Raw genomic sequence first — 57,671 nt, forward strand, 5'->3', positions numbered from 1 at the left:
TAAGCGCTTCGACTTCAAGTGTCCGATCGAGGTTATGGACGAGGTGATGCAGGAAGCTATGGCTATGCGGCATGATGCTCCAGCTTCAATTCAATAACCGTGTTGCACTCAGCTCCTGTAACCGCCTACTCATATCCTGGTTGGATTTGTTCTACTATGTAACGAAGGCGTGGGCCTTCGAAACCTAAAAGAGGAATAAAAGTAAATTTTTCGCTGTTTCTTGATGATAAAGTCGCAAATCCCGGTAGCGGGGATATGCCTTGAATACTAGTGCTAAGGTCATAGATCTGACCTTCGACTGGCGCAGCGCTTCTAGAGTACATGTCAGGCTCAACATAGACGGCCAGAACCTCTAGTTTGGCTGATAGGGCGGCTTTTAAAATTCCCGCCCAGACAGAATGTGTTAATCCTGTAATATCGATGTAAACCTTCACGCCGGGGGCGGCATCTTTCCAGAGTGTTTGTATTTCTAATTCAGATCGAAGTGAAATAAACGATGTGTCTCCTTTCAGCTGAAAAGAGCTTTGGGTTTCATAGCATATCTCACAGATTTCTACGCCTTGAATAGTCGAGCGCCATGATTCAATGTGTGATGCACGAAGCTCCCCGGTTGATGCGAAGATATAAATACTATTCTCGACAGGATTAAATTCCCTCGCATGCTCGAAAGTATCCGTTAGAATCGGCAGATCCTTAGTTTCCCGCATAGTAAGATCCAAATAGGTTTAGTTGGTCGGGCAGCTTCAAGTCGTCGCTTCGGTTGCTTTGGGATAGAACTTCTCTTATGGTCTCTCGCGGGTATGAAATTAAACCAAGTAGCTGTTGATCTGCGAGAAGGAACTTCCTTTTTTTCCTGTGGCTAAATACAAAAAGAGCTGAAAATATTGGGTGCAGTCGATAGTCATAGTCTGCAGTATCACTCTCTGACATCAGTTTGTTGCCTGGAGAGCGAACGAGAGCTAGGTGCATGACTGCTTGATCTAATATTTTTTTAACTTGTTCAGAGGCGTCTGATCGGGCGGAATCTTGCTTTATGTGAAATTGATTTACCTCAGGTGCATGACCGTTTGCATCAGAAGCCATTACTTGAAGAATTCGACCTATGCTAAGGACAACCTTCGTAAGCTTTCCTCCCTCAACGCTAAGCCCTTCCAACTCGGATAAATTTTTCCTGCCAATATCTTCCGCTGCTTCTGTTTGGGATTTGGGAGAGATAGGCTCCTGAGGCGTCCCGTCATTTTCTACATGGCGTGTAAATGCTGCATGTACTAATTCAAGTAGGTAACGAATATTTCCATTTGCTAGAGAGACATACACGTCCCAGCCAGCGTAATACTTGCTTAAGCCGCGCTTTCCTTTTCTGATCGTATAAAGTGAAGCATAAAAATGGTTGTCCAATCTGTGTTTCCAATCACTTCTGTCTTTGAGCCATGATTGGACATTTGAAGCAAAGCTTTCGTCGCTTCCTCCGCCCCAGTAGCTAAGAAAAAACAAGTATCCCGCTTCGATTTTTAGCGCGTCTTCATGTAGGTGTTGTGGGAGAACGAGCTTTAGACGTTCTTTGAGCTTCGTTTTTCCTTCTTGCCCTAACAGTAACTCAGCCTCTTCCAGTTCTGAAATCGAAGGAAGCAGTTGTTGGGGGGTCGTTATGACTGCTCCTTCCTCGGGGAAGGCACTCGATATTCTTTGCCTAATAACAGACTCGGCAAATGCAGGGAAACGTGATTCGTTTAGTTTGTCGGCAATGTTTATGCGCGCATAATCTGCAGGTGAAGTTAATTGCTCATTTGGATTTAAGGTCGCGCGTTGTCGCCAGCCGAGTTCGCGTACACCAATTTTAAATGTATAGTTGGTGTTTGCATGTTTTATTATCGTGTTCAAAACTTTTTGCTGGTAGTCTTCAAAGTTTTCGAACTCGTCAATAAGAAAGAAGAACTGTTTTCCTTGTAGTGCAGTTGATTTTAGAAGGGCGCTGGCGAGTTCGTCTAGTGGCGCGCCTAGTGTAGATATTCTGTCTGGAGGGTTGTCTACAATAGTATTTATTAGAGATTCGAAATCTAGTATGAGATATTCAATTTCTTCAGCAAGGATGTCAATGGACTCAATATCTTTAAGTCCAAGTGTGATGGCGACTTTTTTGAGCTCTTTTGTTGGGATGTCAATTGTGGTTTTTGTGTTCTCTTGAAACCATTTCACAAAATCGAGCAGCAGTTGGCAAAAAGTTAAATTGATATAGTGGCCGAAATAAGAGCTCCATTTTTCTTCTGTTAGTTCAGCGCCTCTAAAGGCGGTAACCCTATTGGTGTTTACTCTGTAATATACTCCATAAAATGGCCATTCTTTTATGGGGTTGGGGTTGGTCGATAGTGCCTGCTGTCCTTCATAGGATAAGCCACGAAGAACTGTTGTTTTGCCTGTTCCTCGGCCGCCAATTAGCACGCATGGGCGGTGGGTGCGCAACTCTTCAAAATACGACGGCTCATTGAACAGTGAAAATATAGCTTCATTTAGCCATTCTGCTTTATAGAGGCCAAGGGTTTTGCTGAGTCGTCGGGCGGTATCTTCTTGGATTAAGGTCATTACAGTGCACCCTTCTTAACAAGCGGCTTCCAGTTGTTTTGCTGTGTATAAAAAATCGGAAGTGTTGCATCTGGACAGCCATGGCCGAATGCGAGAGCCAGTCCCAGCTTATGGAATCCCCGCCAGCAGTCTTCACCACCATCAGTATCGGGAATTCCAATTCGAGCACTTACAGAGGCTACGAACTCCGGGCCTTCTGTTTTCATGTCCTCTCGCCATATTGCTGAATCATTACTCAAGGCGCTTTGGCGCGAAGTATAAAAGTGAGCAGGAACAATTTTAACTCCGTCACACCTAATCGCGATATTTGAGCGTCCTAGCTCAGTGCATATGACTGGACAGTAGAAGTATTTAATTTTATCGCCTAAGTACGCATGGACATCTTTGAAGGAGATTTTATGTTGGCCGATAGTGTATTTGCGCTCCCATGTATCTCCGAATTGGTTTCCTGATCCTACAAAATCATCAACAAATAAGATGTTTGCGGTATTGCCACTCGCAAAGTAAGTCAGGGCGATTTCTGGGGAGACTATTCTTTCCTCGTCTAACATCAAAACATCACGGGCGAGTCGCGCAAAAGCAAAGCCGCTGTCCGCGTCTCGAGGTACTTCTCCTGTCACTCTTACAACTACTAAAGAGCTTACAAAATTTGACCATTCCGCTCTGGAATTTTGAAGAGAATTTTTATCTGAGATCACATGTTGCGAGATATTAAGAAAGGCGCTTCTGAACATCTGCTTGACTAACTCGTCGGTGAAGAAGGTGAAACCATCGAGAAGTCTTAATGCTAAAGGTAGTTCGTCAGGTAGGAAGTTTGATATCCAGGCTTTAGGATCAAAGTTCCCCCTTTTTGGCCATAACCCTGTGGTAACCATGTAGCGCCATTTATCAGTAGGTAGCACGACTTCCATGTGTTACTCCAGGTTAGGTTCTGGCTTTATAAGCGGTTTCAAGGCGTGCGTATAAATCTTCAGCAAAGGTCACAGAGTCGATTGACAACTCATCAATTATTTCGCTTAGCCAAACGTTATCTTCTCTGTTTTTCCATATTTTTATGTAATTACCAGTTTTATATCCGTTGTCCTGACGAAAAGCATTTAGTACATTTTTTCCGACGTAGGATTTAAATAGCTCTTCTGCAGTCAGACTACTTAATCTTGCTAGAATGATAAATGAATCTATGTCGAAGCTTTTTGATTGGAGTGTTGCTGCAGCAAAGCTCTCTATTGCACTTAGAATTTTTGTAGGCGATGGCTGCTCATTTAAAGGTGTATCAATTTCATATAAGGCAGTGGACAACACCTTTGCGGCATCTGGGCTAAATCGATTAGATGTTAAAGCTTCGCTCAAGCCGAAATGCCAGATGTCGACTAGTTCAAGCTTCATTTGAGGGAAGTCAATATCTTGAGCCTTCCACCATTTCCAACCCACGTGGTCCATTAACTCGGCACATTCAGTCCAAATGGCGCGATACCACGGGTTTTTTGCAGAGCGCCAGTCGTCATTAATTTTGGTGTTTATAGAGTCTTGTAATCGAAGCATCAGCTGAGCTTGGTTTTGCAGCAGTGCTAACCTTTCCATGTGTTACCTCAGAGGAGTACCAGTACGTTGTGCCGAAGAACTCTTAGAAATGATGTTATCACCCCTATACATCCGCGTCTTTCAATGCTTGTGCACCTTGCTGGTGACAAATTTCACCCGTTTTTCGAAACCATCATGCTCGCTTGAAACTAGGAATGAAAAGACGGACATATCCGCTTAAATCTCAGCTAGAGGGAATCCGCGAGTCTGATAACCCGTGTAGGGGGCCCCCCTTCAGGAGGACCCGTAAAATCTGCCGCTACGGCTCCTCGCCTGAGATTAGTCGCACACAGCAATCGGCAGATCCGGAGCTATCCGTCGCGTCCATTCGCGCTGAAGGTTCACGCCGTGAAAAGGGGCGAGGGGAAAGCTAATCCGTAGGTAGCGAAAAGGCAGTGTTCCACGTGTTCCATGTGTTCCATAAACGTCGGAGGCCACGGAATACGGGGCTTTCAGAGGCGGAACACTAAATGCGAATAACCGGAACACCAGTTACGCGGAACACGTTTGGTGTTCCGCGATTTGGTGATCCGGTTAAGGGGGGAAAGCAACACCGTAGGTATCGGCGATGCGGTGAGTCATGCGGCTAGCAACTGCTCCATGGACAGTGCATAGGCTTTATCTCTGATTGTCTTCTCGCTGATGCACGAAGCCCCATGCGGGGTTTGCAAGGGCACATAGAGCTCACTCAACGAGCTTGTCCATCCCAAGGCTTTCTCGGTGGCTTCCAAGTGTGCCGCGACGGTGGCGAATTCCTGAGCGGCCTTGTCCATGCGGTCAGCCCACATGATCCGCGCTACGCGTAGCTGGCGCTGACGAAGATCTTTCAAAACTTCTCTGATCTCTGCAATTTCCACATCCAGCTTCTCGACTTCGTTTTTCAAGGCCTGCGCGGTCGCTGCCAATCCTCGCTTGCCACGTGTCACCATTGCCAGTGCTTCGGAGGCGAGACGCAGGACCTTCTCCGCACGCTGCTCATCTGCGTCGTCTCCGTCACTGAGAGCTACCGCATAACTCGCCGCGGCTTGTTTCTCCACATACTGGGCTATCTCTTTTTCGGTTCTTTTCTGAACACGGGCCTGATAGGCATTGTGTTGCTGGAGAACCTGACGACGCCGGAAGAGGGTGGCGATTGGGTCGCCAAAGGACGTGTGGCACTCGACAGGGTTGGCTACAGCACCACGAACTTGATTCCGGCGGCGCAAATCACCGGATTGATGCACCTGATCGACTCGCTGAAAAGCGTGTTCGTCATCAAGCATTTCGGAGGGCACCGAGATACCCGGGGCAGGCATCCGAGGGCAAAATCTGTCCCTGAAACATTGGGATGGAGCTTGTGAGGAATCTCAGAACCAAAACTCAGCTGTTACCACCACCACCGGCGCCGCAAGAATGAAGAAGCTATTGTTTATTGCAGTCTTGTCGTTGGTGTCTGTGCTGTATGTCGGCTACTACGAAGCTCTTGAAGACGGGGACATAGAGACCATCCTCTTCATCAAAAAGCATCCTGCGTTGCAGATGAAGTTCTACAACATCCACGCCAACGATGGCGAGATAAGGTAAGTCGAGCGGCTTACGAGCGAGGAGCGCAAAAGGATCATCGGTTACTGCAGGTATCGGCTGGGAGTTGATACCGACTTGAGAACGCAAGATGACGTTGAGATGTGCCGAAAAAAATAGCGCTAACGGGCATCAAGAAAAAAGGGCCTTTTAACTGCCCTTTTTTAACGAGCCGATTTTTGCCTATGTCATCACCGAAGGGCGAGCGGGTCGCGCAGGCCACTTTTCTACAGACGAAAAAAAAGGCCTTGCCTAGGCAAGACCTTTCTTGATTTTGGTGCCCCGAGGGAGACTCGAACTCCCACTCCTTTCGAAAACGGATTTTGAATCCGCCGCGTCTACCAATTCCGCCATCAGGGCTCAATGGCGGCGAAGTATAGAGATGAGATTACCGTTGGTCAATCACGTTTCATGGTCAATTTTCGATATTTCCGCTAGACTTTCGGCCCCTGCTAGACGAACCCCATCATGCGCGTTGCTGACTTTACCTTCGAACTCCCTGATTCGCTGATCGCCCGCCACCCTTTGGCCGAGCGTCGCGGTAGTCGCCTGTTGACCCTTGATGGGGTCAGCGGTGCTCTGGCACACCGTCAATTCACTGATTTGCTTGAGCATTTGCGCTCGGGCGATTTGATGGTGTTCAACAATACCCGGGTGATTCCGGCGCGGCTGTTTGGGCAGAAAGCGTCCGGTGGCAAGCTGGAAATCCTCATCGAACGGGTACTCGATACGCATCGCGTGCTGGCGCATGTGCGTTCCAGCAAGTCGCCGAAGCCGGGTTCGAAGATTCTCATCGACGGCGGTGGCGAAGCCGAGATGCTCGCGCGTCATGACGCGTTGTTCGAATTGGGCTTTGACGAAGAAGTGCTGCCGCTGCTTGATCGCGTCGGGCACATGCCGTTGCCTCCTTATATAGACCGCCCGGATGAAGGCTCGGATCGCGAGCGTTATCAGACGGTGTACGCCGAGCGCCTGGGCGCGGTGGCGGCGCCTACGGCGGGGCTGCATTTCGATCAGGCCTTGATGGAGGCGATTGCCGACAAAGGCGTCGAGACCACATTCGTCACGCTGCACGTTGGCGCCGGTACGTTCCAGCCAGTGCGCGTCGAAAAGCTTGAAGATCACCACATGCACACCGAGTGGCTGGAAGTCGGCCAGGACGTGGTCGATGCAGTCGCCGCGTGTCGTGCGCGCGGTGGTCGAGTGATTGCCGTGGGCACCACCAGCGTGCGTTCGCTGGAGAGTGCGGCGCGCGATGGCGTGCTCAAGCCGTTCAGTGGCGACACCGATATCTTTATCTTCCCGGGCCGACCGTTCCATGTGGTCGATGCCCTGGTGACCAATTTCCATTTGCCTGAATCCACGCTGTTGATGCTGGTTTCGGCCTTCGCCGGTTACCCCGAAACCATGGCCGCCTATAAGGCTGCCGTCGATAACGGTTACCGCTTTTTCAGCTACGGTGATGCGATGTTCATCACCCGAAATCCCGCGCCGACTGCCCCTAGTGAATCGGACCCAGAGGAAACAGTATGAGTCGCACCTGTCGTATGTCCTTCGAGCTGCTTGCCACCGATGGCAAGGCCCGTCGTGGTCGTCTGACCTTCCCGCGTGGCACCGTCGAGACTCCGGCCTTCATGCCGGTCGGTACTTACGGCACGGTCAAGGGCATGTTGCCGCGTGACATCGTCGCCACCGGCGCGGAAATGATCCTGGGCAACACCTTTCACCTGTGGCTGCGTCCTGGCACCCAAGTGATCAAGGAGCACGGCGACCTGCACGATTTCATGCAGTGGAAGGGCCCGATCCTGACCGACTCCGGCGGCTTCCAGGTGTTCAGCCTCGGCGCGATGCGCAAGATCAAGGAAGAGGGCGTGACCTTTGCCTCTCCGGTCGACGGCGCGAAAGTGTTCATGGGTCCGGAAGAGTCAATGCAGGTTCAGCGCGATCTCGGTTCCGATGTCGTGATGATCTTCGACGAATGCACGCCGTACCCGGCTGACGAAGACGTCGCCCGTGTGTCGATGGAGCTGTCGTTGCGCTGGGCTCAGCGTTCGAAGAATGCTCACGGCGAGAATACCGCTGCACTGTTCGGCATCGTCCAGGGCGGCATGCACCAGGATCTGCGCATGCGCTCGCTCGAAGGCCTCGACAAGATCGGCTTTGATGGCCTGGCCATTGGCGGTCTGTCGGTGGGCGAACCGAAGCACGAGATGATCAAGGTGCTCGATTATCTGCCGGGCATGATGCCGGCTGACAAACCTCGTTACCTTATGGGCGTTGGCAAACCGGAAGATCTGGTTGAGGGTGTGCGCCGCGGTGTGGACATGTTCGATTGCGTGATGCCAACCCGTAATGCCCGCAACGGGCATCTGTTCATTGATACAGGCGTGCTGAAGATCCGTAACGCGTTCCATCGCCATGATGAATCGCCGCTCGATCCGACCTGCGATTGCTATACCTGCCAGAACTTCTCCCGCGCTTATCTGCATCACCTGGACAAGTGCGGCGAAATGCTGGGAAGCATGCTCAATACCATCCATAACTTGCGCCATTATCAGGTGCTGATGGCTGGTTTGCGCGAGGCTATTCAACAGGGTACATTGGCCGCCTTTGTCGATGCCTTCTACGCCAAACGCGGGCTCCCCGTTCCGCCTTTGGACTGAGTTTTCTGACCCCAAGATTCAACATTTGCAACTGGAGTGCTAAATGAGCTTTTTTATCTCTAACGCCATGGCTGACGCTGCTGCACCGGCTGCTGCAGGCCCAATGGGCGGCGGCTTCGAGTGGATTTTCCTGGTCGGCTTCCTGGTCATCTTCTACCTGATGATCTGGCGCCCACAGGCCAAGCGTGCCAAAGAGCAGAAGAACCTGCTGAGCAGCCTGCAGAAGGGCGACGAAGTGGTCACCACCGGCGGCATCGCTGGCAAGATCACCAAAGTGGCCGATGACTTCGTGGTTCTGGAAGTTTCCGACACCGTGGAAATGAAGTTCCAGAAAGGCGCCATCGCCGCCACGCTGCCAAAAGGCACGCTGAAAGCGATCTAAGGTTCCAACTTCTACTCAATCGACGGGGCGCGCAAGGCGCCCCGCGTTCATAACGGGCGGCGTGATGCTGAACAAATACCCTCTGTGGAAATACATTCTGATCCTGGCGGTGCTGGCGGTCGGTCTGATTTATTCCGCTCCCAATCTTTATCCTGATGACCCGGCCATTCAGGTCAGCGGCGCCAGCACGGCACTGCAGGTCAATCAGGCCGATCTGGATCGCGTAAGCACCGCGCTGAAAGAATCCGGGATCAACGTCAAGGCTGCCACGCTGGCGGCGAACGGCAAGGGCGGTCTGATCCGTCTGACCAAGGCTGAAGATCAGCTGCCGGCCAAAGACGTTGTGCGCAAGGCATTGGGTGATGACTACGTCGTCGCGCTGAACCTGGCACAGACCACCCCGCAATGGCTGCGCAACCTGGGCGCGCACCCTATGAAGCTGGGTCTGGACTTGTCCGGTGGTGTGCACTTCCTGCTGGAAGTGGATATGGATAAAGCTCTCGATGCACGCCTGAAAGTCTACGAAGGCGACGTCAAGAGCCTGCTGCGCAAAGAGAAGCTGCGTTATCGCAGTCTGCCGCAGCTCAATGGTGCCATTCAGCTGGGCTTCAGCGATGAAGATTCCCGCGAACAGGCCCGTGCGCTGATCCGCAAGAACTTCAACGATTTCGACATTGTTCCGGCCGACCTCAATGGTCAACCGGTGCTGCGTCTGGCGATGACCCCGGCCAAGCTGGCGGAAATCCGTGAATACTCCATCAAGCAGAACTTGACCACGGTACGTAACCGCGTCAACGAGCTGGGTGTTGCCGAACCGATCGTCCAGCGTCAGGGCGCCAACCGCATCGTGGTTGAGCTGCCGGGCGTGCAGGACACTGCCGAAGCCAAGCGTATTCTCGGCAAGACGGCCAACCTTGAGTTCCGTCTGGCTGCAGAGCCTGGCGCTTCGAAAGCCACTTCCGAAACTTTCGAGTTCCGTGAAGGCAATCGTCCTTCGGCGCAGATCGAGCGCGGCCTGATCATCACGGGTGACCAGGTAACCGACGCCAAGGCTGGTTTCGGCGAGCACGGCACGCCTGAAGTGAACATCCGTCTGGATGGTCACGGTGGCGAGCTGATGAGCCGTGCGACCCGCAGCAACGTTGGTCGCAGCATGGCTGTGATCTTCATTGAGCAGCGTCCGGTCACCACTTACACCAAGCAAATGGTGAATGGCGTCGAAAAAGACGTCGCGGTGCAGACGTTCAAGGAAGAGAAGAAGATCATCAGCCTGGCGACCATCCAGTCGCCGCTGGGTGCTCAGTTCCGTATCACTGGCCTGAACGGTCAGGGTGAGTCGTCCGAGCTGGCGCTGCTGCTGCGTGCCGGCGGTCTGGCGGCTCCAATGTACTTCGCTGAAGAGCGCACAATCGGCCCGAGCCTGGGTGCTGACAACATCACCAAGGGTATCGATGCGTCGTTGTGGGGCATGTTGTTCGTGTCGCTGTTCATCATCGCCATCTATCGCTTCTTCGGCATCATCGCCACCGTCGCTCTGTCGGTGAACATGGTGTTGCTGCTGGCGCTGATGTCGCTGCTGGGTGCAACGCTGACCCTGCCGGGTATCGCCGGTATCGTCTTGACCATGGGTATGGCGGTCGACGCCAACGTGCTGATCTTCTCGCGGATACGTGAAGAGATTGCCGCGGGCATGTCCGTGCAGCGCGCAATCAACGAAGGCTTCGGCCGGGCATTCACCGCGATTCTCGACGCCAACCTGACCACTCTGTTGGTCGGCGGGATTCTCTTTGCGATGGGCACAGGCCCGGTCAAAGGTTTCGCAGTGACCATGTCCCTCGGGATCTTTACCTCGATGTTCACGGCCATCATGGTGACCCGCGCAATGGTCAACCTGATCTTCGGCGGACGTGACTTCAAGAAGTTGTGGATTTAAGGGGCTGCCATGTTACGTACAATCAACTTCATGGGCGTTCGCAACTTCGCGTTCGGCGTCACAGTATTCCTCACCCTGCTGGCTATGTTCAGTGTCGTCACCAAGGGCATGAACTGGGGTCTGGACTTCACCGGCGGTACGCTCATCGAGCTGACCTACGAGCGTCCGGCCGATGTCACCAAGGTGCGCGAGCAACTGGTGAGTTCGGGTTACCACGAAGCCATCGTGCAGAGCTTCGGTGCGACGACTGATCTGCTGGTGCGGATGCCGGGTGAAGATCCGCAGCTGGGCCATCAGGTCGCGGAAGCGCTGCTGAAGGTTGGCGGCGACAACCCGGCGATGGTCAAGCGTGTCGAGTTCGTCGGCCCGCAGGTCGGTGAAGAGCTGCGCGACCAGGGCGGCCTCGGCATGCTGCTGGCGCTCGGCGGCATCCTGATCTACCTGGCTTTCCGCTTTCAGTGGAAATTCGCGGTCGGCGCTATCGTGTCGCTGATCCACGACGTGATCGTGACCATCGGTATCCTGTCGTTCTTCCAGATCACTTTCGATCTGACAGTACTGGCAGCGGTGCTGGCGATCATCGGTTACTCGCTGAACGACACCATTGTGGTATTCGACCGGGTTCGTGAGAACTTCCGTGTACTGCGCAAGGCAACGCTGATCGAGAACATCAACATCTCGACCACCCAGACCCTGCTGCGCACCATGGCGACGTCGATTTCGACCTTGCTGGCGATCGCTGCGCTGCTGTTCTTTGGTGGCGACAACCTGTTCGGCTTCTCGATTGCCCTGTTCATCGGTGTTCTGGCGGGTACTTACTCGTCGATCTACATCGCTAACGTGGTGCTGATCTGGCTGAACCTGACGACCGAAGACCTGATTCCACCGGCTAACACCGAGAAGGAAATCGACGACCGTCCATAAACGGCCATCGTTTTTCCAGCTGTCAGCCAAAAAAGGCGCGAGTTGAACTCGCGCCTTTTTTTATGCTCCAAGGCTGGGAGAAGCGCGGGCCCGTCCCGCATGTGATGGTCAGGAGGTTCATGTGAACAAGTCGTTGCTGGTTGGTGCGGTATTGGGTGCTGTCGGTGTGACTGCCGGGGGTGCTGTTGCCACCTACAGCCTGGTTAAAAGCGGCCCTGAGTATGCGCAAGTATTAGCCGTTGAACCGGTCAAAACACAGATCAAGACGCCACGTGAAGTGTGCAAGGACGTAGCAGTGACCCGGCAGGCGCCGGTCAAGGATCAACACCAGATTCTCGGTACCGCCATCGGTGCCGTAGCGGGTGGCTTGCTGGGTAACCAGATCGGCGGCGGCAACGGCAAGAAGATCGCTACGGTCGCCGGCGCGGTCGGTGGCGGTTATGCCGGTAACAAGGTTCAGGAAGGTATGCAGGGTCGTGACACCTACACCACGACACAGACTCGCTGTAACACCGTAAACGACATCAGTGACAAGGTTGTTGGTTACGACGTGCGTTACTCGCTGGATGGCAAGGAAGGCAAAGTGCGCATGGATCGTGATCCGGGCAACCAGATTCCGGTCGACAAGGAAGGCAAACTGGTCCTGTCGCAGAATGAGCCGGGTCAGTAACGGCCTGGTCGTTTAAAAAGAAGCACCCTTCGGGGTGCTTTTTTTGTGCCCGTATTCTTGTCAGCCGACGGATCTGTCGGTGATCACCTGATACCCAATGTAGGAGCCGCCCAAGGCTGCGATCTTTTGATCCTGTTTTTAAAAACCAGAAGCAAAAAATCGCAGCCCTTCGGCAGCTCCTACAGGGGGAATGTTGAATTTCAGGCATAAAAAAAGCACCCCGAAGGGTGCTTTTTTCGTTTCGCGAAAAGCTTAGCGCTTCAGCGAAGCCGGCAGGTGCGGCTGGATCGCCGTCAGCACTGCCTTGAAGCATTTGGTGTTGCCGGCAACGATGTGGCCTTTTTCAAGGAAGTCGTGACCACCGGTGAAGTCGCTCACCAGGCCGCCAGCTTCTTGAATCAGCAGGGCGCCTGCAGCCATGTCCCACTCGGACAGGCCCGACTCCCAGAATGCATCGAAACGACCGGCAGCCACGTAAGCCAGGTCGAGGCTTGCCGAGCCAGCACGGCGGATGCCGGCGGTCTGGCCAACCAGAGCGCGGAACATGCCCAGGTAGTTCTCGAGGTTGTCCATCTGGTCGTCACGGAACGGGAAGCCAGTGCCCAGCAGTGCGCCGTCGAGGCTGGTGCGACCGCTGACGCGCAGGCGGCGACCGTTCAGTTGAGCGCCGCGACCACGGCTGGCGGTGAATTCTTCCTGGCGAACCGGGTCCAGAACAACAGCGTGTTCCAGGCGACCGCGATATTTGCAGGCGATGCTGACAGCGAAGTGAGGAATGCCACGCAGGAAGTTGGTGGTGCCGTCCAGCGGATCAATGATCCACAGGTATTCTTCGCCTTCGATGCCGGTACCGGCGTGCATGCCGGTCTCTTCGCCACGGATGGAGTGGTTCGGGTAAGCCTTGCGCAGCGCGTCGATGATTTTCTGCTCGGCGGCGCGGTCCACCTCGGATACATAATCCTTGGCGTCTTTTTCGTCGACCTTGATGGTATCCAGGCGCTCGATGGAGCGGAAGATCAGTTCACTGGCGCTGCGGGCGGCGCGCAGCGCGATATTCAGCATGGGCTGCATGGATGTGTCACCTAAGGTTGTTAAAGAAAGCCGCGCATTCTATCAGAACTTTTCTTCAGGTGAAGGTCGCTGTTCGCTTTCATAGCTTAACGGTAGGCTGTTCTGTAAGATTTGCACCCCTTTCCTGTGTCCGAGAGCGCCTCCCTTGCTGCAGAACATTCGTGTCGTCCTGGTCAATACCAGCCACCCCGGCAACATCGGCGGGGCCGCGCGCGCCATGAAAAACATGGGTCTGTCGCGCTTGGTGCTGGTCGAGCCGCGCCTGTTTCCGCACCACGAGGCCGATGCTCGCGCCTCCGGTGCCGGTGACATCCTTGAAAATGCCCAAGTCGTCGCCACTCTTGAAGATGCCTTGGTCGGTTGCAATCTGGTGCTTGGCACCAGTGCTCGTGACCGCCGTATCCCCTGGCCGCTGCTGGATCCGCGCGAATGCGGAACCAAAGTGGTTGAGGAGGCCGGGCAAGGCGCGGAAATCGCTTTGGTGTTCGGTCGTGAAGATTCCGGCCTGACCAATGACGAGCTGCAGCGATGTCACTTTCACGTGCATATCCCCTCCGATCCTGAGTTCAGCTCGCTGAATCTGGGGGCGGCGGTGCAGGTGTTGAGCTATGAAGTGCGTATGGCCTGGCTGGCGGCACAAGGTCAGCCGAGCAAGATCGAGAAAGAAGAAGTGGCCTCGGTGAAAAGCGCCGAGCTTGCGACCATGGATGAGCTGGAGCGATTCTATGAGCATCTGGAGCAGACGCTGGTCGCTATCGAATTCCTCGATCCGGAAAAACCGCGGCACTTGATGGCGCGCCTGCGCCGGTTGTACGGACGCAGCTCGGTCAGCCGGGCGGAAATGAATATATTGCGTGGCATCCTCACGGAAACCCAAAAAGCGGCCCGTGGTGAGCTTCTAAAGCGGAAGGACTGAATGATGTTTGAGCGTTTGCGTGAAGATATCCAGAGCGTATTCCATCGAGACCCGGCGGCGCGTAACGCTTTTGAAGTCCTGACCTGCTACCCCGGCATGCACGCCATCTGGATTCATCGATTGGCAGGCATGCTCTGGCGCAATGAGCTGAAATGGCTGGCGCGATTGGTGTCGAACTTCGGTCGCTGGTTGACCGGGATCGAAATTCATCCGGGCGCCAAGGTCGGTCGGCGTTTTTTCATCGATCACGGTATGGGGATCGTCATTGGCGAAACCGCCGAGATTGGTGATGACGTGACCATTTATCAGGGTGTGACCCTGGGTGGCACGAGCTGGAACAAAGGCAAGCGTCACCCGACACTGGGCGACGGCGTTGTCGTGGGCGCTGGCGCCAAGGTGCTCGGCCCGTTCACGGTCGGTGCCGGTGCCAAGGTCGGCTCCAACGCGGTGGTGACCAAAGAAGTACCGCCGGGCGCTACAGTTGTGGGCATTCCGGGTCGAATCATCGTCAAATCCGATGAGGAGCAGGACGCCAAGCGCAAGGCCATGGCCGAGAAGATCGGTTTCGATGCCTATGGTGTCAGCGAAGACATGCCCGACCCGGTGGCGCGCGCCATCGGTCAGTTGCTCGACCACCTGCAAGCGGTGGACGGGCGGCTGGAAGGTATGTGCGGCGCATTGAAGGATCTGGGCAGTAATTACTGTGCGAAAGATCTGCCTGAGCTGCGCGAAGAAGACTTCGCCTGCGTGAAGGGCAAGGATCAGAGTCAGGCCAGCTAAACCGCACCGCTGCTGTCGCGAGGAGGCTCGCTCCCACGGGGGGGGGCATTCCAGTGTGGGAGCGAGCCTGCTCGCGAAGAACGGTAACGCGGTACCTCTGGCTGTTAACGGCCTGCCTTTGCTATGATGCGCGCGCTCTTTCGCGGGTAAACCCGACTAAAGCACTAGGTCTTATAGTTGACTTAAATACTCGGGAATTGCATACTCGCCCCATTCTGAACTCCGTGGTAATTGTCCATGCGACTGACTACAAAAGGCCGATACGCCGTGACCGCCATGCTTGATCTGGCGTTGCACGCGCAGCACGGGCCGGTGTCCCTGGCCGATATCTCCGAGCGCCAAGGCATTTCCCTGTCCTATCTCGAACAGCTTTTTGCCAAGCTGCGCCGCAGTAACCTGGTTTCCAGCGTTCGCGGTCCGGGTGGTGGCTACCAGTTGTCCCGCGACATGCAGGGCATTCAGGTCGCCCAGGTGATCGACGCGGTGAACGAATCGGTCGATGCCACCAAGTGCGGGGGGCAGGGTGATTGCCATTCCGGCGACACTTGTCTGACACATCATCTGTGGTGCGATCTGAGCCTGCAGATTCACGAATTTCTAAGTGGTATCAGCTTGGCTGATCTTGTGACTCGCCGTGAGGTGCAAGAAGTAGCCCAGCGTCAGGACCAGCGCCGTTGCAACAGCAAGGCGCAACGCCTGGACAAGATTGAAGCGTCCGCCGTCGAATGACAGCCGTAGAGCCAGCGGCACGCCAGCCCTGATTTAGGAGATAGTCCATGAAATTGCCGATTTACCTTGATTACTCTGCGACCACACCGGTCGATCCGCGCGTTGCGCAAAAAATGAGTGAATGCCTGCTGGTCGACGGAAACTTCGGTAACCCGGCGTCCCGTTCCCACGTGTTCGGCTGGAAAGCTGAAGAGTCCGTCGAAAACGCCCGTCGTCAGGTGGCCGATCTGGTCAACGCCGACCCGCGTGAAATCGTCTGGACCTCCGGCGCCACCGAGTCCAACAACCTGGCGATCAAAGGTGCGGCACATTTCTACGCCTCCAAGGGCAAACACCTGATCACCACCAAGATTGAGCACAAGGCTGTCCTCGACACCATGCGCCAACTGGAGCGTGAAGGTTTCGAAGTGACCTACCTCGAGCCGCAGACCGATGGTCTGGTGACTCCGGCAATGATCGAAGCCGCGCTGCGTGAAGACACCATTCTCGTGTCGGCCATGCATGTGAACAACGAAATCGGCACCATCAACGACATCGAAGCCATCGGCGAGATGCTTCGCGCCAAAGGCATCCTGTTCCACGTTGACGCTGCTCAGTCCACCGGCAAGGTCGACATCGATCTGTCGAAACTGAAAGTCGACATGATGTCGTTCTCTGCCCACAAGACCTACGGCCCTAAAGGCATCGGCGCGCTTTACGTGAGTCGCAAGCCGCGTGTGCGCATCGAAGCGACCATGCATGGCGGCGGTCACGAGCGCGGCATGCGTTCCGGTACTCTGGCGACCCACCAGATCGTCGGCATGGGCGAAGCGTTCCGTGTGGCCAAGGAAGACATGGCTGCTGAAAACGTGCGCATCAAAGCCCTGAGCGACCGCTTCTACAAGCAGGTCGAGCATCTGGAAGAGCTGTACGTCAACGGCAGCCTGACTGCCCGCGTTCCGCACAACCTGAACCTGAGCTTCAACTACGTTGAGGGCGAGTCGCTGATCATGGCGCTCAAGGATCTGGCGGTTTCGTCGGGTTCGGCGTGCACCTCGGCATCGCTTGAGCCTTCGTACGTACTGCGCGCCCTAGGCCGCAACGACGAACTGGCACACAGCTCGATCCGCTTCACCTTCGGCCGTTTCACCACCGAAGAAGAAATCGACTACGCCGCGCAGAAAGTCTGCGAGGCCGTTACCAAGCTGCGCACTTTGTCGCCGCTGTGGGACATGTACAAAGACGGCGTCGATATCTCGAAGATCGAGTGGGCGGCACACTAAATATAGAAGCCGCCAGATACAGATCCTGTAGCGACGCGGCGACTGACGCAGCGCAGCTACAGGGCCTCAAGAGCGGCCCTGATGAGTGAGGATTAGAACCATGGCTTACAGCGAAAAGGTCATCGACCACTACGAAAACCCGCGTAACGTCGGCAAGATGAATGCCGAAGACCCGGATGTCGGCACTGGCATGGTTGGCGCACCAGCGTGCGGCGACGTGATGCGTCTGCAGATCAAGGTCAACGATCAGGGCATCATCGAAGATGCCAAGTTCAAGACCTACGGCTGCGGTTCGGCAATCGCCTCCAGCTCCCTCGCTACCGAGTGGATGAAGGGCAAGACCCTGGACGAAGCCGAAACCATCAAGAACACCCAGCTGGCCGAAGAACTGGCCCTGCCGCCAGTGAAAATTCACTGCTCGGTACTCGCTGAAGACGCTATCAAGGCGGCTGTTCGCGATTACAAGCAGAAGAAAGGCTTGATCTGACTTTCAGGATTTGGCGACGAGTAAGGAGTCACCGATGGCTATCAGCATGACAGAAGCGGCTGCTCGACACGTGCGGCGCTCCCTCGACGGGCGCGGCAAGGGTGAAGGGATTCGTCTGGGTGTTCGCACCACAGGTTGTTCCGGCCTTGCCTACGTGCTGGAGTTTGTCGACGAGGTGGTTGCAGAGGATCAGGTGTTCGAAAGTCACGGCGAAAAAGTGATTATCGACCCGAAAAGCCTGGCTTACCTGGACGGCACCGAGCTCGATTTCGTCAAGGAAGGGTTGAACGAAGGCTTCAAGTTCAACAACCCCAACGTACGCGGTGAGTGTGGCTGCGGCGAAAGCTTCAACATCTGAGGCTTGTCGTGGGTACTCCTTGTCATTTCGCTTTATTCGAGCTGCAACCGAGCTTCCGTCTGGATCTCGAGCAGTTGGCCACACGCTACCGTGAGTTGGCGCGTGGTGTTCATCCTGACCGCTTTGCCGATGCTTCCGAGCGCGAGCAGCGGTTGGCGCTTGAGCAATCTGCCGGCCTCAACGAGGCTTATCAGGTGCTCAAGAGCCCGCCCCAGCGTGCGCGCTACCTGCTGAAGGTCAGTGGGCATGAAGTGCCGATGGAAGTCACGGTCCATGATCCCGAGTTTCTTTTGCAGCAGATGCAATGGCGCGAAGAGCTCGAAGACCTCCAGGACAGTGCCGATCTCGACGGCGTCGCGGTATTCAAGCGTCGCTTGAAAGTGGCCCAGGAAGAACTCAACGAAAGTTTTGCAGCCTGTTGGGACGATGCAGCGCAACGTGATCAGGCCGAACGCCTGATGCGGCGCATGCAGTTCCTCGACAAGCTGACCTACGAAGTGCGCCAGTTAGAAGAGCGCCTCGACGATTAACCCAGTGCCGCTCCGGTCGCACGCCTGATATACAGATAAGTCCTGATCACGATGGCCCTACTGCAGATCGCCGAACCCGGCCAAAGTCCTCAACCGCACCAGCGTCGCCTGGCTGTGGGGATCGACTTGGGTACTACCAATTCGCTGGTCGCTGCGTTGCGCAGTGGTCTTTCCGAGCCGCTGGCCGACGCAAACGGGCAGGTCATCCTGCCGTCTGCCGTGCGTTACCACTCCGACCGTGTCGAAGTCGGCGAGTCGGCCAAACTGGCTGCCGCTTCCGATCCTTTGAACACTGTGCTGTCGGTCAAGCGCTTGATGGGTCGTGGTCTTTCCGACGTCAAGCAATTGGGCGAGCAACTGCCATACCGCTTTGTCGGCGGCGAATCGCACATGCCGTTCATCGATACCGTGCAGGGCCCGAAAAGCCCGGTCGAAGTCTCCGCCGAAATCCTCAAAGTGTTGCGCCAGCGTGCTGAAGCGACCTTGGGTGGCGAACTGGTTGGCGCGGTGATCACCGTTCCGGCGTATTTCGACGATGCTCAGCGCCAGGCCACCAAGGATGCGGCCCAATTGGCCGGTCTGAACGTGCTGCGCCTGCTCAATGAGCCGACCGCGGCCGCTGTGGCTTACGGTCTGGATCAGCACGCCGAAGGCTTGGTCGCGATCTATGACCTGGGCGGCGGTACTTTCGATATATCGATTCTGCGTCTGACTGGCGGTGTGTTTGAAGTTCTGGCCACTGGCGGCGACAGCGCGCTGGGCGGCGATGATTTCGATCATGCGATTGCCAGCTGGATCATCGAGAGCGCGGGCCTGTCCGCCGATCTCGATCCAGGCGCGCAACGTAATCTGCTGCAAACCGCTTGCGCGGCCAAAGAAGCCCTGACCGATGTGGCCAGTGTTGAAGTTGCCTATGGCGACTGGAAAGCACAGCTGACCCGCGAAGCCTTCGATGCGCTGATCGAGCCGATGGTCTCGCGCAGCCTGAAAGCCTGCCGCCGTGCTGTTCGTGATTCCGGCATCGAGCTGGAAGACGTGCATGCCGTGGTCATGGTCGGCGGTTCGACTCGCGTCCCGCGCGTTCGCGAAGCGGTTGCCGAAGCCTTTGGTCGTGAGCCGTTGACCGAAATCGACCCGGATCAAGTGGTGGCCATCGGTGCCGCGATCCAGGCCGATACGTTGGCCGGCAACAAACGCGATGGCGGCGAACTGCTGCTGCTCGACGTGATTCCGCTGTCCCTGGGGCTGGAAACCATGGGCGGTCTGATGGAGAAGGTGATTCCGCGCAACACCACCATCCCCGTTGCCCGTGCTCAGGACTTCACCACTTACAAAGATGGCCAGTCGGCAATGGCGATTCACGTGCTGCAAGGCGAGCGTGAGTTGATCAGTGACTGCCGCTCGCTGGCGCGTTTCGAATTGCGTGGCATTCCAGCGATGGTCGCGGGTGCGGCGAAGATTCGCGTGACCTTCCAGGTCGACGCTGACGGTCTGCTCAGCGTTTCCGCCCGCGAACTCGGTTCGGGCGTTGAGGCGAGCATTCAGGTCAAGCCTTCCTACGGTCTGACCGACGGCGAAATCGCCAAGATGCTCAAGGACTCGTTCCAGCACGCCAATGACGACAAGGTCGCTCGCGTTCTGCGTGAACAGCAAGTCGATGCCCAGCGTCTGATCGAGGCCGTGCAGGGTGCTCTGGAGGTGGATGGCGAGCGTTTGCTTGACGCCGAAGAGCGCATGGTTATCGACCTGCAATTGCAGGAACTGGCCGAACTGATGAAAGGTACCGATGGTTACGCCATTGAGCAGCAGACCAAGCGTCTGTCGCAAGTGACCGATGCTTTTGCTGCCCGCCGCATGGATTTGACGGTGAAAGCCGCTCTATCGGGGCGCAATCTGAATGAAATCGAGGATATCTGATGCCGCAGGTCATTTTTCTGCCCCACGACAAGTTCTGCCCTGAGGGTATGGTGGTCGAGGCTGCGCCCGGCACATCGATTCTTGAACTGGCCCACGAACACCACATCGAGATGGAAAGTGCTTGCGGCGGCGTCTGCGCCTGCACCACTTGTCACTGCATCATTCGCGAGGGTTTCGACTCGATGGAAGAGGCTGACGAGCTGGAAGAAGACTTCCTTGATCGTGCTTGGGGTCTGGAAGCGCAATCGCGACTGGCCTGTCAGGCTATCGTGGGTGAGGAAGACATCACCGTCGAGATTCCGAAATATTCGCTTAACCATGCGGCCGAAGCGCCGCACTGACTGGTAAGACTGTCATGAGCTACGGTTGGAATGATGTTCAACGTATTGCAGAAGAACTGGCCGAGGCCCACCCCGGTATCGATCCGTATTCTGTAGGTTTCGTCCGTCTGCAGCAGATGATCATGAATCTGCCTGACTTTGATGACACCTCTGGTCGCGTTGGCGAGAAAGTACTGGAAGCGGTTCAGACGCTCTGGGCCGAAGAATTGGACTGATCGTCCTCGCAGGTTAGGCAATACCCAAGAACCCGCGTATAATTCGCGGGTTTAATTTTTCACAAATTACCGTTTCTGGAGTTACACCATGGCTGTTCAACGCACTTTCTCCATCATCAAGCCTGACGCTGTTGCAAAAAACGTCATCGGCGAAATCACCACTCGTTTCGAAAAAGCCGGCCTGCGCGTTGTAGCTTCGAAACTGAAGCAACTGTCCAAAGCTGAAGCTGAAGGCTTCTACGCTGAGCACAGCGCTCGTGGTTTCTTCGGCGACCTGGTTTCCTTCATGATCTCCGGTCCTGTTGTTGTTCAGGTTCTGGAAGGCGAAAACGCTATCGCTCTGAACCGTGAGCTGATGGGCGCTACCAACCCTAAAGAAGCTGCTGCCGGTACCATCCGCGCTGATTTCGCTGATTCCATCGACGCCAACGCTGTTCACGGTTCGGACTCCGAAGCCGCAGCTGCTCGTGAAATCTCGTACTTCTTCGCAGCTACTGAAGTAACCACTCGCTAAGCATTGGCTTAAGAGTGAAGGTGAATCCATGACTACATCGACTGTTAAAACCAACCTGCTGGGTCTGACCCAGCCGGAAATGGAAAAATTCTTCGACTCAATCGGGGAGAAGCGTTTCCGTGCCGGTCAGGTAATGAAATGGATTCACCACTTTGGCGTCGATGATTTCGACGCCATGACGAACGTCAGCAAGGCCTTGCGCGACAAGCTCAAGGTTATTGCCGAGGTCCGTGGTCCCGAAGTTGTCAGCGAGGACATCTCCACCGACGGCACCCGTAAGTGGGTGGTGCGCGTGGCGTCCGGCAGCTGTGTCGAGACCGTGTACATTCCCCAGGGCAAACGCGGCACGTTGTGCGTTTCGTCCCAGGCAGGCTGTGCCCTGGACTGCAGTTTCTGCTCCACCGGCAAGCAAGGCTTCAATAGCAACCTCACCGCCGCCGAAGTCATCGGTCAGGTGTGGATTGCCAACAAATCTTTCGGCAGCGTCCCGGCGACCGTCGACCGTGCCATCACCAACGTGGTGATGATGGGCATGGGTGAGCCGCTGCTGAACTTCGACAACGTCGTCGCCGCCATGCATCTGATGATGGATGACCTCGGGTACGGGATCTCCAAGCGCCGCGTGACCCTGTCCACGTCGGGTGTGGTGCCGATGATCGATGAGCTGTCCAAGCACATCGACGTATCCCTGGCGTTGTCCCTGCACGCACCGAATGACGCATTGCGTAACCAATTGGTGCCGATCAACAAGAAATATCCGCTTAAGATGCTGCTCGAGTCGTGCCAGCGCTACATGTCGTCCCTGGGCGAGAAGCGCGTGCTGACCATCGAGTACACCTTGCTCAAGGACATCAACGACAAAGTCGAGCATGCCGTTGAGATGGTCGAGTTGCTGAAAGACATTCCATGCAAGATCAATCTGATTCCGTTCAACCCGTTCCCGCACTCCGGGTACGAGCGGCCTAGCAACAACGCTATCCGCCGGTTCCAGGATCAACTGCATCAGGCAGGCTTCAACGTCACTGTGCGCACCACCCGTGGTGAAGACATCGACGCGGCTTGTGGACAATTGGTAGGACAGGTGCTGGATCGCACCCGTCGCAGCGAACGTTACATTGCCGTGCGGGAATTGAACGCCGAAGGCGATCTGGCGCAGAACGCCGCGAATACAAACTAAGAGAGGATCTCTATGTCCCTGCGCTTTGCGCTGCTGTTGCTGTTGGCCAGCCTGAGTGCTGGCTGTGTCCTGTCGGGTGACTACAACCCGATGAAGACCAGCAAGGGCCGCGATGAAGCGCGAGCCGCTTATGTGCAGTTGGGGCTGGGGTATTTGCAGCAGGGCATGACCGAGCGCGCCAAGGTGCCGCTGAAAAAGGCCCTGGATCTGGACAGCTCTGACCCGGACGCCAATGCTGCGCTCGGTCTGGTGTTCCAGGCCGAGATGGAGCCTGCACTTGCTGACGAACACTTCCGCAAGGCCTTGTCTTCACGTCCCGCCGATGCCCGCACCCTCAACAACTACGGCAGTTTTCTCTACGAAGAACAGCGTTACAAGGAAGCCTACGAGCGTTTTGAACAGGCCGCCGCCGATACCCTGTATCCTGAGCGCTCGCGCGTATTCGAGAGCCTCGGCATGACGGCGGCAAAGCTCGGCCAGCGTGATCTGGCGCAACAGCAACTGGAAAAAGCCCTGCGGTTGAATCGTCAACAACCGCGCGCATTGCTGGAAATGGCTGAGTTGTCCTTCGAAGACAGGCATTATGTGCCCGCACGTGACTATTACGACCGTTTCAGCCTGCTAACCGAACAAAATGCACGTAGTCTATTGCTCGGCGTTCGGCTGGCGAAAGTGTTTGAAGATCGCGACAAGGCAGCCAGTTATGGCCTGCAATTAAAACGACTCTATCCCGGTACGCCGGAATATCAGCAATACCTGTCGGAGCAATGATGAAAGCGGCGCATCCCGAAGTTGTAGCAGCGAATCGCGTTAACCCCGGTGAGACCTTGCGCCAGGCCCGCGAAAGCAATGGCTGGTCGCTGGCCGAAGTGGCCCTCAAGCTCAACCTCACCGTGACGTCCCTGAGCAATCTTGAAGCCGGCGCTTTCGACAAGCTGCCGGGGCACACCTTCGCTCGCGGCTATATTCGCGCCTATGCCAAGTTGCTCGGCATGGACCAGACCGCTCTGGTTCAGCAATTTGACCAGTCCACCGGCACCGATTCCCAGGGCAGCAACGTGCATGCGCTGGGTCGTATCGAAGAGCCGGTGCGGGTTTCCCACACCATTTTGCGCATCGTCAGCCTGCTGTTGCTGATCGCGGTCATCGGTGGCGGTTTCGTCTGGTGGCAGGATCAGACTTCGCAGCGCACCAAAGACCTGACCAGCCTCGCCCCTGAGCACGTCGAAGTCGAAGGCGCCGACGGCACCACGCAGATTCACCCGATTGACGAGCCGGAAGACCAGGCCGTTGCCGAAGGTCAGGCCGAAGGCACGACTGATTTGGCGTTGCCGCAATCGGAAACCACCGCTGAATCCACTGGCGCCGAGCCTGCTGCTCCGGCAACCGCTCCAGCAGCACCGGCCGCGACGCCAACTGCACCGGTTCACACGCCGGCTCCGGTTGTCGCTGCGCCGGCCACGCCGACAGCGAATGCTCCGGCTACTCCTGCGCCGACCGTTGCCGCTCCGGTGGCTCCTGCGACGCCAGCGCCAACCGCGCAAGCGGCTGCGCCAGTTGCGGGTCAAGGTCAGGTTTCTGTGCAATTCGTTGCTGATTGCTGGACGCAGGTCGCCGATGGCACCGGCAAGATTCTGTTCAGTGGCCTCAAGCGTAAAGGCGATAGCCTGTCTGTTGCCGGCAAACCACCGTTTGCCGTACGACTGGGCTATGCCCGTGGCGCACAGGTCAGCTACAACGGCCAGTCGGTCGATATCGCTCCGTTCACCAGTGGCGAGACTGCTCGCCTGAAGTTGGGTCAATAAGTCATGCACGGCGAATCTCCAATCAAACGTCGCGTTTCGCGCAAGATCTGGGTCGGCAACGTACCGGTAGGCGGCGATGCGCCTATCGCTGTGCAGAGCATGACCAACAGCGACACCAATGACGTAGCCGCCACCGTTGCGCAAATCAATCGTCTGGAAGCGGCCGGCGTCGACATCGTTCGCGTTTCGGTGCCGGACATGGACGCCGCCGAGGCATTCGGCAAGATCAAGCAATTGGTCAAGGTGCCGCTGGTTGCCGACATTCACTTCGACTACAAGATCGCATTGCGCGTAGCCGAACTGGGTGTGGACTGCCTGCGTATCAACCCGGGCAACATCGGTCGCGAAGATCGCGTGCGTGCAGTGGTTGATGCCGCTCGTGACCGCGGTATCCCGATTCGCATCGGCGTCAACGCCGGCTCGCTGGAAAAAGACCTGCAAAAGAAATACGGCGAGCCCACTCCGGCGGCGCTGGTCGAATCGGCCCTGCGCCACGTTGAGCACCTCGAACGCCTGAATTTCCAGGACTTCAAAGTCAGTGTGAAGGCCTCCGACGTGTTCATGGCCGTCGAAGCCTACCGCTTGCTGGCGAAAGAAATCGTCCAGCCGCTGCACCTGGGCATCACCGAAGCGGGTGGATTGCGTTCTGGCACGGTGAAATCCGCCGTGGGCCTAGGTATGCTGCTCGCCGAGGGGATTGGCGATACTATCCGCATCTCGCTGGCGGCCGACCCGGTCGAGGAAGTGAAGGTCGGTTACGACATTCTCAAGTCTTTGCATTTGCGTTCCCGTGGCATCAACTTCATCGCCTGCCCGAGCTGCTCGCGGCAGAACTTCGATGTGGTCAAGACCATGAACGAGCTGGAAGGGCGCCTTGAAGACCTGCTGGTGCCGCTGGATGTCGCGGTGATCGGTTGTGTGGTCAACGGCCCCGGCGAAGCCAAGGAAGCCCACATCGGCTTGACCGGCGGCACGCCAAACCTGATTTACATCGACGGCAAGCCGGCGCAGAAACTGACGAATGAAAATCTGGTGGATCACCTGGAAAAGCTGATCCGCCAGAAAGCGGCCGAAAAGGTCGAAGCTGACGCAGCGGTTATCGCGCGCGGCTGAGCCTACAGAGCCGAACGAATTTAAGGATTTAAAGTGAGCAAGTCATTGCAAGCCATTCGTGGCATGAACGACATCCTGCCCGAACAGACCCCGCTGTGGCGTTATTTCGAGGGCACTGTTGCGCGTCTGCTGGATAACTACGGTTACAAGCAGATCCGCATGCCGATCGTCGAGTTCACCGAGCTGTTCAAACGCTCGATCGGTGAAGTGACCGACATCGTCGAAAAAGAGATGTACACCTTCGAAGACCGCAACGGCGACTCCCTGACCCTGCGTCCGGAAGGCACCGCGGCGTGCGTACGTGCTGTGCTTGAGCACGGCATCACGGGCGGTGGCCAGGTGCAGAAACTCTGGTACATCGGGCCGATGTTCCGCCATGAGCGTCCGCAGAAAGGCCGTTATCGCCAGTTCCACCAGATCGGTCTGGAGGTGTTCAATCTCGACGGTCCGGACATCGACGCCGAGCTGATCACCATGACCTGGCGCCTGTGGGGCGAGCTGGGCATCCGTGATGCGGTCAAACTCGAACTCAACAGCCTCGGCACCAGCGAGTCCCGTGGTCGCTACCGTGAAGCACTGGTCGAGTATCTCTCGGCGCATCACGACAAGCTCGACGAAGACAGCCAGCGTCGCCTGAAAACCAACCCGCTGCGCGTGCTCGACACCAAAAATGCCGACACCCAGGCCGTGCTGGTCGATGCGCCGAAAATGGCCGACTACCTGGACGACGAGTCCCGTGCACACTTTGAAGGCTTGAAGGCCCGTCTGGATGCCGTCGGCATTCCGTACGTGCTCAACCCGAAGCTGGTACGCGGCCTCGATTACTACAGCAAAACCGTTTTCGAATGGGTCACCGACAAGCTCGGCGCCCAGGGCACTGTTTGCGCGGGCGGTCGTTACGACGGCTTGGTCGAGCAAATGGGCGGCAAGCCGACCACCGGCGTTGGTTTCGCCATGGGCATCGAACGTCTGGTGCTGATGCTCGAGACCCTCGAGCAGATCCCGAAAGAGATTTCCCGTCAGGTCGACGTCTACCTCTGCGCCTTCGGTGAAGAAGCCGAGCTGGCCGGTCTGGCTTTGGCCGAGCGTGTACGTGATCAGCTTCCAAACCTGCGTCTGCAAGTCAATGCCGGCGCTGGCAGCTTCAAAAGCCAGTTCAAGAAGGCCGACAAGAGCGGTGCGCTGTACGCACTGATCCTCGGTGACGACGAAATGGCCCAGCAAGTGGTAGGTTTCAAACCCCTGCGTGGCCAGGGCGAACAACAAAGCATTGCCTGGGATGCGCTTGCCGCTCACCTGGCCACCTGCGTCGTGCAGGGTTGAAGCTGTCCTAACAGCCGATTTAGCGATTAAGGAGTATTGGGGTGTCGAGTACCGAAGACGAACAGTTGGCGGATTTGAAGGACTGGTGGACACGCAACGGCAAACCTCTGGTCACCGGCGGCCTGTTGGCGCTGGTTATCGTGTTCGGCTGGCAGGCTTATCACAAATATCAGGACAACCAGTCGCAAGGCGCCTCGGTGCTCTATCAGCAACTGCTGGAAACCACGCTGACGCCTGACGGCAAGCCTGATGCTGCCCGCGTTGCGGATCTGGCTGGCAAGCTCAAGAGTGAATTCGGCGGCACTGCCTATGCGCAGTACGGCAGCCTGTTCGTGGCCAAGGTTGCAGTCGACAGCGGCAAGCTGGACGACGCCGCGACCGAACTCAAAACCATCGTCGACAAACCGGCCAATCCGGCGCTGGGCGAAATCGCCCGTCAGCGTCTGGCGCAGGTACTGGGCGCGCAGGACAAGGCGGATGACGCTCTGAAACTGCTCGACGGCGACGCCGACACGGCGTTCCTGGCCACTCGCGAAGAGCTCAAGGGCGACCTGCTGGTGAAGCTGGGCCGTACCGACGACGCGAACAAGGCGTATCAAAAAGCCAAGGCGGCACTGTCGGATGAAGCGGCGGTCGGTGGCCTTCAAATCAAGCTCGACGACCTGGCTAAAGGGGATGCGTGACGTGATCCGTTGGAAGCATGCAGCATTGCTGGCTCTGGCCATTTTGGCCGCGGGTTGCAGCAGCAACAGCAAAAAAGAATTGCCACCGGCCGAGCTGACCGACTTCAAAGAAGAAGTGGTTCTGCAAAAGCAGTGGAGTCGTTCGATCGGTGACGGTCAGGGCGAAACCTACAACATGCTGGTACCGGCGATCGACGGTGACACCATCTACGCGGCCGATGTGACCGGCGTGGTAATGGCCATGGATCGCAGCAACGGCGACGTGAAGTGGGATCAGGATCTTGAACTGCCTGTCTCCGGCGCCGTTGGCGTCGGTTACGGTCTGGTTCTGATTGGTACGCTGCGTGGCGAAGTCGTCGCTCTGGACACCATCAACGGTGAAGAGAAGTGGCGTGCTCGCGTCAACAGTGAAGTCCTCGCGCCGCCGGCCAACAACGGCGACGTGGTAGTGGTGCAGACTCAGGACGATCGTCTGATCGGTCTGGATGCTTCCACCGGTACTCAGCGCTGGGTGTATGACAGCACTCCAGCTGTGCTGACCCTGCGCGGCACCAGCGCACCGCTCGTGACCAACCGCCTCGCGGTGGCTGGCCTGTCGACCGGTAAAGTTGTCGCCCTGGATATTTCCAATGGCGTTCCGGTGTGGGAACAACGCATCGCGATTCCACAGGGTCGTTCGGAACTGGAGCGCGTGGTCGACATCGACGGCGGTCTGCTGCTGTCCGGCGGCACGTTGTACGTTGCCAGCTATCAGGGTCGCGTTGCGGCACTGGATCTGGAAAGCGGTCGCCAACTGTGGCAGCGCGATGCGTCGAGCTACGCCGGTATTGCTCAAGGTTTCGGCAGCGTTTACGTGAGCCTGTCTTCGGGCACCGTTGAAGGCGTCGACGAGCGTTCTACCACGGCTTTGTGGAGCAACGATTCGCTGGCTCGCCGCCAGCTGTCGGCTCCTGAAGTGTTCTCCAGCTATGTTGCAGTAGGTGACCTGGAAGGTTATCTGCATTTGCTGAGTCAGGTTGACGGTCGTTTCGTCGGCCGTGAGCGCATCGACAGCGACGGCCTGCGTGCCCGTCCGCTGGTGGTGGGGGACACGATTTATGTGTATGGCAACAGCGGCAAACTGGAAGCCCTGACCATCAAGTAACAACTATGCTTGGGGATAACACCCCAGGCAGCTTCACTTGTGGGAGTGACCTGTTCACCCCGCAGTGTTGCCCCGAGCACCAGCCGCTGCCTCGCAGCGGCTTTTGTATTTTCTGAAATAACGAAGTGGAGAGCCGCATGGTTCCCGTAATCGCCCTGGTGGGCCGACCGAACGTCGGCAAGTCCACCTTGTTCAACCGCCTGACCAGGACTCGCGACGCCATCGTCGGCGACTTGTCCGGTCTGACCCGTGATCGCCAGTACGGTGAGGCCAAGTGGCAAGGGCGTTCCTACATTCTGGTCGACACCGGTGGTATCTCCGGTGACGAGCACGGTATGGACGAAAAAATGGCCGAGCAGTCGCTGCTGGCCATTGAAGAAGCGGATGTTGTGCTGTTCCTGGTAGATGCCAAGGCCGGTTTCACCGCCGCCGACCAGATGATCGCCGAACACCTGCGCAAACGTAACAAGTGTTCCTACGTGGTTGCCAACAAGGTCGACAACATCGACCCGGAAATGGCCCGCGCTGAATTTGCTCCGTTGGGCATGGGCCACGCGATTCCTATCGCCGGTGCTCACGGCCGTGGCATCACTCAGATGCTGGAAATCGCTCTGGGTGAATTCCCGAGAGACGAAGAAGAGCCGGAAGACGGCGAAGAAGAAGTCGTTGCCGAAGGCGAGGAAGCCAAGCGCATTCCTGGCCCGAGCGAAAAAGACGGCATCAAGATCGCCATCATCGGTCGTCCGAACGTTGGCAAGTCGACTCTGGTTAACCGCATGCTCGGTGAAGACCGGGTAATTGTTTATGACCAGCCCGGCACCACCCGCGACAGTATCTACATCCCGTTCGAACGGAATGAAGAGAAGTACACGCTGATCGACACCGCTGGTGTGCGCAAGCGCGGCAAGATTCACGAAGAAGTCGAAAAATTCTCCGTGGTCAAAACCCTGCAGGCGATCAAAGACGCCAACGTGGTGATCTTCGTGATGGACGCCCGCGAAGGTGTGGTCGATCACGACCTCAACCTGCTGGGCTTCGCCATCGAGTCGGGTCGTGCGCTGGTGATCGCGATCAACAAGTGGGACGGCATGACGCCGAGCGAGCGCGACTTCGTGAAAGTCGAACTTCAGCGTCGCCTGTTCTTCGTTGACTATGCCGACATCCACTTCATCTCGGCACTGCACGGCACTGGCGTGGGCAACCTTTACGCTTCCGTACAGAACTCGTTCAAGTCGGCGGTCACCCGCTGGCCGACCAACCGTCTGACCCAGATTCTGGAAGACGCGGTTGGCGAACACGCGCCACCGATGGTCAACAACCGCCGGATCAAGCTGCGTTACGCCCACTTGGGTGGTGCGAACCCGCCGATCATCGTGATCCACGGTAACCAGATCGAGAAAGTGCCGAAGTCGTACGTGCGCTATCTGGAAAACACTTACCGCCGTGTGCTGAAGCTGGTCGGTACGCCGATCCGCATCGAGTTCAAGGGCGGCGAGAACCCGTACGAAGGCAACAAAAACACCCTGACCGACCGCCAGGTCAACAGGAAGCGTCGGATGATGTCGCACAGCAAGAAAGCCGACAAGAAACGCCGCGACAAGAAATAAAACAGCAGCTTCAAGTTTCGAGCTGCAAGCTTCAAGTAAAAGCAGTAGAAGCAAAGAGGGCTCCGTATGGAGCCCTTTTTTGTGGGCGAGGGTTTTTGCTTGCAGCTTGCAGCTTGACGCTTGAAACTTGCGTTTCACCTGCAAGGGGCTACCGATGATCACCAGTAAGCTGCCGAATGTCGGCATCACGATTTTCACGCAGATGTCTCAGCTCGCGGCGCAGACCGGCGCCATCAACCTGTCCCAGGGTTTTCCTGATTTCGACGGTCCGCAGTCTCTGCGCGATGCGGTAGGTCGGCACATTGCCAGTGGCCATAACCAGTATTCGCCGATGACCGGCCTGCCAGCACTGCGCGAGCAGATCGCGGCGAAGATCGCCCGCAGCTATGGCGTGAAGGTGGATGCCGAACATGAAGTGACCGTGACGCCCGGCGCGACACAGGCGATCTTCTGTGCAATTCAGGCAGTTATCCACAGCGGCGACGAAGTCATCGTGTTTGACCCGTGCTACGACAGTTACGACCCCGCGACGCAATTGGCTGGCGGTCGCTGCGTGCATGTGCAACTGAGCCCCGACGATTTCTCCATCGATTTCGACAAGCTTGCCGCCGCCCTGAGCCCGCGCACGCGAATGATTGTCCTCAACACACCACACAACCCGAGTGGTGCGCTGATCAGCCGCGCCGAACTGGATCAATTGGCGGCGTTGATTCGCGATCGCGACATCTATCTGATCAGCGATGAAGTCTACGAACACCTGGTGTTTGATGGCGTGCCGCATGTCAGCGTGCTGGCTCATGAAGAGCTGTATCAGCGCGCCTTCGTGGTCAGTTCGTTCGGCAAGACGTACCACGTTACTGGCTGGAAAACCGGTTATGTCGTCGCGCCGCCGGCCCTGACGGCTGAACTGCGTAAAGTGCATCAGTACGTCAGTTTCTGCGGCGTCACGCCGCTGCAATACGCCTTGGCCGATTACATGGCCGAGCACCCGGAGCATGTCGAAGAGCTGCCGGCGTTCTATCAGGCCAAGCGCGATCTGTTCTGTGATCTGCTGGCACCGTCGCGATTCACCTTTAACCGGGTTGCCGGCACCTATTTCCAGCTGGTCGATTACTCGCAGATTCGACCTGACCTGAACGACGTCGAGATGGCCCTGTGGATGACCCGCGAGCACGGCGTGGCGAGTATTCCGATCTCGGTGTTCTACCAGAGCCCACCTGAAGGCCAGCGCCTCGTGCGCCTGTGCTTTGCCAAACGCGAGGAGACGCTGCGCGAAGCGGCGGCAAAACTATGCGTGATCTGAGTGCATTACCTGACCTTAATCTGGCGCTGATCCAGACCAGTCTGGCGTGGCACGACCGCCAGGCCAACTTCGAACATTTCGAGGTGTTGCTGGAACAGGCGCGTGGGGCGGACCTGATTATCCTGCCGGAGATGTTCACCACTGGCTTCTCGATGGAGTCGGAAACCCTCGCCGAAGCCGAGAATGGTCCGACCAGCAAATGGCTGCGGCTTCAGGCCGCCAGGCTCGATGCGGTCATCACCGGCAGCGTGATCATCCAGGCGGCCGACGGCAGTCATCGCAATCGCCTGCTGTGGGCGCGGCCGGACGGTGAAGTGCTGCATTACGACAAGCGTCACCTGTTCCGCATGGCCGGCGAACACAACCACTACACGCCCGGTGAGCGGCAGGTGCAGTTCGAACTCAAGGGTTGGCGAATTCGTCCGCTGATTTGCTACGACTTGCGTTTCCCGGTGTGGAGCCGTGATGCGCAGGACACCGATCTGCTCCTGTACACCGCCAACTGGCCGGGTGCGCGGCGTCTGCACTGGAATCGGTTGTTACCGGCGCGCGCCATCGAAAACCTCTGTTACGTGGCAGCGGTGAATCGCGTTGGCACCGACGGCAAAGGTTTTGCCTACACCGGCGACAGCCAGGTGCTGGATTTTCAGGGCGAGTCTTTGCTGGCGGCGGGGGAGGCGGACGGGGTGTTCAAGGCTGTGCTGGAAGCGGCGCCACTGGCGGCTTATCGCGAAAGATTCCCGGCTAATCTGGATGCCGACACCTTCGAATTCACCTGAAATTCAAGCGGTGACGGGGAGGGCCCTTTCGCGAGCAGGCTCGTTCCCACATTGGAATGCGATCCTCCTGTGGGAGCGAGCCTGCTCGCGAAGGGGGCTTTGAAATCTGCACAAAAATGTCAGGCAAAAAAAGGCCCCGGAGCTTTCACTTCGGGGCCTTTTGCATTTCAGCGGTGGATTAAGCCGCTTTCGCTTCCGGCTGGCTCAACGAGCGATTTAGCGCGCTGAACAGTGCCTTGAAGCTGGCAGTGGTGATGTTTTCATCGATACCCACGCCATGCACCGCTCGTTCGCCGTTCACGCGCAGCTCAATGTAAGCCGCCGCTTTGGCGTTGGTGCCCGCGCCAATCGCGTGTTCGTTGTAGTCCATGATCTCCACCGGAATCGGCAAGCCAGCCACCAGTGCTTCCAGCGCACCGTTGCCCTTGCCGCGCCAATGCAGGTTGGTTTCGCCCTGACCCTTGCTCGCCACTTCAACTTCGACGGCGCTGTTGCCGTTTTCTTCCTGCAGGCGATGGCTGACCAGCGCATAAGGGGTGTTGGCTTGCAGGTACTCGCTGATCAACAACGAGTGGATCTGCTTGGCTGTCATCTCAAGGCCCAGGCGATCGGTTTCACGCTGTACCACCTGGCTGAATTCGATCTGCATGCGACGCGGCAGGCTGATGCCGTATTCCTGCTCCAGCAAGTAGGCAATGCCACCCTTGCCCGACTGGCTGTTGACGCGAATCACCGCCTCGTAGCTGCGGCCAATATCGGCCGGGTCGATCGGCAAGTACGGCACTTCCCACAGGGCATCTGGTTTCTGCTGGGAGAAGCCTTTGCGGATCGCGTCCTGGTGGGAACCGGAGAATGCGGTGTGGACCAGATCGCCCACGTACGGGTGACGTGGGTGAACCTGAATCTGGTTGCACTCTTCAACGACTTTGCGCACGCCGTCGATGTCGGAGAAGTCCAGCTGAGGATCGAGGCCCTGGGTGTACATGTTCAGTGCGACGGTAACGAGATCGACGTTGCCGGTACGCTCGCCGTTGCCGAACAGGCAGCCTTCGACGCGATCGGCGCCGGCCATCAGGCCCAGCTCGGTGGCGGCCACGCCGGTGCCACGGTCGTTGTGGGTGTGCAGGCTGATGATCACGCTGTCACGACGGTTGATGTTGCGACCGAACCATTCGATCTGGTCGGCATAGATGTTCGGCGTCGCGCATTCAACAGTGGCCGGCAAGTTGAGGATCATCTTGTGCTCAGGCGACGGGTTCCAGACCTCGATCACTGCATCACAGACTTCTTTGGCAAATTCCAGTTCGGTGGCGCTGAAGGTTTCCGGCGAGTATTCGAAAGTCCACTCGGTGTCCGGCTGCATGGCGGCGTATTTGACGAACAGCTTGGCCGCGTTTACCGCAATGGCCTTGATACCTTCCTTGTCTTGGTTGAAGACGATGCGACGGAAAGAAGGCGAGGTGGCGTTGTACAGGTGAACGATGGCTTTCTTCGCGCCGCGCAAGGATTCGAACGTGCGCTCGATCAGGTCTTCACGACCCTGGGTCAGCACCTGAATGGTGGTGTCGTCCGGGATGTGGCCTTCTTCAATCAGGGTACGCACGAAGTCGAAGTCGGTTTGCGAAGCCGCCGGGAACGAGGCTTCGATTTCCTTCACGCCCACTTGCACGAGGGTTTTCCAGAAACGCAGCTTTTTCACCGCGTCCATCGGCTCGATCAGCGACTGGTTGCCGTCACGCAGGTCGGAGCTGCACCAAATCGGCGCGGTATCGATGGTTTTCGACGGCCAGGTGCGATCAGGCAAGTTGATGACGGGGAACGCGCGGTATTTCGAGGACGGATCTTTGAGCATGCTCATCGGGAAATTCCTTATTGTCTGGGCCGAAAAGAGGCGGCCTGCCGGTACAACGAATGTGTTGGGAAAAGCGTAGGACGAGGCGCCGCGATTCAGCCTGGCAGTCGTGCGCTGACGAGGCACAGGCTGCGGTGCTGGCGAAGCTGAATAAGGGTGTGAGAGGTTTTCATGCTTTCAACCCTAACCGCGAGGACAGAGGTTGGCAAGCGGTCGAAAAAAATTGAGAGGAATACTCGAAAAGACGGGTTTTGCGCGATTTTATTGTTTGTAAGTTGCCGGATCGTTTTGATGTTTGCGCGAGGTTTGGTTGGGGCGCAATTGAGGGTGATGTGTTATTCCAGAATATTTCGGTGACAGTGAGTCCGTCATCGCGGGCAAGCCACTCTCCCACCGAGATTAGTGGTGTACACAACATTCATGTTCACCTCGAACCCTGTGGGAGCGGGCTTGCCCGCGATGAGGCCGGTAGCCTCATCACATAACTCAGGGCTGAAACGCACCAATGAAAATCGCCGGATCCACCCGCGCATCATTCAGGCTGATGTTCCAGTGCATATGCGGCCCGGTCGCCCGGCCAGTCGAGCCGACCTTGCCAACCACTGCCCCACGAGCCAGCTGATCGCCAACCTTCACGTCGATTTTCGACATATGGCAGAACATGCTGATAAAGCCCTGGCCATGATCGACAAACACCGTATTGCCGTTGAAAAAGTAATTGCCGGTCAGGATCACCTTGCCCCCCGCCGGGGTCTTGATCGGCGTGCCGGCCGGTACGGCGAAATCGAGGCCGGCGTGAGGATTGCGTTCTTCACCGTTGAAGAACCGGCGCACGCCGAACTTGCTCGACAACGGCCCGTTGACCGGTTTGTCCAGCAGCAGATTGCTTGGGATGTTCGGGCTGAAGCTGCGATAAGCCTTGATCTGCTCGGCCAACTCGCCCTCGATGCGCTTGAGGTTGGCCGGGTTCGGATTGACCTGCTGGGTGTTCTTCAGGGTGATGCGCTGTTCCGGGTATTTTTTGCTGCCAACGGTGAACGGCAAGGTTCGACCGCCGCTGCTGATCTGTTGTGCGCCAGGCTTGACCGTCAACGGCACACCGACAATCGCCAGCCAGTTGTTCTGTTCTTTCACCACGAGCACTGGTTTGCCCTGGTACGTGGCTTTCGGCGCCTGAGCGGCAGCGCCAAGATCAACCACGGCCACGCCGCCGGGCACCGGTTTGTTGAGCAGCCGGGTGATGTAACTGTCGGCGTGGGCATTGAAGGTCAGGCAGAGCAAAAACAATGGAGCCAGAAAACGCGGCATGGATCAGTCCAGTAAAGAAAGGGTGACGGGCGTCAGGTGATTGTCTTCGACGCGCACTTGCAGTTCGCCTTCGCCGAGTTTGGCTTTCAGGCGCTGGCCGGTGTGTGTCTGCGCGGCGTTGCGAATCGCGTTGCCGCGCTCGTCGAGCAAAATGCTGTAACCGCGGCCAAGGGTTGCCAGCGGGCTGACCACATGCAGCGTCTGCATCTGACTTTGCAATTGCAGTCGACGGTTTTTCAGACCTTCGCGCATGGCCCGGGGCAGACGTTCGGCAAGGCTGTCGAGGCGCTGGCGCAACATCGCCAGTTGCCGTCCCGGGTGTTGTCCGGCGAGGCGGGTTTCCAGACGGATCAGACGTTCGCGGCGGGTATTGAGCTGGCGCTCGAAAGCCCGGCGCATGCGCATATCCAGATCATCCAGGCGCTGAGCCTGCTGGCGCAGACGTTCGCCGGGATGACGCAAACGACGAGCCATGCCTTCCAGGCGCAAGCGATCGCGCATCAAGCGGTCACGCATACGCATCACCAAACGACGATGCAGGCTTTCGACCTGACGGATCAGATGACTGGAGTCGGGGGCGAGCAACTCGGCGGCAGCGGAAGGTGTTGGCGCACGCACGTCGGCGACAAAGTCGCTGATCGACACATCGGTTTCATGGCCGACGGCGCTGACGATTGGCGTCACGCAGGCATCGACCGCACGGGCCACGGCTTCCTCGTTGAAGCACCAGAGGTCTTCCAGTGATCCACCGCCACGGGCGAGGATCAATGCGTCAAAGCCGCGCGCGTCCGCCAGTTTCAAGGCGCGGACGATTTGCGCGGTGGCTTCGCGGCCCTGCACGGCGGTCGGGATCAACGTCAGCTGCACTTGTGGCGCCCGGCGGCGGAACACGCTGATGATGTCGCGGATCACCGCACCGGTCGGCGAGCTGATGATGCCGATGCGCTGTGGATGGGCCGGCAGCGGCACTTTGCGTTCGGCGCTGAACAGACCTTCGGCGCTGAGCTTTTCCTTCAGCGCGTCGAAGGCCAGGCGTAACGCACCGTCACCGGCCGGTTCCACGGTGTCGAGTATCAATTGATAGTCGCCACGGCCCTCGAACAGCGAGACCTTGCCGCGCACCTTCACCGCCAAACCGTCCTTCAACGCCTGACGCACCCGAGCGGCGTTCTGCCGAAACAGTGCGCAGCGCACCTGAGCACCGCTGTCCTTGAGGGTGAAATAGATGTGGCCGGACGCCGGACGGGCGAGGTTGGAGATTTCGCCCTCGACCCAGATGTTACTGAACACGTCTTCAAGCAACACCCGCGCGCGGCCGTTGAGCTGGCTGACGGTCAGGACTTCACGGTCCAGGCCAAGTCTTGCAAAGGGATCTTTAATCATGGGGCGCAGTTTAAAGGCATTCGCCGGTGAATGTCTGGAGGAAGTGTTGGATCAAAGGTGTGGGATTTTGCCTATAGGCGAGGGCGACGGTGCTGTTGCAATCGGCATCCGAGGGAAGGAATCTTACGCCGATGGGGGCGCTGTCCTGAATCAACAGCAAAAATCGAATGGTTGCGGCTGCTGCCGTGCATGGTGGTGGGCTGTTTACCATCGCAGGTGTGTATGCCGAGCTACCCTTATTGATGCTGGCGCTGTGTCTGTTGCCGGCCATGGCATTGGGATTGTGGACTGGTCGGCGGCTGATGATGCGTTTGTCCCGCGAGGTATTTGTGCGACTGGTGATGTGGCTGGTGCTGGCAAGCGGGATAGCGTTGATCGTGCGCTACTTCAGCACTTGACCGGATTTCGTCAGGGATTAAGCTGCCGGCCGCACTGACGCCATCGCGGGCAAGTCGAATCGGCGCACCGATGCTCCCACAGTGATTTGAGTCGATCACAATATTTGTATTCGCCTCAGACCCAGGGGGAGTGGGCTTGCCCGCGATGGCGGTGGAGTGAGCACCGCAGAACTTCCATTTGACGTCGCAGGCTGCATCATGAATTCGCAAAGCATCATCGTCCCGAAAATCTCCACCCTGCCGGTGCACGAGCCCCGGGCGCGGGCGATCGTGCGCTGGCTGGTGCGCAAGAACATCGTCAAGGAAGAGCTAAGCACCTGCGGGCGCACCGGCAACCGCATGGCCTACGCGATCGCTGATGGCGCCCGCGCGGTGGTGCTGCATCCCGAGGCGCTGCCATTCGGCGAGCCGATCAATGGCCTGGAGATCGTCACCAAGCGCTGCATCTTCACCCCGGCCAAAGGTTTTCTCGAAGAAGCAGGTTGCGCCGAATGTCGCCGGGAAATCGGCGAAGCGCTGTTCGATAGCCTCGAGGAATGGATGCCGGCACGCACCGACAACTTCACCTGCCCCGAATGCGGCCACGAAGACGATATCAATGGCTTTCTCTTTTTGCAGGAATGCGCGTTCTCCAACCTAGGGTTCATCTTCAACAACTGGCTGGAAGCGGGGTTCAAACAGAGCTTTATCGACGAATTTGCCGATTGGCTCGATCAACCTGTCTCTTGGGTCAAGGTGGAGCTGTAGCAGCCGTCGTTCCCGTATATCAGCAACATTTATATAAGGCTGAGTTTTACATTGAACAGCAGGGGGTGTCTGACTATAATGGCGCGCTTCCATTTTCCCGCTCGGGAGCCCCCGCGATGCTGCGTATCAGCCAAGAAGCTCTGACCTTCGACGACATTCTTTTAGTACCTGGTTATTCCGAGGTGCTTCCTAACGAAGTCAGTCTCAAGACCCGTCTTACCCGTGGCATCGAACTGAACATTCCTCTGGTTTCTGCCGCCATGGACACCGTTACTGAAGCCCGTCTGGCAATTGCCATGGCTCAGGAAGGTGGCATCGGCATTATCCACAAGAACATGACCATCGAGCAGCAAGCTGCCGAAGTGCGCAAGGTCAAGAAGTTCGAAGCCGGTGTGGTCAAGGATCCGATTACCATCGAGGCTGATGCCACGGTGCGTGACCTGTTCGAACTGACCCGCATGCACAATATCTCCGGCGTTCCGGTGCTGCACGATGGCGACCTGGTCGGCATCGTCACCTCCCGCGACGTGCGTTTCGAAAGCCGTCTGGAAGCCACCGTCCGTGAAGTGATGACGCCTAAAGAGCGTCTGGTCACGATCAAGGAAGGCGCCAGCAAGGACGAAGCACGCGAACTGCTGCACAAGCACCGCATCGAGCGCGTGTTGATCGTCGACGACAAATTTGCCCTCAAAGGCATGATGACCGTCAACGACATCGAAAAAGCCAAAGCCTACCCGCTGGCCAGCAAGGACGATCAAGGTCGTCTGCGCGTGGGTGCTGCGGTCGGTACCGGTAAAGACACCGGTGACCGCGTCGCTGCTCTGGTCAATGCCGGTGTGGACGTGGTGGTGGTCGACACCGCTCACGGTCACTCCAAAGGTGTGATCGACCGTGTTCGCTGGGTCAAACAGAATTTCCCTGACGTGCAGGTGATCGGCGGCAACATCGCCACCGGCGCTGCCGCCAAGGCCCTGGCCGAAGCTGGCGCCGATGCGGTCAAGGTCGGTATCGGCCCTGGCTCGATCTGCACCACCCGCATCGTCGCCGGTGTCGGCGTTCCGCAAATCAGTGCCATCGCCAACGTCGCCGCTGCCCTTGAAGGCACAGGCGTGCCGTTGATCGCCGACGGCGGCATCCGTTTCTCCGGTGACCTGTCCAAGGCCATCGTTGCCGGTGCTTCCTGCGTGATGATGGGCTCGATGTTCGCCGGTACTGAAGAAGCGCCGGGCGAGATCGAACTGTTCCAGGGCCGTTCGTACAAGGCTTATCGCGGCATGGGTTCGCTGGGCGCCATGTCCCAGGCTCAAGGTTCCTCCGACCGTTACTTCCAGGACTCCTCGGCAGGCGCCGAGAAACTCGTTCCGGAAGGCATCGAAGGCCGTGTGCCGTACAAAGGCACCCTGAGCGCGATCATTCACCAGTTGATGGGAGGTCTGCGTTCCTCGATGGGTTACACCGGCAGCGCCGACATCGAAGAAATGCGCACCAAGCCCGAGTTCGTGCGGATCACCGGCGCCGGCATGGCCGAATCCCACGTTCACGACGTGCAGATCACCAAAGAAGCGCCAAACTACCGCGTAGGTTGAGCCTTCAAGCAAATCGTTAAGCAACCGGGGCTGTGTTATTCAGCCCCGAGTTGTTTCTGAATCACGACTGTTTCTGAATTACTTAGACGAGACTGAATCATGGCCCTCGACATTCACGCTCACCGCATCCTGATCCTCGACTTCGGTTCGCAATACACGCAACTGATCGCCCGCCGCGTGCGCGAGATCGGTGTTTACTGCGAACTGCACCCGTTCGACATGGACGAAGATGCGATCCGCGAATTCGCACCTAAAGGCGTCATCCTCGCCGGCGGCCCCGAGTCCGTGCACGAAGCCAACAGCCCGCGCTGCCCGCAAGCCGTGTTTGACCTCGGCGTGCCGGTATTCGGTATCTGCTACGGCATGCAGACCATGGCCGAGCAACTGGGCGGCAAGGTTGAAGGTTCCGAGCTGCGTGAGTTCGGTTACGCCCGCGTTGACGTCGTCGGCAAGAGCCGTCTGCTCGACGGCATCGAAGACCACATCGACGCCGACGGCCTGTTCGGCCTCGACGTGTGGATGAGCCACGGTGACAAGGTCACCAAGATGCCGGAAGACTTCCACATTCTGGCCAGCACCCCAAGCTGCCCGATTGCTGGCATGTTCAACGACGATCGCGGCTACTACGGCGTGCAGTTCCACCCGGAAGTGACCCACACCAAACAGGGCGGCCGTATCCTGTCGCGCTTCATCCTCGACATCTGCGGCTGCGAAGCACTGTGGACGCCGTCGAAGATTGCCGAAGACGCCATTGCCAACATCCGCGCACAGGTCGGTACCGACAACGTGTTGCTGGGTCTGTCCGGCGGCGTTGACTCCTCGGTGGTTGCCGCGCTGCTGCACAAAGCCATCGGCGACCAGCTGACTTGCGTCTTCGTCGACAACGGTCTGCTGCGTCTGCACGAAGGCGAGCAAGTGATGGCCATGTTCGCCGAGAACATGGGCGTCAAGGTGATCCGCGCCAACGCTGAAGAGCAGTTCCTGAACAATCTGGCCGGCGAAGCCGACCCAGAGAAGAAGCGCAAGATCATCGGTCGTACCTTCATCGACGTCTTTGATGCCCAGTCGAACAAACTGGAAAACATCAAGTACCTGGCTCAGGGCACCATCTACCCGGACGTGATCGAGTCGGCTGGCGCCAAAAGCGGCAAGGCTCACGTGATCAAGTCGCACCACAACGTGGGCGGCCTGCCGGAAGAGATGAACCTGAAACTGGTCGAGCCACTGCGCGAACTGTTCAAGGACGAAGTCCGTCGTCTGGGTCTGGAACTGGGCCTGCCGTACGACATGGTCTACCGTCACCCGTTCCCGGGCCCGGGCCTGGGCGTGCGCATCCTCGGTGAAGTGAAAAAGGAATACGCCGACCTGCTGCGTCGTGCCGACCACATCTTCATCGAAGAACTGCGCAAAGCCGACTGGTACCACAAGGTCAGCCAGGCGTTCGTGGTGTTCCAACCGGTGAAATCGGTTGGCGTTGTAGGCGATGGCCGTCGTTACGCCTGGGTCGTTGCCCTGCGTGCCGTAGAAACCATCGACTTCATGACCGCACGTTGGGCTCACCTGCCTTACGAACTGCTGGAAACTGTCAGCGGCCGCATCATCAATGAAATCGAAGGCATTTCGCGCGTCACTTACGACGTGTCGAGCAAGCCGCCGGCGACGATTGAGTGGGAATGATCCCCCTGCACTTGAATGCCTGCATCAAGTGACTGAAAACCCCTGGCCTCGGCCGGGGGTTTTTCGTTTCAGGTGCGCGAAAACGTTCAGAGGGGCAGGCGGCTTTGCAGTTTTAGCCCTATTTCCGTCAGGCGCTGGGAGAGTGCGGCGATATCAGGAAACAATACGCCACTGATCCGCGGCATGGCCTGGACCCAGACATACACCTGGCCGTCCACTGTCTGATTGACCGGGGTTCGGACAAGGTTGCCCGAGCTATTGCGGCGTATGAGGGTGTAATTGTTCTGGGTTTTTTCCAGCAGGTACATGCCATTGCGGTGCAGCAGCCGATCCAGTGTTTCCTCGGTCCAGGTCACGGGGGGCGCTTCGATTTGCAGGCGCAGGTCGGCGTAGAGATAGTCGAACGAGTCGCGTGTGCTTGCGCCATTGTCGAAGGGGCCGCGAGCGACTTTGATGCCGGGGTCGATGTCCACGCCAACCTCCTCTGACGGCAAGGCCTCTTCTATCCGCAAACCGATGCCGCCCCGCAGTTCGCTGATGCCGGGCAGGTTCCTGAAGTTATTGGTGTTCTGGGCATCGATCAGTGCGATCCATTTGCCTGGACCGTTAAGCACATCATCACCCCACATGATTTGCGACATCAGGCTGGTGTGCATCATTTGCTCTTCAATCGAGGTGAGGGACACGTTCATTTTGTAGCTGGCCGCGCAATCGATCCCTTGCACCCGGATGCCATTGACCTGGGCCGTCCTGACCAGCTCGAGCATGTTGAACCTCTCGTTCGGATCGGTCCCGAGGCTGGTCAGGTAAAGGCGTAAATCTTCGGACATCTGCCCGCTGGTGTAGAAGTTGTTCAGATCAACCTGAGCGAAATCATTGAGCAGGCCACGCACATAGAGCGTCTTGGCATGTCGGGCAAGCGCGGGCATGTTTTCGATCATGAAGCGCATGCTGGTGATGCGATCGAGGGTTTCGCCAACGGCCAGGCCTTCGGCGTGTTCAAAAATGCCATCAATCAGTTCGCCGGTTGGCATGGCGCGGGTGATTGCAGGCTGTTTCGGCCGTACCGGCAGGTTGTTCCAGTCCAGCTCGGCGTAAAACTCCTTGGCCTCACTCAGAAGCTGTGTGCGTCGGTGGCTGAAATGGGTGGCATACACGTGGTCGACCGTTCCATTGCCGGCGGCGCCGGCAGCTGCATCGGCTGAATCTTCGGGCAGGTTCATTGCCCATTTTCTCAGGTTGAGCATGTCCGAACCGTACACGTCGTAGAGCGTACGCACGCGGCGCAGCGGGCGGGAAATCGTCGCGGGCGGCAGGACCAACGATTCGTCTGGCGTTGGCTCCAGTGAGGGGATCGACGAGCTCTTGCCGGGGCCACAGGTACCCAGGCATTGCCCGCCGCCTTTGAGACGCAGCGCCGGCATGCGCTCCCAGGTGCCGCCGGCACTCAAGCGAACCGGCAAGGAATAGGCGAACTGGCTGGGCCGCTCCGGGTCGACGATCGCCCAGTTGCCACTGTCCTCGGAGGCGGTGAAGTAACGCACGTAGTACGGTTTGCCATCGAGGCTGATGGCATACGCCGGCTCCGAGTCGAGGCGGTAAATGCCCTGGAACTTCCCCGGTTCGGTTTCGGCGTGAAGGTGTTCAAGCACGGCATCACACTGATACCGGACAGGGATTTTCAGCGCCGAAGACGATGGCGGTTCAGCGGGGGCGAGCACCTCGGGAGTGGGCGAAGGGGTTGTGGCCTCATCCGACAGTCCGGTTGCCGTCTCACCCGCCTCGGCTTCGGCTACGGTCTGCGGCGCATCGAGCTCTGGCAAAAACGGCTCGTTCGCCGCAGTGAACTCGATCAACCCGGCCATTTCCTCGGCCTCGGCAAATTCAACCTGCGGGCCCACTTCCAGCAGTGCGCCGGAGCCGCTGAGGAACGGAACGTTGAGCAGCGCCTCGATACCGTCGAGCACCGCGCCCAGGGTGCCGACCCTGCGCTCGGCGGGAGTCCTGCCGTTGACTGCCAGGTCGATGTTCAGGCTCATGTTGGCGATGCCGGCGCCAATCACCGGTAGTGCCAACGGCCAACCCACGGCGGCCATCGGGCCGAAGACCTTCAGACCCGCGCTCAAGTAACCCATCCACAGTTTTTTGCGCAGATCGCTGTTGGAGGTCAGCGCCAGACGGGCCTCGGCAAACATGGCGTTGCGTGTCGAATCGGTTAGCCAGGTGAACGGGTCAGCGCTGATGGTGACACTGCTGCCATTGACCAGCCGATGATCGCTGCGTCCCCAAGTGCTCACCAGACGGTTCATCAGATCGGTCAGCTTTTCGTTCATCGCGTTGCGATCGGCCAGCGGGAACCGGTTTAGGAAGGCCTTGCGCTTGCCCTCGGTGTTCATCTGTTCGAGCACCCACCAATGCAGATCCGCGTCGTCCTCCATGACCCGCAAGGCTCGGGCTTCGCCGGGCAGATAGAGGATCTGCCGGCCACTGTCCTGCATCAGGCGCAGGGCATTGATGGCGACATGTCCGTCAATTTCCAATGCACGTACTTCGTCGCTGGCCGCTTGGGTTGCCTGCAGCATTTGCAGGGTAACGGGCCAGGTGATGGGGCCAGTCACCGCCTCGATCACGCGCTGGAAATCTGTCCCGTCAAGGTGGCCGTGCTTGAGTGCCTGCACCGCCAGGGCGAGAAAATTGCACTTGGCCAAGGTGCGGAAGTCGTCCGCCGAGGCCTGCCAGAACGTCGTCAGCTCCCCGGTGTAGCGCGTGCTGAAATCGATGCTCCAGAATTCATTCAACACATCACTGCCCAGCAATCGCACTTCATTGCTCTGATCAAAGCTTTCGGCCTCCGGCCCCTCGGAGTAGAAACCGCAGTAGAGCGCCAGCAGGTCTGCGTTGTCCTGATCGGTGGCGCGAAAACGCTGGATCACCAGTTGCGTGAGGGTCAACGACTCGTACGGTTTCTCCTGCGGGTGTTCCCAGCCGGTGAAGGTCAGGGCGCTGCTCTGCGCGGTCCTGAATCGATGGAAGTAAATCCGGTCCGGATTGGCGCCCGACAGACCTTTATCGGCCAGTAACTGCGTGGCGACGGCTCGGGCTGCGTCCTCAAGGCCTGGACATACCAGCACGAGGGTTGTGGCGATTGCCTTGAGACTGGCCTTGTCTGCCGCGTTGGGCAGCTGGCGGCGTTCGGGTGCGTTCATGCACTTCTCCATCCATGGGGAAAACGAAGATCGAGCATGAACGATTGGTTGCGGGCGCAGGCACTAACTATGTATCGCCCATGGAGGCTGGCGTGGAAATAGCAAAACCCCTGGCTCGCGTCAGGGGTTTTGTCTGTCTGAAGCGGGTGTCAGTCGGGCAGGCGGCTCTGCAGCGACAGGCCCATTGCGCTCAGGCGTTGGGACAGTTCCTTGATGTTGGCGAAGCGGATGTCATTGACCTTTGGCCATCCAGGGCGATGCAGGGACACGCCGCCATCAGGCAGTTGCGTCACGGGTGTGCGCATCAGCATGCCTCGCTTGCTGCGGTGCAGCACGGTCCAGCTGTCGTCGTTCTTGAGGAACATGAACATGCCGCGTCGATGCAGCAGGTTGTCCAGCGTGTCCTCATTCCAGTTCACCGGTTCTGCCGGCATTCTCAGGCGCAGGTCAGTACGAATCACGTCATGATTGACTGACGCTCCGGCTTCGTCGGAAAACGCCTCGCGACGCACTTCCAGGCCCGGATCGACATCAACCACTGTGGGTTGGCCCATTTCCGCCTCTTCGATGCGCAAACCGATGGCGCCCTTGATTTCGGCGAGACCGTCCAGGCCTCTGAAGGTGTTGGTGTTCTGCGCGCCGGTCAGCACCATCCATTTTCGCGGACTGTTGATGTAGGTGTCGCCGGTCATGATGTCACTGGCCAGATACGTGCCGATCATTTGCTCGTCGTAGGGCGCGGCCGGCGAATTCATCTTGTAGCTCGCCGCGCAATCGATGCCCTGTACCCGCACGCCGTTTTCCCTGGCGACCCTGACCAGTTCCAGTGCATTGAAGCGTCCCGCCGGGTCGGTGCCCAGACTGGTCAGATAGGTGCGCAGGTCCGCTGACATGGCGCCGCTGGTGAAGTAGCGGTTCAGGTCCACCTGTGCGAAGTCACTGAGCACGCCGCGCATATAAAGGGTTTTGGCATGGCGGGCGAGCGCCGGCATGTTTTCGATCATGAAGCGCATGCTGGTGATGCGGTCCAGGGTCTCGCCCACGACCAGCCCGGGCGCCGACTCAAAGATTCGGTCGAGCAGTTCGGCTATGGATGTCTGCTGATCAAAGGCAATGGGCGGGCGCGGCGGCGACGTGATCCACGGCAGATCGTTGAAGAATTTTCTCGCGGCGACTTGCAGCGACTGCCGCTTGGCCAGCGCATGGCGCTCGAAGGGGTCCTCCATGCCGAAAGTGCCGTCGGCGGTGGGCGTCAGTTCGACATGGGTTTCGTTGAGGTTCAGCGCCCAGGCCTTGATCGAGCGGCGCACCGTCGGATCGATATCGTAAGCCGAAGGCACGATGCGCACCGCGCGCGGTATCGGCGACTGTGGTTCTGTCGGCGGTAGCGTTTCGGCCTCGGTGGATTCAGTCGACTCAAGGGTGTTGAGTTCGATAGGCGGCGTGCACTGTTTGCCCGCGCACTGGCCACCGCCCCGAAGACCCAGCGCCTGCATCCGCTCCCACTCGCCTTGGGGGTTCAGGCGCACCGGCAACGAATGCACGAACTGGTTGGGACGATCCGGATCGACAATCGCCCAGTAGCCGCCCTCGCTGGCATCGCCGAAAAAGCGCACGTAGTAAGGCTTGTTGTTGAGCAGGATGGCGAACGGTGGATCACGATCAAGGCGAAAGATCCCTTGAAACTGTCCGGGCTCACTTTGCGCAGTCAGCCCTTCGAGCAGTTCGTTGCACACGTACCTCTGCGCAATCGGCGGCGGGGTCGCACGGCCAACCGGGCCCGGCCACGTTAACTCGGCGACCGGGGTGAGCGTTTCGGCGTCCTCGGCCGCTTCGCTGAGTGCTTCAGGCGCAAGCGGATCCGCCGGCGTCTGGGGCGCAGTTGCTTCGCTGAACTCGGCCATCTGTTCGGCTTCTGCTGCGTCCACCTCAACGCCGACCTCCAGCGTTGAGCCTGAGCCTTTGAGAAACGCGACGTTGAATAGCGCGTCAATGCCACTGAGCACCGCACCGAGCACCCCGGCCTTGCGTTCACTGGCGCTTTTGCCATTGACCGCCTGATCGATATTCAGGCCCATGCTGGCAAGGCTGGCGCCAATCACCGGCAGGGCAATCGGCCAGCCGACCGCAGCCATGGGGCCGAATACCTTGAGGCCCGCGCTCAGGTAACCGATCCAGAGTTTCTTGCTCAGTTCGCTGTTGGAGGTCAGGGACAGGCTGGCCTCGGCGAACATCGCGGCGCGGGTCGCTTCACCGAGCCAGCGCATCGCATCACCGCTGATCGCGCGATTGTGCTGGTTGATCAGGTGATGGTCGGCGCGGCCCCAGGTGCCGACCAGCTGGTTCATCAACTCGGTGAGACCCTCGGTGATCTGCTGCCGATCCGCCAGTGCAAAGTGGCTGAGCAGCGCCTGTCGCCGGGTTGCCTCGTTCATCTGTTCGAGCACCCACCAGTGCATGTCCGCCGGGGTCTGCATGACCACAAAAGCCTGCGCTGCGCCCGGCAGATACAGGATCTGCCGGCCGTCGGCAGCCACGATGCGCAGCAGATTGATGGCGACATGCCCGGCGATATCGAACGCGCGCACATCACTGGTCGTAGTGTGGCTCGATTGCAACATGGCCAGTGTCACCGGCCAGGTAACGGGGCCGATGACCGCATCGACGATCCATTGGAAATCGCTGCCGCTCAGTTGCTCGAGTTCAAGTGCCTGCACCGCCTGACTGAGAAAGTTGCACTTGGCCAACGTACGGAAATCTTCCGCGTGGGCGCTCCAGAAGCTGTTCAGCTTTTGCTGGTAGCGCGAGCTCAGATCAATGGTCCAGAAGTCGTTGAGCACTTCGTTGCCATGCAGGCGCACTTCATTGGTGTGGTCGAACGTCTCGGCCTGCGGCCCATCCTTGTAGAAGCCGCCGTAGAGGTCCAGCAAGTCGGCATTGTCCTGATCGGTGGCGCGAAAGCGATGCACCACCAATTGGGTGAGGGTCAGCGATTCGTAGGGCTTTTCGCCGGTGTGCTCCCAGCCGGTAAACGACTGCGTGCTGCTTTGCGCCAGGTTGAAACGATGGAAATAAACCTGATCCGGGTCGATCTCGGTAAGGCCCTTGCGCACCAGCAACTCGCTGGCGACTTGATGGGCCTCGTCGTACAGGCTGGGGCAAAGTTGCACGACGGTGGTGGCGATGGCCTTGAGTGACGCTTTGTCTGCCGCATTCGGCAGACGGCGCTGTGGGGACGATTTCATGTGCTCTCGATCCTTGAGAAATGAAGGTCGAGCATGGCCGAATCGCTACGGCGGCGTGCATTAGATACCTACCGTACAGGGTGTCTGCAAACGTGTCGAGGGTCAGCGCCGCGCCACATCGGAAAAGTAGAACTTGTCCAGGGTGTGCCGGGATTCGGTGTATTCGAACTGGCGGCCGTCCTGAAGGAATGTCTGGTTGCTGACGACGATCACGTGGCTCTGGCCGTCGAGGTCCAGGTGCGACAGGTCATCCTTGCTGCACGGACGGGCTTCGATGGTGCGCTGCGCGTAGGCGATCTGAAGCTGCAGGGTCTGTTCGATGTAGGCGTAGATTGATTGCTCGGCGATATCGAGGGACAGGCCGGGAATGACCTCGGTGACAAAATGGTTGATGTCGAGGATCACCCGTTTGCCATCAATGCGCCGCACCCGTTTGACCCGGGTAATCAGGCTGCCGGGCTGCGCATCGATGTGTTCGAGCAATGCGCCTTCGAGGGGAATCTGCGCCAGCTCCACCACTGCGGTACTGACGTCGTCGCCCAGGCGTGGGTAGGTCTCCTGAAAACTGACGATGCCACCGAGCTGAAATTCGATCGGGTTGGTCGACAGGACGAAGGTGCCCTTGCCATGGACTTTCTGCGCGAAACCGCGCTCCTGAAGTTGCTCGATGGCTTTGCGCACGGTGCCGCGGCTGGCCTGATAGCTGTCCATCAGCTCGGTTTCGGAGGGCAGGCGAGCGCCGCGTTGCAGACGTTCAGTGGTGATACTCGCCAGCAGATCGCTGTAGATCTGGTTGTATTTGCTCATGAGAGGGGCTCGATGCCGGCTGTGCTCAAAGCTTCGAACCTTAAGGGCAGGGTAGGGCTTTGTCCATGTGGGGATTGGAAATCACCTTAGGCTGAAGTAGGAAAATTCTCTGCTGGTCTGGCAAAAACATACAAAAACAAACTCGTCTGTACGAGTTGTTGCAATAACTCGTACAGACGAGTACTTTTCGTTCCCACGTGCTGCCAATAACAACAATCCACAGCGGAAGAACTAGCATGAGCCACGACTATCCGAACATCGCCCGAGCGCTGCTGCAAAGCCTTGGCGGTCGCGAGAACATCGAACAGGCCGCGCACTGCGTCACGCGCCTGCGCCTGGCGTTGAAGAATCCAGCCCTGGTCAACAGCGCCACGCTCAACCAGATCGATCTGGTCAAAGGCTCGTTCTTCACCGGCGGTCTGTATCAGGTGGTGATCGGCCCGGGCGACGTGGAAAAGGTCTACGCCGAATTGCGCCGCCAGACCGGCCTCGCCGCGTCGACCATCGCCGACGTCAAACAGAAAAGCGCCGAGAAGATCAACGCCATGCAGCGTCTGGTGCGGGTATTTTCCGACGTGTTCATGCCGATCCTGCCCGCGCTGATCGTTGCCGGTTTGCTGATGGGCATCAACAACCTGATCGGCGCCAAAGGCATGTTTATCGAAGGTCAGACCCTGCTGGATGCCTACCCCAAACTCGAGGGACTGTGGAGCCTGATCAACCTCATGGCCAACACCGCGTTCGTGTTCTTGCCGGCATTGGTGGGATGGTCGGCGGCCAAGCGTTTCGGTGGCAGTGAGATTCTCGGCATCGTACTCGGCCTGATGCTGGTTCATCCGGATCTGCTCAACGCCTGGAACTATGGCAAGGCGGTGGCCGGTCTGGACGGTCAGCAGATGCCGTACTTCGACATCCTCGGATTGTTCCAGGTTGAGAAAGTCGGTTATCAGGGGCAGATCCTGCCGATACTGCTGGCCGCTTACGTGATGAGTGTCATCGAAAAATGGTTGCGGGCACGCGTGCCCAACGCAGTGCAATTGCTGGTGGTGCCCATCACCACGATTGTCGTCACGGGAGTTCTGGCGTTGGCGGTGATCGGGCCTGTAACCCGTCACATCGGTATCTACATCACCGAGGGCGTGGTCATGCTGTTCGACCTGGCGCCGATGGTCGGTGGGGCGATTTTCGGACTGCTCTATGCGCCTCTGGTGATCACCGGAATGCACCACATGTTCCTCGCAGTCGATCTGCAACTGATCTCGACCCAGGGCGGCACGTTCATCTGGCCGATGATCGTCATGTCCAACCTCGCTCAAGGCAGCGCGGCGTTGGCGGTGTTCTACATGACGCGCAATGCACGCGACAAAAGCATGGCCTCGACCTCAGCGATTTCCGCGTATTTCGGTATCACTGAACCCGCCATGTTCGGGGTCAATCTGCGTTACAAATTCCCGTTCTACGCCGCGCTGACCGGCTCGGCGCTGGGCTGCATCTTCCTGTCGATTAACAAGATACAAGCCTCGGCCATCGGCGTCGGCGGCTTGCCCGGGTTTATCTCGATCATTCCGCAGTTCATTCCGATGTTCGTGATCGGCATGATCATCGCCATGGTTGTGCCGTTTGTTTTGACCTGTGCGCTGAGCATGAAGATTGTCCGCCCCGGCTATCGGGTTGCCTGATATCGGTAGGAGCTGTCGCAGGGTTTGCCGGTTTTAAAATCAAGAGGGAAATGTGCCATGCAAGACTGGCAGCGTTCGGTTATCTACCAGATCTACCCGAAGAGTTTTCACAGCCATGCCGGCAACCCGACAGGTGATTTGCTCGGCGTCGTGGCCAAGCTCGATTACCTGCAATGGCTGGGTGTCGATTGCTTGTGGATCACGCCATTTCTGCGCTCGCCGCAACGTGACAACGGCTATGACATCAGCGACTACTACGCGATTGATCCCAGTTACGGCAGCATGGCCGACTGCGAGTTGCTGATCGCCGAGGCGGGCAAGCGCGGGATCAAGTTGATGCTCGACATTGTGGTCAACCACACCTCGATCGAACATGTGTGGTTTCAGCAGGCGCGCAGCAGCCTCGATAATCCCTACCGTGACTTTTATATATGGCGCGATCAGCCGAACAATTGGCAATCCAAGTTCGGCGGTTCGGCCTGGGAGTACGAGGCCCAGACCGGTCAGTACTATCTGCACCTGTTCGACCACACCCAGGCTGACCTGAACTGGGACAACCCCAAAGTACGCGCCGAAGTCTTCAAAATGATGCGCTTCTGGCGGGACAAGGGCGTGGGTGGTTTCCGGCTGGACGTGATCAATCTGATCTCCAAGCCTGCGGATTTTGCCGAGGACAACAGCGACGGCCGACGCTTTTACACCGACGGGCCGAACGTCCATGAGTACTTGCAGCAGATGCACCGTGAGGTCTTCGCCGGCCACGACCTGATCAACGTCGGGGAGATGTCATCCACCAGCCTCGAACACTGCATTCGTTATTCCAATCCGCAGTCGCAAGAGCTGTCGATGACCTTCAACTTTCATCATCTGAAAGTCGATTATCCAAACCTGGAAAAGTGGGTTCGCGCCGATTTCGATTTTCTCCAGCTCAAGCAGATTCTGTCCGACTGGCAGACCGGCATGCAGGCCGGTGGTGGCTGGAATGCGCTGTTCTGGTGTAACCACGATCAACCTCGGGTGGTCTCGCGGTTTGGCCATGACGGCGAATATCGTGAGCTCTCGGCGAAAATGCTCGGTACGGCGCTGCACTTTTTGCAGGGCACGCCGTTTGTGTACCAGGGCGAAGAACTGGGCATGACCAATCCGGGTTTTGAGCGTATCGATCAGTACCGGGATGTCGAAACGCTGAACATCTTTCGGCTCAAGCGTGAAGCAGGCACCAGCGACATCGACAACATGGCGGCGATCATGCAGAAGTCCCGTGACAACGGGCGTACGCCGATGCACTGGAACGCGGAACCGAATGCCGGTTTCAGCCACGTCGAACCGTGGATCGGGTTACCGGCCAATGCCGCCCGGATCAACGTCGCCCAACAGCTTGATGATCCTGATTCGGTCCTTCATCACTACCGTCTGCTGATCGCGTTGCGGCGCACAGAGGCGCTGATTTCGCTGGGCATCTATCGACAGCTGTTGCCTGAACACAAGCAGGTCTGGGCTTATCTGAGAGAAGGCACCGGCGAGCGTCTGCTGATCGTGAACAACTTCTATGCCACACCGTGTGAAATCGAACTGCCGATAGAGATCGACGAGACGCTGAACCAGCGGTTGCTTGTCAGCAATTATCCGGACTGTCCGCCACGTAATCGACAGGTGAGTTTGCGCCCGTATGAATCGTTCGTCCTGCACCTGATTGATCCCTGATTCCTAACTAAAAAACAAGATTTCAAAAAGCACGCAGAGCACTGCGCGGGGGAGTTTTGCGCGCCGAATTCATGGAAACACACAATAAAAATAATGGGGTGGCTTATGAAAACAACAATTAATCGCAGCCTTGCAGTCGCAGGTTTATGCCTCGCCTTACCACAGACATCATCGGCGCTGGAGTTCGGTGGTTACTTGCGCAGTGGCATTGGCAACGCGACCAAGGGCGGTAGCCAATCGTGTTTCCAGTTGCCGGGGGCGCAGACCAAATACCGCTTGGGCAACGAATGTGAGCAGTACGGCGAGCTTGAGTTGCGCCAGGATTTGTACACCCTCGACGATGGCTCGGTACTCAGCGTCGATGGCATGGTCTCGCTGTACAACCGCTACAACCAAAGCCTCACGTTCAATGAAGACAACGGCTCGGTGCGTCTGCCGCAGGCCTATGCACAGTGGTCGAACATGCCCGCGCTCAATGGCGGTTCGCTCTGGGCCGGTCGCCGTTACTACAAACGTAATGACATCCACATTTCCGATTTCTACTACTGGAACCAGAGCGCTACCGGTGGCGGGATCGAAGACGTGCTGATCGGCGATCTGAAATACAGCTACGCCTTTTCGCGCAAGGACAACCTCTATCAAAAGGACTACATCAACCGGCACGACTTCAACGTCGCCGGGTTCGCTACCAATCCCGGCGGCGAGCTTGAGTTAGGCTTGAGCTACATCGACAAACCCGACAGCCGCGATGCGCACCGGGGCTGGGCGATCACCACGCAGCATGTGCAGAAGGACTTTCTCGGTGGCAAAAACAAACTGGCCTTCCAGTACGGCGAAGGGCCCGGCACCGGGCTGGGCTATACCGGTAACGTCAAACTGGACGACAGCAGTAAAAGTTATCGGATTGTCGAGTTTTTCGACTGGCAACTGACGCCGCGCTTTGGCGGGCAAATCGAGGCGGTTTATCAAAAAGACATTCGCCCTGACGGTGCTGACCAGAACTGGCTGTCGCTGGGCGTGCGTCCGACCTATGCGCTTACCGAACAATTCAAACTGGTCACCGAACTGGGCCATGATCAAGTCGATGCACCGGGCGGCACGCGCAAATTGAGCAAGTTCACCGTTGCGCCGACATGGTCACCCAAGGGCCCGGAATTCTGGGCGCGCCCCGAGGTGCGTTTGTACTACACCTATGCCAGTTGGAACGAGGCAGCCAAACGCGCGGCCAACGAATTGGCCCAAGGGTCGGCGCTGTCCGATACCGGCGCTTTCGGTACCGCTCGCCACGGTGCGAACGTTGGATTGCAGGTCGAATACTGGTGGAAATAAGCGATGCTGGTGGGGCGGCGCGCTCCACGGGTACTTCCAAGAACAAAACCGCAGGTGACATCATGGCCACACCCCAACAATTGCAACTGCTGGCGCCTTTGTCCGGCGTGCTGATCCCAATGGATCAAGTGCCCGACCCGGTGTTTGCCAATCGCGTGATCGGCGACGGCCTGTGCATCGACCCGACTTCATCTGCCTTGTGCGCTCCGCTGGCCGGGGTGATCAGCAACGTGCAGGCAAGCGGGCATGCCGTGAGCATCACCGATGACCATGGCGTTCAGGTGTTGCTGCACATCGGTCTGGATACGGTGAATCTGGGCGGTCAGGGCTTCACCCGCATGGTTGAAGAGGGTCAGCGGGTGGCGGCTGGCGAAACGTTGATCGAGTTCGATGCCGATTACATCGCCCTGCACGCGCGCAGCCTGATGACCCTGATGCTGGTGGTCAGCGGTGAGCCATTCACCTGGACGGCCGCGCAGACGGGGCTGGTCGAAACGGGCCAACCTCTGCTGAGTCTCACCGGTGCGCATGCCATCCGCGAAGAACAGGTCGCGCCAACAGGCGAAGTGATTTTCTCAAATGTGCTGAAACTGCCCAATCCCAACGGTCTGCATGCGCGTCCGGCCGCGGTATTCGCACAAGCGGCGAAGGTTTTTTCGGCAAAGATTTATCTGCACAAACAGCAGGCCGAAGCCAACGCCAAGTCACTGGTGGCAATCATGGCGTTGCAGACCGCTTTGGGTGACAGCGTGCAAGTGAGCGCCGTGGGCGAAGACGCGCAAGCAGCAATCAGCACACTCTCGCGGTTGCTCGCCGAGGGGTGCGGGGAATCGGTCACGGCGTTGCCTGTGACGGAGCCTTGCGAGAGCGTCGAACCTGAGGTGCTGACGGTTCTGCGTGGAGTCTGTGCATCGCCCGGTTCGGCATTGGGCCAGGTCATGCAGATCACCGAGCCAAGCCTCGACATAAAAGAGTCCGGCGCCGGGGTGAAAACGGAACAGGAGGCGCTGACGAACGCGCTGATCGAGGCGCAAATGGCCTTGCAGCACTTGCGCGACACGGCGGGAGGCAGCGCTCAGGAGGAAATCTTCAAGGCTCATCAGGAACTGCTCGATGACCCGAGCCTGCTCGATCAGGCCCAAGCGTTGATTGCCGAGGGCAAAAGCGCGGCGTTTGCCTGGCGTACCGCAACCGAGTCGACCGCGACGCTGTTTCGGCAGTCGGCCAGTCCGTTGCTGGTTGAACGTGCGGCAGACCTGGCGGACGTCTGCTTGCGAGTCCTCAAGTTGATTCTCGGCCTGCAGGACCCGGTCCTGACATTGCCGCACGGGACGATCCTGATCGCCGATCAACTGACGCCGTCACAGACGGCGGGGCTCGATGTGACAAAGGTGCTTGGCATCGTCACGGTCGGTGGTGGCGCCACCAGCCATGTCGCCATTCTTGCGCGGGCCTTTGCCCTGCCGGCGATTTGCGGGGTGCCGGCGCAGGTACTGGCGTTGGCGAACGGCAGCACGGTGCTGCTCGATGCCGACAGGGGCGAACTGCAACTCAATCCCGACCCGATCGCCATCGAGCAATTGCAAGCCCGACGCGAGCTACAGCGTCTGCGCCATCAACACGATCACGCACAGGCGACGCTGGCCGCCTGCACCCGCGACGGGCATTACATCGAAGTCACAGCCAACGTCTCCTCCCTGAGTGAAACCGAGCAAGCGATGGGCCTGGGCGGTGCAGGCGTCGGGCTTTTGCGCTCGGAGTTTCTTTATCTGGATCGCAACCATGCGCCCACTTTCGACGAACAAGTGTCGACCTACAGCGCCATCGCCCAGGCCGTGGGGCCGTCGCACAATCTGGTGGTACGCACCCTCGATGTCGGCGGCGACAAGCCATTGGCCTACGTGCCGATGGACAGAGAAACCAACCCGTTCCTCGGACTGCGCGGGATTCGTCTGTGTCTGGAGCGCCCGCAACTGTTGCGCGAGCAATTTCGGGCGATCCTTGGCAGTGTCGGTCTGACGCGCCTGCACATCATGTTGCCGATGGTCACGCAAATCTCGGAGCTGCATCTGGCCCGGCAAATGCTGGAGGAGGAAGCGCAGGCACTGAACCTGGTCGAACGGCCGAAACTGGGGATCATGATCGAAGTGCCGGCGGCGGCACTGATGGCCGATGTGTTCGCGCCCTACGTGGATTTCTTCTCGATCGGCACCAACGATCTGACTCAATACACCCTGGCGATGGATCGCGATCATCCTCGCCTGGCCAGTCAGGCCGATAGTTTTCATCCCTCGGTGTTGCGCCTGATTGCCATGACCGTCAAAGGCGCGCACGCCCATGGCAAATGGGTCGGCGTCTGTGGCGCGATGGCCTCGGAACGTCTGGCCGTGCCGCTGTTGCTGGGGCTCGGCGTGGATGAGTTGTCGGTCAGCGTGCCGCAGATTCCGGCGATCAAAGCGGCAGTGCGGGAGGTGGATCTGCTCGACTGCAAGGCCATCGCCGACCAGGTACAGAGTCTGGAAAGCGCTGAGGAAGTGCGCGAAGCACTGCGCCTGTACCACGAGGCAACGGTCGATATTTCACCGGTTCTGGAGAACTGACATGTTCGATAAATTGCAGCAGGCGTTCTGGAAAGCCCTGACCCCGGATCTGGTGCCGGACGAGCCGACAATACCGACCGAACCTGCCGAGGGGTTAAGCGCAGATATCGTTGCGGCGTTGGGTGGTGGGGATAACCTCAAAGCGCAGCAACCGGTGGCGCTGACCCGGGTGCGGGTGGTGTTGCGTGACGTATCACGCATGGACCGTCAGGCATTGAACGAGGCCGGTGTCGCGGGCGTCATGCCCCTTGAGGATGGGGTGGTGCACCTGATTACCGGCCTGCGGCCATAAGTCCCTAGGGGTGTGCGGCCTCAGGTCACCCTTACTGTTTCTCAACCGCAGGTGTATCGTATTCGCCTTTTACGGGCCTTCAGGGGTCTGTCGCTGATACGTGAGGTAGTTGAGTTCATGTCCTTTACCCGTCGCCAAATCCTCGGTGGCCTGGCCGGTCTTGTTGTCGTAGGCGTTGGAGCGGGGGGCGCGTCGCGTTACTGGCTGGGCAAGATGGCTGACGCCGAGGCGGGCCACGACTACGAGTTGATCGCCGCGCCCCTGGATGTGGAACTGGTGCCGGGGCACAAGACCGAGGCCTGGGCGTTCGGCCCGTCGGCACCGGGCACCGAGTTGCGCGTGCGTCAGGGCGAGTGGCTGCGGGTAAGGTTCATCAACCATCTACCGGTGGCGACCACCATTCACTGGCACGGCATTCGCCTGCCGCTGGAAATGGACGGCGTGCCATACGTGTCGCAATTGCCGGTGCTGCCGGGCGAATACTTCGACTACAAATTCCGCGTGCCGGACGCCGGCAGCTACTGGTATCACCCGCATGTCAGCAGCAGCGAAGAACTGGGGCGCGGATTGGTCGGGCCGCTGATCATCGAAGAGCGCGAGCCGACCGGTTTCAACTACGAAAAGACCCTGAGCCTGAAGAACTGGCACATCGACGAAGAAGGCAATTTCGTTGAATTCAGCATCCCTCGTGAAGCTGCGCGCGGTGGTACGGCGGGACGTTTGTCGACCATCAACGGCGTGCCGTTGCCGGTGATCGACCTGCCGGCCGGGCAGATCACCCGCGTGCGTTTGCTCAATCTCGATAACACCCTGACTTACCGCATCAACATTCCTGGTGTTGAGGCAAAAATCTACGCGCTGGACGGCAACCCGGTTGAGCCGCGCCCGCTGGGCAAGGAATACTGGCTCGGCCCCGGCATGCGTATTTGCCTGGCGATCAAGGCACCGGCGGCAGGCGAAGAATTGTCGCTGCGCAATGGCCCGGTGCGTCTGGGCACTCTGCGCTCGGTGGCCAACACGGACGCGCCGACCGAGTGGCCGCCGGCGCTGCCCGCCAATCCGGTGGCCGAACCGGACCTGGCCAATGCCGAGAAACTCAACTTCAATTTCGAATGGGTCGGTTCGGTGTCGGTCAACGTCGACAACGGCAAGCCGCCGAGTCTGTGGCAGATCAACGGCAAGGCGTGGGACATCACCGACAAGACGTGCGCCGATCGTCCGATTGCCAGTCTCAAACTGGGTCAGAGCTATATTTTCGAATTGAAGAACATGACCCAGTATCAGCACCCGATTCACCTGCACGGCATGAGCTTCAAGGTGATTGCGTCGAACCGGCACAAGGTCATCCCGTACTTCACCGACACCTATCTACTGGGCAAGAACGAGCGCGCGCAAGTGGCGCTGGTGGCGGATAACCCGGGGGTATGGATGTTCCATTGCCACGTGATCGACCACATGGAAACCGGCCTGATGGCCGCCATCGAGGTGAAGTGATGCGCCAGATTCGCCCC

At 58.1% G+C, this 57,671-nt stretch carries 49 protein-coding genes, 1 tRNA gene and 3 pseudogenes (1 of these 53 running past the window's edge); 39 read left to right on the plus strand and 14 right to left on the minus strand.

The window, feature by feature from the left end:
- Positions 1–125 precede the first annotated feature (125 nt).
- From JJD74_RS23805 to JJD74_RS23825, 5 genes are all read right to left on the minus strand, one after another.
- Positions 126–707, minus strand: coding sequence for a hypothetical protein (locus JJD74_RS23805; protein ID WP_200616962.1), 582 nt, complete (start codon positions 705–707; stop codon positions 126–128).
- Complete coding sequence (locus JJD74_RS23810; protein WP_200616963.1) at positions 694–2,580, minus strand: ORC-CDC6 family AAA ATPase; 1,887 nt, start codon at positions 2,578–2,580, stop codon at positions 694–696. The genes JJD74_RS23805 and JJD74_RS23810 overlap by 14 nt, the downstream gene beginning before the upstream one ends.
- Positions 2,580–3,491, minus strand: a complete 912-nt coding sequence (locus JJD74_RS23815) for a phosphoribosyltransferase-like protein (RefSeq protein ID WP_200616964.1) — start codon at positions 3,489–3,491, stop codon at positions 2,580–2,582. The genes JJD74_RS23810 and JJD74_RS23815 overlap by 1 nt, the downstream gene beginning before the upstream one ends.
- Positions 3,492–3,504: 13 nt before the next feature.
- Positions 3,505–4,161, minus strand: a complete 657-nt coding sequence (locus JJD74_RS23820) for a dUTP diphosphatase (protein ID WP_200616965.1) — start codon at positions 4,159–4,161, stop codon at positions 3,505–3,507.
- Positions 4,162–4,739: 578 nt separating this feature from the next.
- On the minus strand, positions 4,740–5,423 hold the full coding sequence (locus JJD74_RS23825) for a hypothetical protein (RefSeq protein WP_200616966.1): 684 nt from the start codon (positions 5,421–5,423) through the stop codon (positions 4,740–4,742).
- A 130-nt stretch (positions 5,424–5,553) separates the two neighbouring features.
- Here JJD74_RS23825 and JJD74_RS23830 point away from each other — a divergent pair.
- Positions 5,554–5,841, plus strand: a pseudogene (locus JJD74_RS23830) (hypothetical protein).
- Positions 5,842–5,996: 155 nt separating this feature from the next.
- Here the strand turns inward: JJD74_RS23830 and JJD74_RS23835 are convergent.
- A tRNA-Leu gene (locus JJD74_RS23835) sits at positions 5,997–6,081 on the minus strand.
- Between the two features lie 108 nt (positions 6,082–6,189).
- Between JJD74_RS23835 and queA the strand changes: the two genes are divergently transcribed.
- The 6 genes from queA (at position 6,190) to JJD74_RS23865 (ending at position 12,293) form a co-directional block, all read left to right on the plus strand.
- Positions 6,190–7,254 carry a tRNA preQ1(34) S-adenosylmethionine ribosyltransferase-isomerase QueA gene (queA, locus tag JJD74_RS23840; RefSeq protein ID WP_200616967.1) on the plus strand — a complete coding sequence of 355 codons (1,065 nt, stop codon included), beginning with the start codon at positions 6,190–6,192 and terminating at the stop codon, positions 7,252–7,254.
- A 14-nt stretch (positions 7,255–7,268) separates the two neighbouring features.
- Positions 7,269–8,384 carry a tRNA guanosine(34) transglycosylase Tgt gene (tgt, locus tag JJD74_RS23845; protein WP_162184604.1) on the plus strand — a complete coding sequence of 372 codons (1,116 nt, stop codon included), beginning with the start codon at positions 7,269–7,271 and terminating at the stop codon, positions 8,382–8,384.
- Between the two features lie 43 nt (positions 8,385–8,427).
- Positions 8,428–8,766: a preprotein translocase subunit YajC gene (yajC, locus tag JJD74_RS23850; protein WP_007916913.1), complete on the plus strand. Its 339-nt coding sequence runs from the start codon at positions 8,428–8,430 to the stop codon at positions 8,764–8,766.
- A 64-nt stretch (positions 8,767–8,830) separates the two neighbouring features.
- A complete protein-coding gene (gene secD, locus JJD74_RS23855; RefSeq protein ID WP_042560937.1) occupies positions 8,831–10,699 on the plus strand; it encodes a protein translocase subunit SecD in 1,869 nt (622 codons plus the stop codon).
- 9 nt (positions 10,700–10,708) lie between these two features.
- Positions 10,709–11,623, plus strand: a complete 915-nt coding sequence (secF, locus tag JJD74_RS23860; protein ID WP_200616968.1) for a protein translocase subunit SecF — start codon at positions 10,709–10,711, stop codon at positions 11,621–11,623.
- Between the two features lie 121 nt (positions 11,624–11,744).
- Positions 11,745–12,293 (plus strand): glycine zipper 2TM domain-containing protein, encoded by a 549-nt coding sequence (locus tag JJD74_RS23865; RefSeq protein ID WP_042560935.1) that lies wholly within the window; start codon positions 11,745–11,747, stop codon positions 12,291–12,293.
- Between the two features lie 252 nt (positions 12,294–12,545).
- On the opposite strand, the gene suhB is transcribed toward JJD74_RS23865, so the two are convergent.
- Complete coding sequence (gene suhB, locus JJD74_RS23870; RefSeq protein ID WP_008084666.1) at positions 12,546–13,364, minus strand: type III secretion system regulator SuhB; 819 nt, start codon at positions 13,362–13,364, stop codon at positions 12,546–12,548.
- A 145-nt stretch (positions 13,365–13,509) separates the two neighbouring features.
- Here suhB and trmJ point away from each other — a divergent pair, with 145 nt between their 5' ends.
- The 21 genes from trmJ to JJD74_RS23975 all read left to right on the plus strand — a co-directional run bounded on the left by trmJ (position 13,510) and on the right by JJD74_RS23975 (position 32,347).
- Positions 13,510–14,280: a tRNA (cytosine(32)/uridine(32)-2'-O)-methyltransferase TrmJ gene (gene trmJ / locus JJD74_RS23875; protein ID WP_008084663.1), complete on the plus strand. Its 771-nt coding sequence runs from the start codon at positions 13,510–13,512 to the stop codon at positions 14,278–14,280.
- 3 nt (positions 14,281–14,283) lie between these two features.
- The gene (gene cysE / locus JJD74_RS23880) at positions 14,284–15,060 is read left to right on the plus strand and encodes a serine O-acetyltransferase (RefSeq protein ID WP_025109222.1); all 777 of its coding nucleotides are present in this window, start codon (positions 14,284–14,286) and stop codon (positions 15,058–15,060) included.
- Positions 15,061–15,297: 237 nt separating this feature from the next.
- Positions 15,298–15,789: a Fe-S cluster assembly transcriptional regulator IscR gene (gene iscR, locus JJD74_RS23885; protein WP_042560933.1), complete on the plus strand. Its 492-nt coding sequence runs from the start codon at positions 15,298–15,300 to the stop codon at positions 15,787–15,789.
- Between the two features lie 47 nt (positions 15,790–15,836).
- Positions 15,837–17,051, plus strand: coding sequence for an IscS subfamily cysteine desulfurase (locus tag JJD74_RS23890; RefSeq protein ID WP_047303011.1), 1,215 nt, complete (start codon positions 15,837–15,839; stop codon positions 17,049–17,051).
- A 100-nt stretch (positions 17,052–17,151) separates the two neighbouring features.
- A complete protein-coding gene (gene iscU, locus JJD74_RS23895) occupies positions 17,152–17,538 on the plus strand; it encodes a Fe-S cluster assembly scaffold IscU (RefSeq protein ID WP_042560931.1) in 387 nt (128 codons plus the stop codon).
- Between the two features lie 34 nt (positions 17,539–17,572).
- The gene (gene iscA / locus JJD74_RS23900; protein ID WP_003227904.1) at positions 17,573–17,896 is read left to right on the plus strand and encodes an iron-sulfur cluster assembly protein IscA; all 324 of its coding nucleotides are present in this window, start codon (positions 17,573–17,575) and stop codon (positions 17,894–17,896) included.
- A gap of 8 nt (positions 17,897–17,904) precedes the next feature.
- Positions 17,905–18,426: a co-chaperone HscB gene (hscB, locus tag JJD74_RS23905; RefSeq protein WP_042560930.1), complete on the plus strand. Its 522-nt coding sequence runs from the start codon at positions 17,905–17,907 to the stop codon at positions 18,424–18,426.
- Positions 18,427–18,477: 51 nt separating this feature from the next.
- The gene (gene hscA / locus JJD74_RS23910; RefSeq protein ID WP_200616969.1) at positions 18,478–20,343 is read left to right on the plus strand and encodes a Fe-S protein assembly chaperone HscA; all 1,866 of its coding nucleotides are present in this window, start codon (positions 18,478–18,480) and stop codon (positions 20,341–20,343) included.
- Positions 20,343–20,684, plus strand: a complete 342-nt coding sequence (gene fdx, locus JJD74_RS23915) for an ISC system 2Fe-2S type ferredoxin (protein WP_042560928.1) — start codon at positions 20,343–20,345, stop codon at positions 20,682–20,684. Before hscA ends, fdx begins: the two co-directional genes overlap by 1 nt.
- Positions 20,685–20,698: 14 nt before the next feature.
- Positions 20,699–20,899 carry a Fe-S cluster assembly protein IscX gene (gene iscX, locus JJD74_RS23920; protein ID WP_042560927.1) on the plus strand — a complete coding sequence of 67 codons (201 nt, stop codon included), beginning with the start codon at positions 20,699–20,701 and terminating at the stop codon, positions 20,897–20,899.
- A gap of 88 nt (positions 20,900–20,987) precedes the next feature.
- Entirely contained in the window at positions 20,988–21,413 is a 426-nt protein-coding gene (gene ndk / locus JJD74_RS23925; protein ID WP_042560926.1) for a nucleoside-diphosphate kinase, read from the plus strand.
- A 28-nt stretch (positions 21,414–21,441) separates the two neighbouring features.
- On the plus strand, positions 21,442–22,590 hold the full coding sequence (gene rlmN / locus JJD74_RS23930) for a 23S rRNA (adenine(2503)-C(2))-methyltransferase RlmN (protein WP_200616970.1): 1,149 nt from the start codon (positions 21,442–21,444) through the stop codon (positions 22,588–22,590).
- Positions 22,591–22,602: 12 nt separating this feature from the next.
- Positions 22,603–23,361, plus strand: a complete 759-nt coding sequence (gene pilW, locus JJD74_RS23935) for a type IV pilus biogenesis/stability protein PilW (RefSeq protein ID WP_042560924.1) — start codon at positions 22,603–22,605, stop codon at positions 23,359–23,361.
- Positions 23,361–24,395 (plus strand): RodZ domain-containing protein, encoded by a 1,035-nt coding sequence (locus JJD74_RS23940; RefSeq protein ID WP_200616971.1) that lies wholly within the window; start codon positions 23,361–23,363, stop codon positions 24,393–24,395. The genes pilW and JJD74_RS23940 overlap by 1 nt, the downstream gene beginning before the upstream one ends.
- A 3-nt stretch (positions 24,396–24,398) precedes the next feature.
- Positions 24,399–25,508: a flavodoxin-dependent (E)-4-hydroxy-3-methylbut-2-enyl-diphosphate synthase gene (ispG, locus tag JJD74_RS23945; RefSeq protein ID WP_042560922.1), complete on the plus strand. Its 1,110-nt coding sequence runs from the start codon at positions 24,399–24,401 to the stop codon at positions 25,506–25,508.
- A gap of 33 nt (positions 25,509–25,541) precedes the next feature.
- The gene (gene hisS, locus JJD74_RS23950; protein WP_200616972.1) at positions 25,542–26,831 is read left to right on the plus strand and encodes a histidine--tRNA ligase; all 1,290 of its coding nucleotides are present in this window, start codon (positions 25,542–25,544) and stop codon (positions 26,829–26,831) included.
- A gap of 41 nt (positions 26,832–26,872) precedes the next feature.
- The gene (locus JJD74_RS23955) at positions 26,873–27,514 is read left to right on the plus strand and encodes a YfgM family protein (RefSeq protein WP_042560920.1); all 642 of its coding nucleotides are present in this window, start codon (positions 26,873–26,875) and stop codon (positions 27,512–27,514) included.
- Entirely contained in the window at positions 27,507–28,658 is a 1,152-nt protein-coding gene (gene bamB / locus JJD74_RS23960; RefSeq protein ID WP_042560919.1) for an outer membrane protein assembly factor BamB, read from the plus strand. Before JJD74_RS23955 ends, bamB begins: the two co-directional genes overlap by 8 nt.
- A gap of 137 nt (positions 28,659–28,795) precedes the next feature.
- Positions 28,796–30,265: a ribosome biogenesis GTPase Der gene (der, locus tag JJD74_RS23965; protein ID WP_042560918.1), complete on the plus strand. Its 1,470-nt coding sequence runs from the start codon at positions 28,796–28,798 to the stop codon at positions 30,263–30,265.
- A 154-nt stretch (positions 30,266–30,419) separates the two neighbouring features.
- Entirely contained in the window at positions 30,420–31,568 is a 1,149-nt protein-coding gene (locus tag JJD74_RS23970; RefSeq protein WP_042560917.1) for a pyridoxal phosphate-dependent aminotransferase, read from the plus strand.
- Positions 31,556–32,347 (plus strand): amidohydrolase, encoded by a 792-nt coding sequence (locus tag JJD74_RS23975; RefSeq protein WP_042560916.1) that lies wholly within the window; start codon positions 31,556–31,558, stop codon positions 32,345–32,347. The genes JJD74_RS23970 and JJD74_RS23975 overlap by 13 nt, the downstream gene beginning before the upstream one ends.
- 178 nt (positions 32,348–32,525) lie before the next feature.
- Here JJD74_RS23975 and leuA read toward each other — a convergent pair whose 3' ends face one another.
- The 4 genes and pseudogenes from leuA to JJD74_RS30920 all read right to left on the minus strand — a co-directional run.
- Positions 32,526–34,205 (minus strand): 2-isopropylmalate synthase, encoded by a 1,680-nt coding sequence (leuA, locus tag JJD74_RS23980; protein WP_042560915.1) that lies wholly within the window; start codon positions 34,203–34,205, stop codon positions 32,526–32,528.
- Positions 34,206–34,685: 480 nt separating this feature from the next.
- A complete protein-coding gene (locus tag JJD74_RS23985) occupies positions 34,686–35,507 on the minus strand; it encodes a M23 family metallopeptidase (protein ID WP_042560914.1) in 822 nt (273 codons plus the stop codon).
- A gap of 3 nt (positions 35,508–35,510) precedes the next feature.
- Positions 35,511–36,890, minus strand: a complete 1,380-nt coding sequence (gene xseA / locus JJD74_RS23990; protein ID WP_047302997.1) for an exodeoxyribonuclease VII large subunit — start codon at positions 36,888–36,890, stop codon at positions 35,511–35,513.
- Between the two features lie 10 nt (positions 36,891–36,900).
- Positions 36,901–37,041 (minus strand): annotated as a pseudogene (locus tag JJD74_RS30920) (LysR family transcriptional regulator); the annotation flags it as partial.
- 49 nt (positions 37,042–37,090) lie between these two features.
- Between JJD74_RS30920 and JJD74_RS23995 the strand changes: the two are divergent.
- The 4 genes and pseudogenes from JJD74_RS23995 to guaA all read left to right on the plus strand — a co-directional run.
- Positions 37,091–37,288, plus strand: a pseudogene (locus JJD74_RS23995) (sulfite exporter TauE/SafE family protein); the annotation flags it as partial.
- Between the two features lie 198 nt (positions 37,289–37,486).
- Positions 37,487–38,035, plus strand: a complete 549-nt coding sequence (locus tag JJD74_RS24000; RefSeq protein WP_047302993.1) for a sugar ABC transporter ATPase — start codon at positions 37,487–37,489, stop codon at positions 38,033–38,035.
- Between the two features lie 116 nt (positions 38,036–38,151).
- The gene (gene guaB / locus JJD74_RS24005) at positions 38,152–39,621 is read left to right on the plus strand and encodes an IMP dehydrogenase (RefSeq protein WP_115147749.1); all 1,470 of its coding nucleotides are present in this window, start codon (positions 38,152–38,154) and stop codon (positions 39,619–39,621) included.
- Between the two features lie 99 nt (positions 39,622–39,720).
- Positions 39,721–41,298 carry a glutamine-hydrolyzing GMP synthase gene (gene guaA / locus JJD74_RS24010; protein ID WP_200616973.1) on the plus strand — a complete coding sequence of 526 codons (1,578 nt, stop codon included), beginning with the start codon at positions 39,721–39,723 and terminating at the stop codon, positions 41,296–41,298.
- A gap of 86 nt (positions 41,299–41,384) precedes the next feature.
- Here the strand turns inward: guaA and JJD74_RS24015 are convergent, their stop codons facing one another.
- The 3 genes from JJD74_RS24015 to treR all read right to left on the minus strand — a co-directional run bounded on the left by JJD74_RS24015 (position 41,385) and on the right by treR (position 48,556).
- Entirely contained in the window at positions 41,385–44,504 is a 3,120-nt protein-coding gene (locus JJD74_RS24015; RefSeq protein WP_200616974.1) for a membrane-targeted effector domain-containing toxin, read from the minus strand.
- A 149-nt stretch (positions 44,505–44,653) separates the two neighbouring features.
- Positions 44,654–47,749 carry a membrane-targeted effector domain-containing toxin gene (locus JJD74_RS24020; protein WP_200616975.1) on the minus strand — a complete coding sequence of 1,032 codons (3,096 nt, stop codon included), beginning with the start codon at positions 47,747–47,749 and terminating at the stop codon, positions 44,654–44,656.
- 102 nt (positions 47,750–47,851) lie between these two features.
- Positions 47,852–48,556 carry a trehalose operon repressor gene (gene treR / locus JJD74_RS24025; protein ID WP_042560906.1) on the minus strand — a complete coding sequence of 235 codons (705 nt, stop codon included), beginning with the start codon at positions 48,554–48,556 and terminating at the stop codon, positions 47,852–47,854.
- Positions 48,557–48,792: 236 nt separating this feature from the next.
- Between treR and treP the strand changes: the two genes are divergently transcribed.
- The 7 genes from treP to tadA form a co-directional block, all read left to right on the plus strand.
- Positions 48,793–50,235 (plus strand): PTS system trehalose-specific EIIBC component, encoded by a 1,443-nt coding sequence (gene treP, locus JJD74_RS24030; RefSeq protein ID WP_115147752.1) that lies wholly within the window; start codon positions 48,793–48,795, stop codon positions 50,233–50,235.
- Positions 50,236–50,292: 57 nt separating this feature from the next.
- Positions 50,293–51,939 carry an alpha,alpha-phosphotrehalase gene (gene treC / locus JJD74_RS24035; protein ID WP_042560904.1) on the plus strand — a complete coding sequence of 549 codons (1,647 nt, stop codon included), beginning with the start codon at positions 50,293–50,295 and terminating at the stop codon, positions 51,937–51,939.
- 105 nt (positions 51,940–52,044) lie between these two features.
- Positions 52,045–53,268 (plus strand): maltoporin, encoded by a 1,224-nt coding sequence (locus JJD74_RS24040; protein WP_200616976.1) that lies wholly within the window; start codon positions 52,045–52,047, stop codon positions 53,266–53,268.
- A 62-nt stretch (positions 53,269–53,330) separates the two neighbouring features.
- The gene (gene ptsP, locus JJD74_RS24045) at positions 53,331–55,868 is read left to right on the plus strand and encodes a phosphoenolpyruvate--protein phosphotransferase (RefSeq protein ID WP_200616977.1); all 2,538 of its coding nucleotides are present in this window, start codon (positions 53,331–53,333) and stop codon (positions 55,866–55,868) included.
- A 1-nt stretch (position 55,869) separates the two neighbouring features.
- Entirely contained in the window at positions 55,870–56,160 is a 291-nt protein-coding gene (locus JJD74_RS24050; protein ID WP_047302960.1) for a PTS transporter subunit EIIB, read from the plus strand.
- A gap of 117 nt (positions 56,161–56,277) precedes the next feature.
- The gene (locus tag JJD74_RS24055) at positions 56,278–57,654 is read left to right on the plus strand and encodes a multicopper oxidase family protein (protein ID WP_042560900.1); all 1,377 of its coding nucleotides are present in this window, start codon (positions 56,278–56,280) and stop codon (positions 57,652–57,654) included.
- Positions 57,654–57,671: the 5' portion of a tRNA adenosine(34) deaminase TadA gene (gene tadA, locus JJD74_RS24060; protein WP_200616978.1), read on the plus strand. The gene runs 480 nt beyond the window's last position; only the first 18 of its 498 coding nucleotides appear in the window; it begins with the start codon at positions 57,654–57,656; the stop codon falls past the right edge of the window. The genes JJD74_RS24055 and tadA overlap by 1 nt, the downstream gene beginning before the upstream one ends.

It is taken from the genome of Pseudomonas sp. MF6776 (assembly GCF_016613125.1).
Lineage (GTDB): Bacteria > Pseudomonadota > Gammaproteobacteria > Pseudomonadales > Pseudomonadaceae > Aquipseudomonas > Aquipseudomonas iridis.

Excerpts from the sequence above, each read along its gene's own strand:
- JJD74_RS23805 (WP_200616962.1), bottom strand. The coding sequence starts at position 707 with ATGCGGGAAACTAAGGATCTGCCGATTCTAACGGATACTTTCGAGCAT.
- JJD74_RS23810 (WP_200616963.1), bottom strand. The coding sequence starts at position 2,580 with ATGACCTTAATCCAAGAAGATACCGCCCGACGACTCAGCAAAACCCTT.
- JJD74_RS23815 (WP_200616964.1), bottom strand. The coding sequence starts at position 3,491 with ATGGAAGTCGTGCTACCTACTGATAAATGGCGCTACATGGTTACCACA.
- JJD74_RS23820 (WP_200616965.1), bottom strand. The coding sequence starts at position 4,161 with ATGGAAAGGTTAGCACTGCTGCAAAACCAAGCTCAGCTGATGCTTCGA.
- JJD74_RS23825 (WP_200616966.1), bottom strand. The coding sequence starts at position 5,423 with ATGCTTGATGACGAACACGCTTTTCAGCGAGTCGATCAGGTGCATCAA.
- queA (WP_200616967.1), top strand. The coding sequence starts at position 6,190 with ATGCGCGTTGCTGACTTTACCTTCGAACTCCCTGATTCGCTGATCGCC.
- tgt (WP_162184604.1), top strand. The coding sequence starts at position 7,269 with ATGTCCTTCGAGCTGCTTGCCACCGATGGCAAGGCCCGTCGTGGTCGT.
- yajC (WP_007916913.1), top strand. The coding sequence starts at position 8,428 with ATGAGCTTTTTTATCTCTAACGCCATGGCTGACGCTGCTGCACCGGCT.
- secD (WP_042560937.1), top strand. The coding sequence starts at position 8,831 with ATGCTGAACAAATACCCTCTGTGGAAATACATTCTGATCCTGGCGGTG.
- secF (WP_200616968.1), top strand. The coding sequence starts at position 10,709 with ATGTTACGTACAATCAACTTCATGGGCGTTCGCAACTTCGCGTTCGGC.
- suhB (WP_008084666.1), bottom strand. The coding sequence starts at position 13,364 with ATGCAGCCCATGCTGAATATCGCGCTGCGCGCCGCCCGCAGCGCCAGT.
- cysE (WP_025109222.1), top strand. The coding sequence starts at position 14,284 with ATGTTTGAGCGTTTGCGTGAAGATATCCAGAGCGTATTCCATCGAGAC.
- iscR (WP_042560933.1), top strand. The coding sequence starts at position 15,298 with ATGCGACTGACTACAAAAGGCCGATACGCCGTGACCGCCATGCTTGAT.
- JJD74_RS23890 (WP_047303011.1), top strand. The coding sequence starts at position 15,837 with ATGAAATTGCCGATTTACCTTGATTACTCTGCGACCACACCGGTCGAT.
- iscU (WP_042560931.1), top strand. The coding sequence starts at position 17,152 with ATGGCTTACAGCGAAAAGGTCATCGACCACTACGAAAACCCGCGTAAC.
- iscA (WP_003227904.1), top strand. The coding sequence starts at position 17,573 with ATGGCTATCAGCATGACAGAAGCGGCTGCTCGACACGTGCGGCGCTCC.
- hscA (WP_200616969.1), top strand. The coding sequence starts at position 18,478 with ATGGCCCTACTGCAGATCGCCGAACCCGGCCAAAGTCCTCAACCGCAC.
- fdx (WP_042560928.1), top strand. The coding sequence starts at position 20,343 with ATGCCGCAGGTCATTTTTCTGCCCCACGACAAGTTCTGCCCTGAGGGT.
- iscX (WP_042560927.1), top strand. The coding sequence starts at position 20,699 with ATGAGCTACGGTTGGAATGATGTTCAACGTATTGCAGAAGAACTGGCC.
- ndk (WP_042560926.1), top strand. The coding sequence starts at position 20,988 with ATGGCTGTTCAACGCACTTTCTCCATCATCAAGCCTGACGCTGTTGCA.
- rlmN (WP_200616970.1), top strand. The coding sequence starts at position 21,442 with ATGACTACATCGACTGTTAAAACCAACCTGCTGGGTCTGACCCAGCCG.
- pilW (WP_042560924.1), top strand. The coding sequence starts at position 22,603 with ATGTCCCTGCGCTTTGCGCTGCTGTTGCTGTTGGCCAGCCTGAGTGCT.
- JJD74_RS23940 (WP_200616971.1), top strand. The coding sequence starts at position 23,361 with ATGAAAGCGGCGCATCCCGAAGTTGTAGCAGCGAATCGCGTTAACCCC.
- ispG (WP_042560922.1), top strand. The coding sequence starts at position 24,399 with ATGCACGGCGAATCTCCAATCAAACGTCGCGTTTCGCGCAAGATCTGG.
- bamB (WP_042560919.1), top strand. The coding sequence starts at position 27,507 with ATGCGTGACGTGATCCGTTGGAAGCATGCAGCATTGCTGGCTCTGGCC.
- der (WP_042560918.1), top strand. The coding sequence starts at position 28,796 with ATGGTTCCCGTAATCGCCCTGGTGGGCCGACCGAACGTCGGCAAGTCC.
- JJD74_RS23970 (WP_042560917.1), top strand. The coding sequence starts at position 30,420 with ATGATCACCAGTAAGCTGCCGAATGTCGGCATCACGATTTTCACGCAG.
- JJD74_RS23975 (WP_042560916.1), top strand. The coding sequence starts at position 31,556 with ATGCGTGATCTGAGTGCATTACCTGACCTTAATCTGGCGCTGATCCAG.
- leuA (WP_042560915.1), bottom strand. The coding sequence starts at position 34,205 with ATGAGCATGCTCAAAGATCCGTCCTCGAAATACCGCGCGTTCCCCGTC.
- JJD74_RS23985 (WP_042560914.1), bottom strand. The coding sequence starts at position 35,507 with ATGCCGCGTTTTCTGGCTCCATTGTTTTTGCTCTGCCTGACCTTCAAT.
- xseA (WP_047302997.1), bottom strand. The coding sequence starts at position 36,890 with ATGATTAAAGATCCCTTTGCAAGACTTGGCCTGGACCGTGAAGTCCTG.
- JJD74_RS24000 (WP_047302993.1), top strand. The coding sequence starts at position 37,487 with ATGAATTCGCAAAGCATCATCGTCCCGAAAATCTCCACCCTGCCGGTG.
- guaB (WP_115147749.1), top strand. The coding sequence starts at position 38,152 with ATGCTGCGTATCAGCCAAGAAGCTCTGACCTTCGACGACATTCTTTTA.
- guaA (WP_200616973.1), top strand. The coding sequence starts at position 39,721 with ATGGCCCTCGACATTCACGCTCACCGCATCCTGATCCTCGACTTCGGT.
- JJD74_RS24015 (WP_200616974.1), bottom strand. The coding sequence starts at position 44,504 with ATGAACGCACCCGAACGCCGCCAGCTGCCCAACGCGGCAGACAAGGCC.
- JJD74_RS24020 (WP_200616975.1), bottom strand. The coding sequence starts at position 47,749 with ATGAAATCGTCCCCACAGCGCCGTCTGCCGAATGCGGCAGACAAAGCG.
- treR (WP_042560906.1), bottom strand. The coding sequence starts at position 48,556 with ATGAGCAAATACAACCAGATCTACAGCGATCTGCTGGCGAGTATCACC.
- treP (WP_115147752.1), top strand. The coding sequence starts at position 48,793 with ATGAGCCACGACTATCCGAACATCGCCCGAGCGCTGCTGCAAAGCCTT.
- treC (WP_042560904.1), top strand. The coding sequence starts at position 50,293 with ATGCAAGACTGGCAGCGTTCGGTTATCTACCAGATCTACCCGAAGAGT.
- JJD74_RS24040 (WP_200616976.1), top strand. The coding sequence starts at position 52,045 with ATGAAAACAACAATTAATCGCAGCCTTGCAGTCGCAGGTTTATGCCTC.
- ptsP (WP_200616977.1), top strand. The coding sequence starts at position 53,331 with ATGGCCACACCCCAACAATTGCAACTGCTGGCGCCTTTGTCCGGCGTG.
- JJD74_RS24050 (WP_047302960.1), top strand. The coding sequence starts at position 55,870 with ATGTTCGATAAATTGCAGCAGGCGTTCTGGAAAGCCCTGACCCCGGAT.
- JJD74_RS24055 (WP_042560900.1), top strand. The coding sequence starts at position 56,278 with ATGTCCTTTACCCGTCGCCAAATCCTCGGTGGCCTGGCCGGTCTTGTT.